We start from the raw sequence: 57671 nt of genomic DNA on the forward strand, positions 1-57671 counted from the left end.
TAGCATTTCTAACATAGTAATTTCCCCAAGGGTAATGATTTTGATCTCTACCACCACGGGCAGCGTATTCCCACTCATACTCTGTAGGCAATCTGAATTCAGTAACTGTAGGTTCTTCAACATCATTATAATATGAGTTTAAATGATTTGTTCTCCAATAACAGAATGCGCGAGCTTGATGCCAGCTAACACCAACTACAGGATAATCATCATATTTCGGATGCCAAAAGTATACTTGAGCTAAAGGCTCATTATAAGAATAAGTGAAATCTCTAATAAATACTAAGGTATCAGGATAAATTTTAACTACCTTTTCTTTCATAAAATCGCGCTTAGAGCGTTTATAAGCATCTTGACGTTTTAACTGTGCAGCAGCTTTTAAGTCAACATAAGTATATTTATATTCAATTTTACGAATATCTAACTGTTTTTGTCTGTAATAGCTCTCTGTTTCATTGTAAAACATATCCTGCAAAGCACTAACATCTGTATTCTTATCTATTGGTTTAGAGTAGTCAAGTGCTTGGTATGTATTACCAAATCCATCATCAACTTCTTGTGTAAATTCTAATTTTACTCTCATGATTGAATCAACAACAGTAGCAACGAACTGGCGGTATTCGTTATTTGTTATTTCTGTTTCATCCATATAGAAAGCTGATACCGAAATTTGTTTATTTGGTGCAAGCATTGCCATTGGAACATCTTGCTCAGTTGCTCCAATATGTATTGAACCGGTTGGTACATAAATAGTACCGAATGGTTGAATATGAGACCACGATCTGCGTCCTTGAACGCCAACCAGCTCTCCTTTATCATCGAAGCCACACCCTACCAATGCAATGGCAACAATTGTTAGTAATATTAAATTTATTTTTTTCATTTTCTTGCAAAAAATTAATAAATGTCGAAAGGCAAAATTATATTTTATTAGGTAAAAAGCAAATTTTCCACATTTTATTATCAATTAACGTGGTTCTCTGCTAATTATTATATAAAATTATAAAATTCTTGGTGTTTTAATTGGAAATATTACTGGTGGTTGCTTTACACTTGTTTTAAAACCGAAGCAATACCTCAATCCTATTTCATGAGAACCTTGACTGTAACTGATAATGTCACTTGTAATTAAATCGTAACTATAGCAGGCCATTAAACCGAAAGGGAAATTATAGCCTAATAAAATAGAGAACTCTTGCGGTGTTCTATATGATAAGCCTCCCATCAATGTTTGATTATAAGTAGCCATTACATTTACGTCTGCACTGCTTTTAGTTCCATCTGTTTTGTATAAAATATTTGGATTTAAAACAATATTTGAAGAACCTAAATCGTAATTAGCTCCTGTCATAGCATAATAGTGTCTATCTTGACTAGCTGTTTTGCTTTGGTTACCCCATGACCAAGTTGCAGTTGGTGTATTAAGATGTAATGATGACAAACCAAAATAAAAATCGTTGAATATGCTTAACTGAGGCATTGTATAGTAAAGACCTAAATCGAAATTAACACCAATACCACTTACATTAGAAGTAGGAATCAATGGGTCATTCGGGTCAATGGCCACTAATTTAGAACCATCTAATCCTTTTTGCACAAAACCAATTCCCAAACCACCTGCTAGTTTAGAACCATTATCAAACGGATGAATATATGCTACACTCAAAGTTGGAGCTAACGTGCGAGAAAAACCTAACTCATCGTTCCAAACATTCAAACCTAAACCTACTCTACCTAAATTGGCATGTATGCCAAAATTTAATGTCGTTGGCGCATTACCTTGCCCTACCGGTTTAACATTTCCAGAATTTGCATCTGGTGTAAACGCTGTTCCTCCACCGTACCCAACCCATTGCGTTCTATAGGTTGCATTGGCACAAATTTTTTCTGGCGTTGAACCTGCAAAACCCGGATTATAAAACAACTTATTATTCATAAATTGAGTAAACTGAGGATCTTGTTGTGCTTGAAGTTTAATAGAGGTTAAACTTATAATTAAAAGTAATATAGTAAATTTTATTTTCATCAACTGTTAGTACTTGTTTATATTTATAATTTTCAATAATAAACAATTAAATTAAAAATACAAATAGGGTTCTTTATATTCATTAACGAAATATAATTATTGATGGTATAAAAAAGTACATAAAAAACAAAATGCCTTGAAAACGAAAAAGTTTCAAGGCATTTTATCCGAATTTTGAAGTGTAAATATTTTATTTTTCCTTATTTATTTCTATTATAAATTTATCAATAGCTGCAACCATAGAAGGAGTTTCTGGTGTTGGAGCTTGAATATTAGCTGTTAGTTTTTCGTCCTTAATTGCTTTAATAGTTGTTGCTCCCCAAGCGGCAATTACTGTTTTGTTTTGTTTAAAATCAGAGAAATTTTCATACAGTGAGCGTATATCTGCAGGACTAAAGAATGCGATGATGTCATAATTAACATCGCTCAGGTCTTGTAAATTAGCAGAGGCAATGCGATAGAAATAAGCTTCTTTAAAAGTATATTTACTTTTTTTCATAAACTTCTCTATATCCTGCTTTCTCCAATCGCTGCAAGCAAATAAATACTTTTCTTTGGGATGGTTTTTAAATAACGGGAATAACTCTACCTCGGTGCCTTTTCCAACAAACACTTTTCGTTTACGAACCTGAATATATTTCGATAAATAGTTAGCGATACTTTCGTTTACACAAAAATACTTCATATCAATAGGCATTTCTAATTTTAACTCTGCACACATTCTAAAGAAATGATCAACAGAATTACGTGAGTTCAATATAATGGCCGTATATTCAAGTATATTAACTTTTTGAGCTCTAAACTCTTTTGAGCTTAATGGATGAACCTCAATAAATGGCCTGAAATCAACTTTCAAGCTATATTTTTTAGCTAAATCAAAATAAGGTGATTTTTCGGTTTCGGGCTTGGGCTGACAAACCAATAAACTTTTAACTTTGGTATTTTTCAACTTAAATAGTTATTTAAAATTTTTATAAAAATGAGCCAAGGACTAATTTCTAAGGCGCAAAGATATATAAATATGTAAAAAAATGGCAATGTGCTTTTCGTAACTTGATTAATAAAGTAACGTATTAACCTGTAGAGAATTCCTGTAAAAAAAATACCAACTATAGTAAAAAATATTGCCTGCACAAAATCGGAATTGTTTATAAAAGTGTAAAAAATAGCAAACAGCAATAAAATTAAACTGGAGAAGTTGGCTATCTGAACGGTATTAATAATCATTTTCAATGATGAGTTTGTATCATCAAGTAAATAGCCTACGATAAAATGAACAATAAACTTAATGATATAAACCAATAATATAACTCCTGCTATAATTAGTGACAGTACTAAATAATTAAATTGATTGAGCAGCTGATTATAGGCAAAAAACTGAGCTAAAATATAAGAAAAACTTAATATGTAAATAAGAAATAGGTGGAATGATGTCCAGGTAAATTTACCATCTTTCCATTGGTTAATACTGCTCAGAAATGATAAATCAAATACGGAAACTATAGCTTGTTCAAAATTACGGGGATTACTTAAACGCACTAATGCTAAATAGAGCAATAGCAATAATAAATACCAAATTTTCCATTCATTGTTAATGACTATTGCCGGTTTAATTTGTTTCAGAAAAGGCAGATCACGAGTGTTGTTTAACTCCATAACCACTTGTATAGGAATAGCACTCTTTAGCTTTACAGTTGGATTAAAAATACTATTACAAATAGCATTATTTGCTAATGAATCAAGCAACGAAAACTTATTGTTAATTAAGCTATCTGTTACTTGTACATTACTTACTGAATCTATTTTAGGCGCAACAGGTAATTGCTGTGCCTGCATATTACAAGTAATGTATAAAAGCAGGATAGTATATATTCCTTTGATTAAATTCATTATTTAAAAATAGTTAATATAACCAAAATGTATTTTGGCCTTATTGTACTCAATTGGATTATCAAATTGTTTTCCCATAGCATAAACTAAAGTAAACACACCTGCCCCACTTTCAAAAACCAAACCTGCACCAAAACCAAATGGATTATCAACTCTAAATGGTTTGACGGCTTCGTTCTGATACCAGGCCTGATTATAAAAAACGAATACATTAGAGTTCTTATCTAAAATGTATCGCAATTCTGTATTCGCAATTAGGTATTTATTGGCAAATATACTTTGTTCATCGAAGCCACGAAGTGTTTTTAATCCACCAATGCGGAAAAGTTCGTTCAGAAATAAATTTTGCGTTTGTAACCATGCAATATTTGCCTCTGTTTTTAAAACAATACTTTTATATAGTTGTACATAATTTTCCGCTTTACAGGTAATTCGATATTGCAAAAATTGTAAATTGATGGAGTCATAGATATTGTACTTAAATCCTGAACCATTATCCAACTGAATGGCATTTATGGTAGGATTTCTTATGATATTTTTTGTGCCTAATGCAAAATCTACATCAAAGCTATAACCTTTGGTTGGATTGGGTAAATAATTAATCTTTGTTATTTTCAAGCCTATTCCATACAAATCTTTTCGTACATCGTTTGTTGATGGTAGTGCTTTATTACTCTTGATATAATTGGTATCAATAGTAATTAATGTTGTGCTCTGTGTTGAATAAAATAATTTTAAATAATTGGTACCAATAAACCGGTATTGAAAGGCTAAATCGTTTTGTAAATCAAAAAAGGCGGTATCGTACAACAATAAATTTAGGCCATAATCAAGCGCTACTTTTGTATTAAACAGATATGGGTAGTTAAACTTAATTTTTAATTCCTGAGCGGTTCCTAAAAAGCTTCTATAGTTTACATCTAATGATTTTCCGCTACCTGCAATATTTTGTAGCTTTAAATTTATATCACCTGTAATAATAATTTTATTTGATTGGCTGCTATTGGGAGCAAAACCAATGATACCATCAAAGCTGCTCGATTTTTTGTTTGTTAAATAGGTAATAAGTTTTGCCTTATTTCCATAAAAATACACTACTGACGATTGATTAAGGTTCACATAAGGCAACTCTGCCAATCTTGCATCTGTTCGTTTTATTATATTTTCATTATAAGCAGCACCTACTTTTATATTGGTATAGTTGGCTAAAAATTTGGGCTTTATTTTAGCATTGCCCAATACTCTTATGGAATCAAAAACAATTTGAGGACCTTTGTTAAACAATAAATTGGCACTTACAAAATTACTGTCTATCTCAACTGAATCTAAGGAAAAGGTAGCAAAGGGAAATGCATTATTGCTTAGCCACTGTAGTGCTTTCTCGACTTTTTGTGCGTATGCAACAGGATTGAAAACTGTTTTATTAAATTGTTGCAAATCAAAACCGGCCGCGCTTAATAAATAATTATCGCCTTTGGTATTGTTAATTTTTAACCACCTGAAGGAATTATTTGATTCTATATTTATTTCAACGGAATCGTTGGTAACAAATGTATAAGTGCAATTGGCCAGTAAATAGGATTGCCGTGCATACTGCAGAAGTATTTGATTAACGCCTGCTATTAAAGCTGCGGAATCATTATAAAATGAGGGTAAATTTAAATGGGGAGTGGCTTGATTTTGCGAATTTGATTTATAGGTATAATGTGCTTTTAAAATTGGTTTTTGTGCTCCGGCAAACAGGCATACAAACATTATGCAACACAACAATGTAAGGCGAATAGGCAAAAACGAACTGAACACCCTAGCAATTAAGTAATAAATAATTAGTTTAAAAAATGTTTCGGTTTAATTACCATTCTCAGAATCCTGAATAGCTTTATCTATCATCTGTTGAACAAGTTGCTTATCTTTTTCATTTAACGATTGGCGTTGCAGCGCAATTTCTTTAAGCTTATTGTAAACATCTTTTTTTCTAGCCTCTAAAGCAACATAATTTACGAAATTTCCTTTCTCATTTTTGTATGTTTTGTCGCCTATAACATTTATTTCTACTAAAACTTGATTTAACACTTCTCTGGTTAGTTGTTGAAACCTGGCATTAAACTCGGCTATGTTATTTTCGGCCTGGCGTTCGCCACTATAGTTTTCGGCTACTTGTTTTATTTGTGTTTGTACAAACGATGCCAGTTTTTGTTTAGCCGTTAACATGGCTTTGCTTTTAGCTGTTTCCATATCGGTACTCTCACCACTGGCCGTAGCTCTAAAGTATCTATTATTGCCTTCATAACTACTTCCGCTAAATGGCGATTTTACTTCTGTTAAACCCTTAGGCGCTCCACATGCCATTAACAACATAATACAAATGGAGCTTAATGCTATTATTCTTTTCATAACTAATCTTCTAAATCGTATTGTTTAATTTTTCTGTATAAGGTTCTTTCTGAAATACCCAATTCATTGGCCGCTTTCTTTCTGCGTCCTCTATACTTTTCTAATGCTTTTTTTATCAGTTCAATTTCTTTTTGTTCTATTGATAAACTTTCAGGCTCCGGATTATGGGTAACTGGAATTTCAATAATATTTGAATTGTTAAAATTTTGAGGATGTATATTACCTTGATTATTTTGTCCAGATGAATTATTCATATTTTGATACATGCCGGTATTATAAACGTTGTTTATATTATCGTTTGTTTTCATCGCAAAATCAACTGATGAGGGATTAACACCTCCTCCGTTCATCATCTCAAAAACAACACCTTTTAAATCGCTTAAATCTTTGCGTAATTCAAAAAGTACTTTATAAAATATGTCTCGCTCACTCATTTGGTTGGCATCAGCTACATTGCTCATTAAAGCTGGTAAACCTGCACGTTCTGCTGGCAATACTTGCGATAATTCGTAAGCATTTACGTTTTTATCTTCATCAAGTACTGAAAGTTGTTCTGCTACATTTTTAAGTTGACGAATATTACCGGGCCATCTAAAATTGGCTAAAATATTTTGTGCTTCAGCATCTAACATAACCGGTTTCGATTTATACTTTTCAGCAAAGTCTGCACTAAATTTTCTAAAAAGTAAATGAATATCTTCTTTACGTTCACGCAATGATGGCACTCTGATAGGAACAGTGGAAAGACGATAATATAAATCTTCTCTAAACTTACCTTGTGCTGAATAGTCAAGTAAATCTCTGTTGGTTGCTGCTATTACACGTACATCTGTTTTTTGCGTTTTAGACGAACCTACTTTTAAAAATTCTCCACTCTCCAAAATACGTAATAAACGCGATTGGGTTTCTAATGGCAACTCTCCTACTTCATCCAAAAAAATAGTTCCACCGCTTACCGTTTCAAAATATCCTTTACGTGTATCTAAGGCTCCTGTAAATGACCCTTTTTCATGCCCGAACAATTCTGAATCTATGGTTCCCTCAGGAATTGCGCCACAGTTAACTGCTATAAAAGGGCCATGTTTCCTAGTACTTAATGAATGTATGATTTTAGAAAATGCTTCTTTACCAACTCCACTCTCTCCATTTATAAGCACAGTTATATCCGTTGGCGCTACTTTTATGGCTGTTTGCAAAGCATAATTGAGCAATTGTGAATTGCCTATAATTTCAAATCGTTGTTTAATATCCTGTATGTTCATCTATAATTACTTCTTTATTTTGTATAATGTCAAAACCTGCAATCCCTTTGCTAATGGTAAGTTTCATTGTTGAAGGAGATATTATGTTTTGATAACCGTTATTGTCTCTAATATCTATTGTTCTGGCGTATGGGTAATCGTTTAAAAATTTATCTTTAAAATAAAACGTAAATGATTTAATAGTAGTTCCTCTTTTTCTATTATAGGTTTCATTTATTTCAATTTGGTCGATAGCATGGTAGGTAGTTTGAGGGTTAAAGTTGATATATAAACTCAATACAATAAGGGAGAAAAACCCTATGGGTACAAAACCAAATAAACAGATTAACCAATATTCAAATATGTTATGATAAATCATTTTAGGTTTGATAAACCTATAGGTCAAACCTATCGTAGCAACGCTTAAAACAAAAACAATAATGACTGCTTCTGAAATATTAATTACTACTTTTTCTAATAAATGTAAATAAAAAAAGAACCCCATTGCAAAGGTAAAAATGGGTAATTTATAGGACCAATGGGTCCTGTTATATTTATATATTTTTTTTACTTGTTTTGGTAATGGGGTAGTTAAATTATCATCTTTAAAAAAGCTATTTTCAAACAAATAATCATTGTGTGCATTTAACGGATTTTGATTTAACAATAAACATAAGTGTGCAAATGAGTTAGGAAAAGCTTGTTTTAATTCGAGTGGTTTTTCAAAAAATGCTTCTAACAATCTTGAAAATATATAATCAAACTCCTGACTTGTTCCCACGTATTTATTGGTGTTGGGATTTAACTTACTTTCTGTTAAATAAATTTCGTACCAGGTATCAATATAACTTCCAAAATGCTGGTCGAAATAAACGCCATTATTTACTGTTTGCACCAATGCCATTCCTAACTGGTAAAAGAAAATATTCTCCCCATCATTGGCTAATAAATGTCCCTCTGAGAACTTCTTCCATGAAACAGCAATTATTTTATTGGTATAAGTAACTCCTTCGTTTATGTTATTGCTGTCGCGTAAGGTAAATGCTTCGGGATAAACATAAATATATTCGTATCCTGTTAAAAAAAAACCTTTTAAACCAAATGTGAGCTGGGCTATGTATGATAATAGTATATAACGCATATCATCTGTTACCTCTATCCCTCTTCCTAAAACTTTTATTTCTCTGTCAATTTTAAAAACCCTGCTTACAAATTTCTTTTTTGCTTCAGGGTTTAAATTGCGGTAATACAAATTGAATTTTTCAAGCAAAATACCAGCACTTGTGTGTTTATTATTTTCTTCGAAAAAATTCATCCTTATAAAAATATAGGTTAGTTAAATTTTACTTCTTCTACTATTTTCCCAATTAAACTGGTAATGGTAACACGCTCAATCAGTACTTTTACATATTGGCCTTTTTGGTAATGCTCTCTTGGAAAAATAACTACTTTGTTCTGGTCATTGCGTCCTTTAAAATCGTTTTCCGATTTTTTTGATTCTCCTTCAATTAATACGGTATGAATGGTTCCTATTTCTCTGGTATTTTTTTCTATACTTACTTTATGTTGCAAGGCTATAATTTCACTCAAACGTCTGGCTTTTACATCTGCAGGAATATCGTCAGCATATCTGCGTGCGGCTAAAGTACCTGAACGTTCGCTGTATTGATACATAAAAGCAAAATCAAATTGTCCATATTCAAATAAACTCAAAGTATCTTGATGCTCCTCTTCTGTTTCTGTACAAAAACCTGCAATTACATCTGTAGAAACACCACAGTCGGGTAATACTTCTCTTATTTTTTCTAAACGTATTTTAAACCATTCTCTGTCGTACGTTCTATTCATCAGTTTTAATACGCGTGTATTACCTGACTGCATAGGATAATGAATATAGTTACAAATATTGTCGTACTTTTTAATGGTGTATAATACTTCGTCCGTAATATCTTTAGGATGTGATGAGGTAAAACGAACACGTAAATCTTTACCGATTAAGGCAACTTGCTCTAATAATTGTGCAAAGGTGAAAGTAAGATTTCCTTCTTCGTCTTTTATTTTATAGGAATCAACATTTTGTCCTAATAGTGTTACTTCTTTATAGCCTTGCGCATATAGTTCTTTGGCTTCTGCTATAATTGATTCTGGCTCTCTACTTCTTTCTCTGCCTCTTGTAAAAGGAACCACACAGAATGAGCACATATTATCGCAACCCCTCATTATGCTTATGTAAGCGGAAACGCCATTACTGCTTAAACGTACCGGAACTATTTCTGCATAGGTTTCTTCACGGCTTAAAAGCACATTCATTGCTTTTTGCCCATCTTCTACTTGTTCTATTAATCGTGGAATATCGCGGTAGGCATCGGGCCCCACAACAATGTCTATTATTTGCTCTTTTTCTAATAAATCGTTTTTTAAGCGTTCGGCCATACAGCCTAAAACACCTACAATCATTCCCGGGTTTGTTTTCTTTTGGTGTTTTATTTCGCGTAAACGACCCCAAACGTGTGCTTCTGCATTATCTCGGATGGAACAGGTGTTTACAAATACTACATCAGCTTTTTGAATATCGTGCGTAGTTTTAAATCCTTTATCGGCCATAATAGACGCAACTACCTCGCTATCGGCTAAGTTCATTGCACAACCATATGTTTCTATATATAAATTTCGAGTTGCACTTTCTGGTGCTATATCTGCTGTTACGCCTCTCATGCTGGATTTTTATTTTTATTTGGGCTGCGAATATAAAATAATTATGTCAGTATGGCAGATTATTTAAATATATTTTACGAATGGTTCCCTTAAGGTTTAAGCTTATTATTGATTGTGTTTTGGGTTTTTATTGTTGCTGACAATAATATATTTGCCTCTATGATAATTAACGATATTATTCAATTATTTGAAGCTTATGCACCTATTCAATTACAAGAAAGCTATGATAATAGTGGATTAATTACGGGCGATAAAAAGGCTGCAATTACCGGTACTTTAATCACTTTGGATTGTACAGAATCTATTGTAGATGAGGCTATCGCTAATAATTGTAATTTAATTGTAGCTCACCACCCCATTATTTTTAGTGGATTGAAAAAAATTACAGGCAAAAACTATGTGGAAAGGGTGATTATTAAGGCTATCAAAAATGATATTGCCATTTATTCGGTACACACTAATTTAGACAATGTGAGTGATGGCGTAAATGGAAAAATTGCAGAACGGCTTGGATTGCAAAATATTCGTGTTTTACAAAACAAGGCTGGTATTCTTAAAAAACTGGTAACCTTTATTCCTTCCAGCCATGCGGAACAAGTACAACAAGCTTTGTTTAAAGCCGGGGCGGGTCATATTGGTAATTACAGTGATTGTGGGTTTAGTAACAATGGTACTGGTAGCTTTAAAGGTAATGAGTTAAGCTCTCCTTTTGCTGGCAAACCAAATGAATTACATATAGAAGAGGAAGTAAGATTTGAAACCATTGTACCTATATACCTTCAAAATGAAATTATTGCTGCTTTGCTTAAAGCCCATCCCTACGAAGAAGTAGCCTATGATATTATACCTATTGAAAACACTTTTAATGGTATTGGTAGCGGCCTTATTGGGGAACTGGCTGAAGAAATGAACTCAACTGATTTTTTGAAAATGTTAAAAGAGAAAATGGAACTAACGGTAATTAAATTTACTCCATTTGACAAACCTATTAAGAAAATAGCTCTTTGTGGGGGTGCCGGGCAGTTTTTGTTGAAACAAGCTATTCAACAAGGGGCGGATGCTTTTATAAGTGCTGATTTTAAGTACCACGAGTTTTTTGACGCTGAGCAAAACCTTATGATTGCTGATATTGGGCACTACGAAAGTGAAAAATTCACAAAAGAGCTTATGTTTGATTTAATTATGAAAAAAAATCCTACATTTGCCCTCCTTTTAAGTAAAATAAACACTAACCCAGTAAATTACTATTATTAAAATATGTCAATGGCTACAGAAATAAGCATAGAGCAAAAATTAAAAGCACTGTATAAGTTACAAATTATTGATTCACAAATCAGTAAATTACAAGCTGTACGTGGCGAGTTACCTATTGAGGTGGCTGATTTAGAGGATGAAATTGTTGGTATGGAAACACGTTTAAGTAACCTGCAAAACGATGTAAAAAGTATTGAGGAAAGCGTTAGCCAAAATAAAACCCGTATTGTTGATGCCAAAGCATTGGCTAAAAAATACGAAAAACAATTAGAAGGTGTTAAAAACAACCGTGAATACGAAGCTTTAAACAAAGAAATTGAAATTCAAGGTTTAGAACAACAAGCTGCTGACAAACGCATTAAAAATGCTAACTTCGAGTTAGATCAAAAGAAAGTAGCTATTGATACTTTAGATACAGAATTAAAAGGTCGTAAACTTGATTTAAAAACAAAGAAAAGCGAACTTGATAGCATTATTGCTGATACTGAAAAGGAAGAAACTGAATTAAACAAAGAACGCGATAAAGCATTAAAAGTTGCTGACGACCGTTTGGTTACTTCGTACGACAGAATTAGAAAAAGTGTTAAAAACGGAATTGGTGTTGCTGTAATTATGCGTGAAAGTTGTGGAGGCTGCTTTGCAGGAATCCCCCCTCAACGCCAAGCTGACATTAAATTACGTAAGAAAATAATTGTGTGCGAAAACTGCGGACGTGTATTGGTTGACCCTGAGTTAGCTGAAGAGGTTTCAAACTAAAAAATTTAATTGGTTAATACAAAAAAGCTGCACTTGCAGCTTTTTTTATGCGCTTTAGTTTCTCTTATAAGTTTTCTAAAGAAAAAGGGCTGCTAATTAAAATTAGCAGCCCTTTTAAATATGATTAGATGTGTTGATTAATAATTATTCAACATCATTGGCATTACAAGCATTAATAAGTCTTCACCGTCTTCTGTTTCGGTTGGAATAATAACTCCGGCACGGTTAGGTTGACTCATTTCTAAATACATATTACTTGAATCCATAGAACCGATTATTTCGCTTAAATATTTTGAGTTAAAACCTATTTCTAAATCTTCTCCTTCGTAATTAGCAGGCAATTTTTCTTGTCCTTCGTTTTCGTAGTCTATATCTTCTGAACTAATGGTTAATTCACTACCTGCAAATTTCAATCTGATTTGGTAAGTAGTTTTATTAGCTGTAATAGAAATACGTTTTACGGCTGATTGGAACTCTCCTTTATCAATCGTTAATCTATTAGGATTTTCAACAGGAATTACTGCTTTGTAATCAGGGTATTTTTCGTCTATTAAACGACAGATTAAGCTAAAATCGCCAAAAGAGAAAAAAGCATTTGATTTATTAAAGTTAACTTTTACTTCGCTCAAATCACCCGGTAACGAGTTTTTCAATAGGTTCAATGCTTTTTTAGGCATAATGAAACTTTCTTCAACACCCGGCTTCACATCGGTACGTGTGTAACGTACTAACCTGTTTGCATCAGTAGCTACAAAAGTGATACTTTTATCGAACAGCTGCACATAAACACCTGTTAAGTTCAATCTTAACTCATCGTTACTGGTAGCAAAAACAGTTTTTGTAATGGCTTTCTGTAAAACACGACTAGGTATATTAAATGTTTTCTCACTATCAACCTCTGGGTTTTTAGGAAACTCATCACCTTTTTGAACGGTTAACTTAAATTTACCTGTTGCATATTTTATTTCCATTGAACCTTTTTCAATATTGATTGAAAAAGCCAAAGGTTGATCAGGTAATTGTTTTAATAACTCAATAGTAGTTTTGGAAGGAACTGCCACTGATATTTCTTCATTAGCATCTACTTTTATGCTAGTGGTCATGGTCGTTTCCAAATCAGTTGATGAAATGGTCAGGTTACCATCTTTAATATCAAATAAAAAATTATTCAATATCGGAATAATTGGTTTGGCAACTATTACCCCATCAATCATTGATAAGTGCTTTAAAAGCGTGCTACTATTTACTATAAATTTCATACTTTTCGTAAAGGCTCAAAAATATGTGTGGAAGTGCTGTTATAAAACACAACTTATACACACAACCTGTAATTATTTCTTCAATCCTATTTCTTGTAAGCGTTCATTTAAATACTCGCCTGCCGAAATGGGTTCATAATGTAATTGGTAAGTAGAGGTAACACAACTTTCTAAACAATCTAAACGTGTTTCGCTACGCGGATGTAAGAAAAACGGTATGCTATAACGGCTTGCACCCCATTTATCGCGTGGTGGGTTTACCACTCTGTGGGTAGTTGATTTTAATTTATTATTGGTTAAACGTTGTAACATATCGCCAACATTCACTACCAATTGCTCCGGTAATGCAGTAATGGCAATCCACTCACCTTGTTTGTTAAGCACTTCCAAGCCTTCTGCACTTGCACCCATTAGCAATGTAATCAGGTTTATATCTTCGTGTTCGGCTGCTCTTACCGCACTTTTGGGTTCATTGGTAATTGGCGGGTAATGAATTGGGCGAAGGATTGAATTACCATTTTTGATTTTAGCATCAAAATAAAGCTCATCTAAGCCTAAATATAAAGCAATAGCACGAAGCATATGTTTACCTGTTTCTTCTAATTGTTTGTATGCTTTGATTCCATACTCGTTAAAAACGGGTAATTGTGGTACAAATATATTATCGGGATATTCGCTTCTAATGGGATCGTTGCCTTCTACCTCCTGGCCAAAATGCCAAAATTCTTTTAAATCACCTTCACTACGTCCTTTGGCATGTTCTTTCCCAAAGCCCACATAACCACGTTGTCCGGCAATAGCAGGGTCTTCGAATGAAACTTTAATTTCAAGTGGCAAAGCGAAAAAATTTTGTACTTGTTCATATAATGTATTGGATGTGGTTTCTTCTAAAAGATGTCCTTTAAGCGCCACAAAGCCTATTTCTTCATAAGCTCTTCCTAATTCCTGCACAAATTTTTCTTTGCGTTGAGCATCTCCGCTTAAAAAATCATTTAAATCAATTGATGGTATTCCTGCTTCCATTGTTTGTATGTTTTAAAATGCAATTATACTAATTTATGCTGTAAAGTTAAACTAACAAAATGCTTACCTTCCTACCATATCAAATGCTTCATCGGGTATTTCATTGATATTTAAAATGAGTAAACCATCTAATGAATTATTAAATTTAGGATCTATATTAAAAGCAATAATTTTAGCATTCAGCTTTAAATATTTTTTCACTAATACGGGTATTTTTAATTGGTTTTGTTCTATGTCGCCAATAAAATTATCTAGTAATTTTATATCGTCAATATGTTTTGATAACAATAAGTTTTTGTCTTCTGACTTATATTGGTATTTAAATTTTTTTCGTGGTTTAACCATTTTTGACATCTGCTTATCAAAATGATTATGCCTGATATAAGCCACTAATAAATCCTTCGATAAATTGGAAAACTGATTACTTATACTTACGGGACCAATCATGTAATTATAACGCCCTTTGTTTTGCTTTAAGAACTCATTAATACCTTTCCAAAGTAACATTAAACTTAAAGGCTTACGTTGATACTCTTGTACTATAAAAGAGCGTCCTAATTCAATGCTTTGCTTCAATATTGGATTAAATGTTTTCTTTAATTTAAACAGGTTACTTAGGTAAAATCCTTTTTTTCCAAATTGCTTAAATAAATCATCGCCTAAACCTAAACGGTAAGAGCCTACCAATGCATTTGCCTGGGTATCCCAAATAAATAAATGTTTGTAGTACAAATCAAATTCATCGGTATCGAAACTACGGTTGGTACCCTCGCCTACGGCTCTAAAAGTTATTTCACGCAAGCGTGTAATTTCTTTCAATACATTCGGGATTGAATAAGCATTGCTAATATATACCTCAAAATTATCATGTTTATAAACGCAATCATCCGCTACGTTTTTTATATCATTAAGCAAATCTGATTGGTCAATAGCATCAATTATTTTACGTGGTTTGATGAGCCTGTTTAAGTTAATTTTAAAATAGGTTTTTACTTCTATACTTGAACTTAAAGCATATGTTTTGGCTCTGACATAACGCAGTAATTCATCGCTACTATCAAACTCGGCTAATGATTTAGGTAAAATTGGTTTGCCTATACGCACTATTACTTTTTCTTTTTTATTAAATAGCTCCGAAGGCAACTTAGCCGTGCGCAAGCTTGGGTTTATTAAACCCAATAAATTAAACGCTAAACTATTGTGACCACTGAAATAAATAGGGAGTACCTTTACGCCTGCTTTTTGAATAATACGCCCTATGGTTGGATCCCATTTTTTATCGGCCACTTTTAAAGTATTTAAACGCAAGGCTGATACTTCGCCTGCGGGAAAAATAGCAATAGGGTGCGTTTTTATGTAACTCAATACTTCTTTTAAACCAAGCATATTCATACTGCTATTCTTAGCACTATCAAAAGGATTTACAGCTATAATATTGTCTTTTAAAGGAGGAATATTTTGTAGTAAATAATTAGCTAAAACTTTAGTATCGGGTCTAACTTTGTTGAGTATTGATAGTAGAATTAATCCATCAATGCCTCCGTAAGGGTGATTAGCAACAGCAATAAATGGTTCTGTTTTAGGAATATTGGCTAAATCATCTGCATGGATTTCGTATTCAATGCCTAATTCTGCTAAAATATTATCAGTAAATTGTATACTATCTAAATCGGCATTATGACTATAGGCTTCATTTACTTTATCTAGCTTTAACAATTTCATCAGGGCTGGAGCCAATACACTTAAATGTAATTTTTCTAATTTGAGTGCTTGGTTTATATCACTTTCTTTTATTAATTCATCCATTATATTATGCAGTTAAAGTATTCAAATTATAAAAATCAAAATTAGGTATTTAATTACTTAGTAATATAAACTTATAGTTAAATATATAATTACTTAATATGGTTGCTTATTGCACTGATGATTAGGGTTATTTATTCAAACTATCAATTGGTTGAAAAAATGTACATATCGCTATGAAACATAAGTTCATTTTCGCAGTTCGTGTTAAAGAAAACTCCATATAATTATATAGCTATTGAAGGCAATATTGGTGCCGGCAAAAGTACTTTGGCTAATATGTTATGCCACGACTTAAAAGCTAAACAAATTATGGAGGAGTTTGAAGACAACTCTTTTTTACCTAAGTTTTATAACGATAAGCACAGGTATGCTTTTCCGCTTGAAATGAGTTTTTTGGCTGCACGTTTTAACCAGCTTAAACGCCAGCTTATTGTACAAGATTTATTTGGGCAACCTATTGTAAGTGATTATGTTTTTGCCAAGTGTCTTTTGTTTTCGCAAATTAATTTGGACGAGGATGAATATAAATTATACTATCAGTTGTTTGAAATAATAAACCTGCAATTACCGCAGCCTGATTTATTGGTTTATTTGCATACTCCCATTGAAAAGCTGCTTTGGAATATTTCTAACAGGGGTAGAAGCTATGAACGTACTATTGAAAATGATTATTTACAAAGTTTGCAGGATGCTTATTTTAAATATTTGAATTCGCAAACTAACTTGCGTATACTTATTATTAACTGTGCGGGACTTGATTTTGTAAATAAACCAAGCGACTATAGTTTAATAGCCCATGCGCTTGAAAAAGAATACCCTGTTGGGATAAATTACTTGTAAATACTTACCAAAAATAGGGCATTGGGGTTTCAATTAGTATTGGCTCCTTTTTTACCGGATGTACAAAACTTAAACTAAAGGAGTGTAAACATATTCCTTGGTTTGCATTGGGTTGGGCAGCACCATATTTTACATCGCCAACTATGCTACAACCTATATAAGCCAATTGGGCCCTGATTTGGTGTTTACGGCCGGTTAACAATTTAACTTTTAACCAGCTAAATTTACCTTGTACTTTTAACACTTTAAATTCTAATTGGGCTTTAATGGCTTTTGTTACTTCTTCATCAAATGCACGTGTTATATTTTTGTTTTCATCAATACGTAACCAATGTGTCAATACCCCTTCTTCCATTTTAGGTGTATTATGAACTTTTACTATATAGTGTTTATCTACTTCGCGCTTTTGAAAAATTTCATTCATACGGGTAAGGGCCTTGCTGCTTTTTGCAAACAATACCAATCCGCTTACCGGCATATCAATTCTGTGAATTACTCCTAAATAAACCTCGCCCGGTTTTTCTTCTTTTATTTTGATATAGCGTTTCACTTCATCCTGCAAACTTTCAGGTTTACCCGGTTCCGGCTGAACGGTTTGCCCTATTCGCTTTTCAACGGCTATGAGGTGATTATCTTCGTATAAAATTTTGATCATTGATTTTTGGTTAATAGACGTCAGACCATAGACCATAGCTTTTTCAATTACTATCGTCCATGGACCATTCACCATGGACCTCTTAGTATTGCTCTTTTTCGTTTGGAAAATCTACGGCTTTCACATCTGCAACGTATTGCTCAACGGCTCCTTTTATTTCGTCAAACAGGTTTAAGTACCTGCGTAAAAATTTAGGAGAAAAATCTTTATTAATGCCTAACATATCATGGCTAACCAACACTTGTCCGTCCACATCGGAACCGGCACCTATGCCTATTACGGGTATTTTTACCAGTTCAGTTACTTGTTTAGCTAATTTTGAAGGTATTTTTTCTAAAACCAATGCAAAACAACCTGCTTCCTCCAATAATTTAGCATCGTGTAATAATTTTTGTGCTTCTAAATCTTCTTTGGCCCTCACCTCATAAGTACCAAACTTATAAATACTTTGTGGTGTTAATCCCAAATGCCCCATTACTGGTATTCCTGCCGTTAAAATCCGTTTAATGGATTCTACTACTTCTTCGCCACCTTCTAATTTTACAGCATGTGCTTCAGCCTCTTTCATAATTCTAATGGCTGAGTTTAAAGCTTCTTTTGAGTTTCCCTGATAACTACCAAAAGGCAAATCAACTACCACCAAACAACGGCTTACTGCTCTTATTACTGATGCAGCGTGGCTAATCATTTCGTCTAAAGTAATAGGTAAAGTGGTTTCGTGTCCGTGCATTACGTTACTTGCGCTATCTCCCACCAATAAAACATCAATTTTTGCTTCATCAAAAATTTTTGCCATACTATAATCATAAGCGGTTAACATGCTTATTTTCTCTCCTTTAACCTTCATTTCCTGCAGGCTATGGGTGGTTATTTTTTTATATTCTTTATGAACACTCATATTTTTTTTAAAAAGCCAAAGGTAGAAATAAAACCTTTAATCAAAATTATTTGACATATATAATATTATTAAGTCATTTATCAATTAGTATATTCGCCAACTCTAAAATGAAAAAAATTATAATTCTGTTTTGTGCACTCGTTAGTTTATGTGCATGTGATAACTCATTAGAAATTAACGCTCCCTATAAACAAATAGCTATAGTTTACGGCTTTGTAGACTATAACAGCCCCTATCAGTATATAAGGGTAGAAAAAGCTTTTCAAAACTCATCTACTCAGAATGCAACGGTAAGTGCCCAGGTAAGCGATTCGCTTTATTTTAAAGACATTAAAGTACAAATAATAGCTAATAATTATCAAGATACTTTACTTTGTGTAAAAACAGACACTATTCCTAAAAACAGTGGTTTTTTTGCCAGCGACAAAAATTATATATACCGCACTCCTTATTACGTGATGAATGGTCCTTGGACTCCTGTTAAAATAATAATTACGGATACTGTAACTGGGAATGTTTTTACGAGTACTACTTTTCTGGTATCAGGTCAAACCATTGAACCAAGACCAACACCTAATGAAATTGATATTGTTAACAAAACAAAAAGAATTACTCTAACTTATGCTCTTACCGGCAATTCAAGATCAGCTGCTATTGTGGAAGGGGCTTTAAGGCTAAAATATTATGAGGCTCCTGCATCAAACCCTAGTGCCAAAGAAGTAAAAACCCTTGATATTGTTACATCAAAAGAAACGGACCAAATATCGGTTACCCAAATAAGTTATTCATTTAGCTTCTTATGGTGGCAAACTTTCGACTATTGGACTTCTTATTTCCAAGCACAAAATAACAACGTGGTACGTGAGTTTATAGGCCTTGAATTTGTAACCTGGGGTAGTGGCAGAGAGTATGTAGATTTAAAAGAGAGAAGTAAACTGAATACTTCTGTGGTTCAAAAAAAGACGGACTACTCTAATATTGAAAATGGTTTGGGTATATTTACCTGCCGTACTATGGATGTGCAAAGCAATATTGTACTCACCCAAAATGCTAAAGACTTAATTAATACACTCCCTAAATTTCAATAATATTTAAGGCTTGATTTTGCGCTGCATACTTAGCAGATCTTTCTCATTGTGTCATATTTGCTGACAAAAGGAAACCTATTTTTGGCATTTTCGTGAAAAAATAAGTCAAAGTTTTACCTATTTTACAAAAAATACCATTGGCACTATCATTGTCAATTACTCATAAAAATTAAAATTATGAGTAAAATAATAGGTATAGATTTAGGAACAACCAACTCGTGCGTTGCGGTAATGGAAGGCAACGAACCGGTGGTTATTGCCAACAGTGAAGGGCGCAGAACGACTCCTTCGATAGTGGCATTTATTAAAGATGGTGAACGTAAAATTGGTGACCCTGCAAAACGCCAGGCTGTTACTAATCCTAAAAACACCATTTCTTCTATTAAACGTTTTATGGGTAATACATTCGACCAAGTTTCACAAGAAATTAGCCGTATGTCGTACACTGTAAAAAAAGGTGACAACAATACTCCTCGTGTTGACATTGATGGAAGATTGTACACTCCTCAAGAAATTTCGGCAATGGTTTTACAAAAAATGAAAAAAACCGCTGAAGATTATTTAGGCCACGAGGTAAAAGAAGCAGTTATTACTGTTCCGGCTTACTTTAACGATGCACAACGCCAGGCAACTAAAGAAGCTGGTGAAATTGCAGGATTAACTGTTAAACGTATTATTAACGAGCCTACTGCTGCTGCTTTGGCTTACGGTTTAGATAAAACCAGCAAAAAAGATATAAAAGTGGTTGTTTTTGATTGTGGTGGTGGAACTCATGACGTTTCGGTTTTAGAAATGTATGATGTAGACGGAACAGGAACTTTTGAAGTAAAAAGTACTGACGGTGACACGCACTTAGGTGGTGACGATTTTGACCAAGTTATTATTGACTGGTTGGCAGATGAGTTCAAAAGCGATGAAGGCATTGATTTACGTAAAGACCCAATGGCTTTACAACGTTTGAAAGAAGCGGCTGAAAAAGCTAAAATTGAACTTTCAAGCTCAACTCAAACTGAAGTAAATTTACCATACATTATTCCAGTAGATGGTATTCCAAAACATTTAGTTAAAACTTTAACCCGTGCTAAATTTGAACAATTAGCTGATAGCTTAATTAAACGTACTATCGAACCTTGTAAAACAGCTTTGAAAAATGCTGGTTATACAACTAGCGATATCAATGAAATTATATTGGTTGGAGGTTCAACCCGTATCCCAGCTATCCAAGAAGCGGTTGAGAAATTTTTTGGTAAAGCAGCTTCAAAAGGTGTAAACCCTGATGAAGTAGTAGCTATTGGAGCAGCTATTCAAGGTGGTGTTTTAACCGGTGAAGTAAAAGATGTATTGTTATTAGATGTTACTCCTTTAAGCTTAGGTATTGAAACAATGGGTGGTGTATTCACTAAATTAATTGATGCGAATACTACTATTCCAACTAAAAAATCGGAAACATTTAGTACCGCAAGCGATAACCAACCAAGTGTAGAAATTCATGTATTACAAGGAGAGCGCCCAATGGCTGCACAAAACAGAAGCTTAGGCCGTTTCCACTTAGATGGAATTCCACCGGCCCCACGTGGTGTACCGCAAGTAGAAGTAATATTTGATATTGATGCAAACGGTATTTTACACGTAAGTGCTAAAGACAAAGGAACCGGTAAAGAGCAAAAAATACGTATTGAAGCTTCATCAGGATTAAGTGATGATGATATTAAACGTATGAAAGCGGAAGCAGAAGCTAATGCTGATGCTGATAAACAAGCTAAAGAAGAAGCGGAAAAAATAAATATGGCTGATAGCTTAATATTCCAAACTGAAAAACAGTTAAAAGAATATGGTGAAAAATTACCGGCTGATAAAAAAGAAGTAATTGAAAAAGGTTTAGAAGAATTAAAAGCTGCTCACACAGCTAAAGATTTACCTAGAGTAGATGCTGCTTTGGAGGCTTTAAATGCTGCTTGGGCTGCTGCTAGCGAAGATTTGTACAAGGCTACTCAAAATGCTGACGCTAACGGTGCAGAACCAAACGCTGAAGCCAGTAACGGTGCAAGCGATAGTAACACTCAAGACGCTACTTTTGAAGAAGTAAAATAAGAGTAGTTCTTTTAAAATATAAAAGCCAAGCATTTTCATGCTTGGCTTTTTTGTTGCTACTAAACCTGAGTTTAAATACCATACACAAACAATCGTTATTAAGCTATTTCTCGTAAATTAGATTATGCGTTATTGTTTACTATTGGTAGTTTTTGGGGTCACTCAGGTAGTTGCTCAGGACAAACTTGTTCGTTTTAATTACGACAACGACTATTTTAGTGCTACCGACAGGTATTATACGCAAGGGGTAAGATTGGAAATAATTGCTCCTGCTTTTCAAAAACTGTCTATTCCTTTTTTACTCATTAAACAAAAAAACAGTACTTCATCTTTTGCAGGGATAGCTATTGAACGGGATGGATTTACCCCAACCGGTATTCGTATTGATTCTATCCCCATAGGAAACAGGCCTTACGCTGCCACTATGTTTTTATCTAATTTCAGCATAGAGATGAATGAAGTAAAACATACCCGAATTACTTCGCAAATAGATATTGGTATAATGGGTCCTGCGGTAGGTGGTAAAGAAGAGCAAAAGGGTATTCATTATGCTATTGGCGATTTACTGCCTTTAGGTTGGCAATACCAAATAGCAAATGACTTAATACTAAAATATACAGCTATTTACGAAAAAGGGTTGTTGAACAAAAATTATATAATGGCTACTGGTTTTACACAAGGCAGGCTTGGTACTTTGTATACTGATGCTTGCGTTGGAACTATGCTTAGAGTAGGTTTCATGAATAATTATTTTTCCAATCTTGGTATTACTAAACAAGCTAACACTAAAAAATTTCAATTATATGGTTTCGTAAAAGCCAGTGGTAAAGTAGTAGGCTATAACGCTACTATGCAAGGTGGTTTATTTTCTAACAGCATTTACACACTTCCTTCTTCTTCTATTAATCGTTTGGTAGGTCAGGCTTTTTTAGGCGTTGTAGTTGCTTACAAAAGATTTCAATTAGAATATACCAAAACTTATCTATCGCAAGAGTATAGCAATGGGCTTACACATGGTTGGGGGCATTGCAATATTTCTTTTTGCTTCTAGGCTTTCATTATAGTTTATAGGAACATCACATCTTTAAAATAAGTAATATTCATTGCTATTGGATAAAATACAATAATTAATTATTGTTGAAGAAAGCTAGGCTATAACTATTTAACAATGAAAGTAACAGTATATGTAAGCTGTTAATAGCAAGCCTTTAAAATATATGAACAAACAACTATTCTATTTTTTATTTTTCTTTTTTATAAATGGATTATTGTATGCGCAAAAAACGGATAGTTTGTTGCAGCTATTACCCAATACCAAAGACACACAAAGGGTGCAAGTGCTTAATGCCCTGTGTTCGGAATACACATACAACGACCCTAATAAAGGAAAACTATTTGCACTGGAAGCATTGCAAGTAGCAGAACAAATTAATTATACACTTGGCAAAGCAAGAGCGCTGAATAGAATAGGGATTATTTATGATGTATCCGGTAATTACGATAGTGCTATTGATTGTTATTTACAAGCTGGTATTGCTTTTTCACAGGCCAATAATATCAGAGGAAAAGGTGCTGCACTGAATAATATAGGAATGGTTTATTCTGTAAAAGGCAATTATAAAAAAGCACTTGTACACCATTTTGAAGCTTTAAAAATATTTGAATCAATAAATGATGAACCATATGCAGCCAGTGCATTAAACAATATTGCCAATGTATATGCTGATTTAAGTAAATACAAATTGGCTTTTACTTATTACCTGAAAGCTTCTGTTATCAATAAAAAAACAGGCGATAACGATGCCTTAGCCTCTAACTATACCAATATTGCTTCTTCATTAAGGGAATGTAATCAACCGGACTCTGCTCTTTTTTACGTAAATAAGAGTTTAGATATTCAATTGGCTTCTAATAACCAATATGGGTTAGGTATATTGTATACTGTTGTAGGAAATATATATGGAGATAAGAATCAGCATAAGCAATCACTATACTATTTATTGAAATCGCTTCAAATAAGAAATGAGTTAAATGATGAAGCTGGGAAAGCATCTGTTTTAATTAATATTTCGGGTCAGTACACTTATTTAAACAATAAACCTTTGGCTGAAAAATATGCACTACAGGCTCACGAAATTGCTTTGCGTATTAATAGTTATAGAATGTTGCGCAAAACATCTATGCTTTTATTTAATTTATATACCAGAGCGGGAGAATACAAAAAAGCGGTACAATATGTTGATATAGCAATTATGGCCCGCGACTCTGCCATGAACGAAGAAAGCAACAAAAATATGGCGGAAATGGAGGCGAAATATGAAAGCGAAAAACAAATACTTGAGCTGGAAAAAAAAGATTTGGCTTTGAACAATGCTACACTTGAAATTGAACAAAAAAGAAGTACGATTACGTTATTGGTTATAGCATGCTTATTTATTGTACTCCTTGGATTTGGAATTTATAATTTCACTCGTAACAAGCAACAAAGAGCATTGGACGCGCATTTAATAGCACAGCAGGAACTGCGTAATAAAGCCATTATTGAAGCAGAAGAGAAAGAACGTGTACGCATTGCACGTGAGTTACACGATGGAATAGGCCAGCAACTGAGTGCTGCAAAAATGAATTTATCGGCTTTTGAAGCCACTATGCCTGAAGATAAGAAAGAAACTTTTCATTACCTGATGGAATTGGTAGATGATGCAGTAAAAGAAGTAAGAAGCATTTCGCATAACATGATTCCAAATGCATTGCTTCGCTCTGGATTAACAAGTGCTGTCAGAGAGTTTGTAAATAAGTTAACTATATCAGGCGATTTAAAAATAGATTTACATATAGTTGGTATTGATACGAGATTGGATAATTCTATTGAAACTGTTTTGTACCGAGTAATCCAAGAATGTGTAAGCAATATTATAAAACATGCACAAGCATCGCATGTAAATATTCAATTGATTAAATACGATACGCACCTTAATCTGGTTATTGAAGACAATGGTGTAGGATTTGACACAAACAAGATTAACGACTTTGAAGGTATTGGTTTAAAAAACATTGTTTCGCGCGTGTTATACCTTAACGGAACAGTAGATTTTGATTCCATGTCGGGCCATGGAACCACCATTATAGTTGATGTGCCTACTAACAAAGTTTAGTCTTATTATAAACAACATTAAACACTATGACAGAAATAGAAATACTTGCTTTTGCACTGCATCAATTTGCCGGCTTAACTGATGATGATTTTAAAATTTCTGCTCCATACTGGAAACATAAAACATATAAAAAAGGCGATTTTTATAACGAACATAAAAGTGTTTGCAAATATCTGGGCTTTATAACCGGTGGTGCTTTTCGCTCATTTGTTATTGATGAAAAAACAGATGAAGAAAAAAATATTTTCCTTTATTCAACCAATGGATTTGTAGTAACCTTCAAAAGTTTTATTAACCAGATTCCATGCGATTACCATACACAAGCTATGACGGATGCTTCGGTTATTTATATTAGCATTGACGATTTACTTTCGTTATACCAACAATCGCATAAATGGGAAACCTTTGGCCGTTTACTGGCACAAGAAGCATTTAATATAGCGTTGGCAAGAACAGAGAGTTTCTTATTTCAAACACCCGAAGAGCGTTATTTAAATTTAATAAAGCAGCATCCAGATATTTTCAATAACATTCCTCTTTACCACATTTCATCTTATTTAGGCATTAAAGGCCCTTCATTAAGCCGAATCAGAAAAAGAATTTCCGAAACACAACGATTTTAACTTAGGTGAAAATTATTACCATTTCCGCCCAATACCTTTGTTTCATCAAATCAGAAAATTATGAAAACGAAAACAATTGTATTTATCCACGGATTATTTGTAAATGATTCAAGTTGGGCAGCATGGAAAAATTATTTTGAAGCCAGAGGTTTTAACTGCTATACTCCGGCTAATCCGGGACACGAAGGAACACCTGAAAGTTTAAGAGCGAACATACACCCACAATTAACCAAAACAGGTTTTGAAGATGTAGTGATGAATATTGTTAAACTAATAGACACACTACCTGAAAAGCCAATAGTAATAGGCCATTCATTAGCCGGATTGGTAGTACAAAAACTCATAGAAATGGACAAAGTGGTAGCAGGTATAAGTATAGATGGGGCACCTCCAAAAAATGTTTTTGCCCCATTGGCTACTATAAAAGTGGTATTACCTGTAGTAAATATATTTAAAGGCAACACTGCATTTTTAGGCAGTAAAGAATGGTATCATCATGCCTTTTTTAACAATTACTCCAAAGCAGAAAGTGACCAGCTTTTTGAAAACATAGCTGTACCTGAAAGCAGAAAAATAGCAAGAGATACTTTGTTAAAATCGTTTGCCAATATTGATTTTAAAAAACCACATAATCCATTGCTTTTTATAGGTGGTTCTAAAGACAATATTTTCCCTTCGAGTTTTACCAAACGTATTGCCAACTCTTATAAAGATAAAAACAGCATTACTGATTTTAAAGAGTTTGAAAACAGGAGTCACTTTATATGCGGAGAGAAAAACTGGGAAGAGGTAGCGGATTATGTATTGAATTGGATTGGTAAACAATAACGCGACTTGTTGTTAAAATAAATCAAAAGAGCCATTGAATAATCTGTTCAATGGCTCTTTTACAATTATAAAGCAATAGAAATTTATTTATTTCCTAACTCATTAATATCTCGCACTTCTAAAATTTGTTTATCGCTACCAATAATAAGGCTATTAATCATAGCTTGACCAACTTGAGCTAATGTGCTGGCACTATTGGGAAATATTGCTTTTAGTATGGGATACATCCAGCCAATATATTTATACAATGGCAATGCATTTTTTTGACCGGGAGTTAGTTTCATAAAACCTGGACGGAAATTATAAACCTTTTTAAATGGCATCTGTGCCAAAGTATTTTCAGTTTTGCCTTTTACACGCGCCCACATCTGTCTACCTTTTTCTGTACTATCAGTACTTGCACCACTTACATAAATAAATGTCATTTGCGGATTTTGTTGTAACAATACTTTGGCAAAATGAACAGTGGTATCAAAAGTAATACGATTATACTCTTCTTCTTTCATACCTATACTGCTTACACCTGCACAAAAGAAACAAGCATCGTAACCTCTTACATTTTCATCATCTATTTTCATGCTTAAAAAATCAGGTACTAAATATTCTTTCAATTTAGGATGGGTCATACCATTTGATTTCCTGCTTACACTTAATACTTCTGAAACCTGAGGGTGTGCCAGACACTCAATTAATACTCCTTCGCCTACCATTCCGGTGGCCCCGGTAACAATTACTTTATAGCTCATTGGTAAATTTTAAGCAATAATACTTAATCGTTGATAATTTAATTAACTAAAACTATTTTGCCCATATAATTGTAAAATACAAACATGACATTTAAAATATATACCAAAACCGGTGACTCTGGAGAAACTTCATTAATTGGAGGAGTAAGGGTGCCTAAATACCATTTAAGAATAGAAAGTTATGGTACTATTGATGAGTTAAACTCTTATATTGGTTTGATAAAAGATAGCGTACAGGACAAAGATGTATTGGATACTTTAGCTGAAATACAAGACAGGCTTTTTACGGTTGGAAGTCTATTGGCCAGCCATCCTGAAAAAAGTAAAATGAAGGTACCTGATTTGCATGAAGCCGATATTGAATTACTGGAGAAAAAAATGGATGAAATGGACCAGCATTTACCGGCACTCAAGAGTTTTGTTTTACCGGGTGGTAATATAACTGCTTCTCATTGCCATGTGGCTCGTTGTGTATGCCGCAGAGCGGAAAGATTGGTTGTTCATTTGGCAACGGAAACAGAAGTTGCCCCTATTGTACCTAAATATTTAAACCGCTTAAGTGATTATTTATTTATGTTATCGCGCAAAATTGTTATTGATGCAGGAGGAACGGAAGTAGCCTGGAAGCCTAGAATGTAATGTCCTTAATTAATCGCTACTTATACTACCTGCTGCTTGGTATTATCAAGCCAACTGATTAAAAAATACATATAACAAGTCCATATCATCCTGCCATCAGCTATGGTTGAAATGTAGGAAAAAGTATATAAACCAATGGCTATTATAATGCTTGCTGCACAAGCTTTTTGTAATGAGTTAAATGGCAACTTTCTTTTAATTAATTGCATGTTGTAAATAGCATATAAAACAAACGGAATACCGAAACTGGCTATCATACTAAACCATGTATTAAATCGTGTAAAATTGTTTTTTACAGATACTAAACTGGAATGCCAAAACCAATTTTTATTGTGTAAGTCGCCAGCACTTACCGGTGCATAATGACGTATTAGATAAGCTTCAATAAGCAATAACACAAACAATGGCACAAACTGTATAATCAGTTTACGCTCCACTTTTTTATAGTGGTATATAAAATAAAATGGCAAGCCTATCACTATTGTTTCCTTTACACAAAAACCAATTAAAATAGCAGTATAAAATAGTGCTAATTGATTGGTAATGGTTGCATAAATACTTAGTGCTATAAAAAAAAACAAGGAGGCATCCACATAGGCTATACTTGAGTAGTAGAAAGTAGGGAATGAACAAATAAATATCCAAGTAGCATACCAACGCTTATTGATGTCTACTTGCATTAAATGGAGTATTTTAAAGAAAATCACAATGCCTAAAGCTAGGAAAAATAAGTTTACAGTATTGATTGATGTCAATGCATCGAAGGGTAAATAGCTAGCCAGCAAGGGCACCCCAAAACGCCAATTGGTAGCCGGACGTAAGGGAGCCGTTAAAACTTCTCCTCTAAAATACTCCACGTAAGCTTTAAAATACTTACTGTCGTAAGGTTGTTGTTTTACTATACTTTGGTTACCATTAAACCTTGGTAAAACCATAGCAGCAAACAACAAAACGGTAAATATTATTTTGGGTAGTTGCTTAATCAAATTATTTAGTTCTATTTAAAAAATAAGCTGCTATTTTTGAACTGCAATAAACAACAACTCCAGCCATTTTTTAAACAATAAAATAATGACCTCAAAAACTTTTATTGATCAAATGGGGAATAAAGTAACTATTCCTTTTCCTCCTAAGCGTATTATTTCATTGGTTCCATCGCAAACGGAGTTTTTATACGATTTGGGATTAAGTGATGAGGTAGTCGGGCAAACGTTATTTTGTATTCATCCCGATAAATACCACCAAACCAAACCACGTATTGGTGGTACCAAAAATTTTAAACTAGACCTAATTGCACAATTAAAGCCGGACTTAATTATAGCCAATAAAGAGGAAAACGAACAAAAGCAAATTGAGTATTTACAAAGCCATTACCCGGTTTGGATAAGCGATATACAAACATTAGCCGATGCTTATAAAATGATGGAAGGTATTGGTGAAATAACGGATAAACAAAATGAAGCAAAGAAAATAGTACAAGCTATACAACAAAGTTTTATTGGATTGGACTCTTTACCTGCTTTAACCAATAATAAGGTAGCTTATTTTATATGGCGGAAACCTTATATGGTAGCGGGCAATCATACTTTTATTAATCACCTGTTGGAAAACATTCATTTAAACAATGTTTTTAAAAATAAACCCTCCCGTTACCCTGAAATTACCGTTGATGAATTAATAGCGGCTCAACCTGAATATTTGCTACTTTCTAGCGAGCCATACCCTTTTAAACAAAAGCATATTGATGAGTTGCAGGCTATTTTACCACAATCGAAAATACTTTTGACTGACGGAGAGCTATTTAGTTGGTACGGAAGTCGATTACAACATAGTTATGCTTACTTTAAAACGCTATTAAGTAATCTGGCTTAATATATTTATTGAGAAGTTTACCACATCGGGTTTTTACATTGTTTTTTTTATATTTTTGTGGCTTATGGAAGACAATAAGCAAAAGTCAAATCGTATTGCCATACTTATTCCTTGGGCGTTAGTAGGAATTTTAACAATACTCAATGGTTTTTTTATTTATAATTATTTTAAAACTGATAAAAAATTAGCTGATACCGAAGAAGTTTTATACTCTACCACGGAAGCTAAAAACTCGCTGGATTCATTGTTGAATATTACCAACGATGAATTGGCTAGTTATAAAGGTCAAAATGCTTCGCTTGATAGTTTAGTAAGTCAGAAGGATAATGACTTAAAAATGTATGCGGAAAAAATCAAACGTTTGTTATCGCAAGACAGAGTGAGCAAAGCTGATTTAGAAAAAGCATTGGATGAAATAGATGAACTAAGATATTACAAGAAAAAATATCTTTCGCAGATTGATTCTTTATCTGGTCAGATTGTAAATTTAAACAACGAAAACAGCCGTCTTAAAGGCAATATTGATAATCAAAAAAGAAGTAACGAAAACTTAAGTTTGGAAAATGCAGGTTTAAAAACCAAAGTAGCTATTGGAGCCAAACTAAGTACCAATGCCATTGCTGTTACAGGTGTGAAAATAAGAAACAATGGTAAAGAAAAAGAAACCATGAAAGCTAAACAGGTTGAGCAATTAAAATTTACTTTTAAAATTGGCGAAAACTATGTAGCAGAACGAGGCAGTAAGGATATTTATTTAAAAATTTCATCGCTGGATGGAACAACACTTTATAACCAGGCTACAGGAACGGCTACTTTTAAATTCCAGGGAGAAGAATCGCTTTACAGCCAAAAGAAAACCATTGACTTTACACAAGAAGCACAGGATGTAATTATTTATTGGGCTAAAGGCTCTGAATTTGCATCGGGTAAATACAAAGCTGAATTATTTGCAGAAGGATTTAAAATAGGTAGTGTTGACTTTGAACTAAAATAGTTTAATTACTCAAAATGAAATAAACAAAAGAGGCTGCCAGTGGCAGCCTCTTTTGTTTTATAGTATTGTGTCTAAATATGCTGTAATAATTATCTAACTACAATATTGCCATACCTATCTACTAAATTAGTAAACTGTAGGGTTTGAAAGGCTTGAAAATTGGTTTGTCCCTTTTTCATATCTACAAAAAATTCATTCTTTTCTAATGAATCTTTATTGCTTGTTTCTAAACGTATTTTCTGTGGCCCAACTGGTAAAAACATTCGGGTATAATTAATAGAATATGGCAATAACTGCCAATTTCTGGTATCAGCCTGCTCTGTAAAAGTATTTAATAAATTAAGCGCCAAGCCCGCTCCTTCGTTTTGGTTACGTGCTACTTGCTCTGCAGCTTGTTTTAAAGCCAAGCGTAATACTGCTTCACCTATTTCTTTCAGCATCCTGTCATCTAAGCTTTTATAGGCTATGGCATTAATATCTTCAGCCAAACACAAATCGCTTCTGTTGTTTAAACTATCTACAATTTGTGCTTTGTTATAAAGTGGCACCCGCGTTAAATATTTAGGCCAAGCTACTCTCACAACTTTAAGTCTTGACAAGCTTTTTTTCTCGTCTTCACTACCTACGTAAAAAGGAAAATGCAATCCTAAGTCGGCATTTACAAAATCAACCCAACCGTTTTGTAAAGGTATTATGGCAAAGTTAATGGAGTTCTCATCTTTAACCGGACCTAAACCATTGTTCCAAAAGAAAACCAAAGGAGCGGTTCCTTCAGGCATTGGCTGCACTTTCATATTAAACTCACTTTCGTATTGGCTCACTTCTTCACTAAAATGAATTAGTCGGGCAGTACGCAAAATATCTTTCTTTAATTGCAGAGGAATATCGGTGCCTAACTGGGTAACATAATCTTCTTTGTATATGTTATAAGCATTTCTATAAGCAATAAAAGCATTGTTATAATCTTGTTGTGCATCGTAAATCATACCCAATAAATTATGGGCAAAAGCATCGCGCCTGTACTTGTTTTTATTTTTATATAAATCGTTTACGCGTTGGCTACTTTCTATCATTCTTTTGCAAGCAACCAAGGCATTATCATAATCTCCCAATTGCACAAAATTCATGGTTGAATAATAGTGTATGAGTATTTGCTCAAATGTTTCTCCGTTATAGGTAGTAAAATTGGGATTGGTAAATAAACTTACAAAACTCTCTGCATAGTTTTTTCTAAAATCTTCTACAAAATAGTCCGCTTGCTTAAAGTACAGATTGCTTTCAGTATTTTTTCCATTCATCCAAAGTACAGTGCCTTTGTTTAAATAAAACAGCAAAAGATTGCGTTTAGGTTTTTGCCATTTTTTATCTTTCATCAAGGTTTCCGCTTGATTTAAGTTTCCATTATAAACAGCTTGCATTAAATCATAACTTTTCTGGTAGTAAGTGGTACAAGCACTTAACACCATAGTTATAACTATTGCTACTAATATGACTACTCTAGATTTGATGACTTTGTTATTTAAATGATGGAGATGATTATTTCCTTAAGCAATACTATTTAAGCAAAACAAACACCTTAAACCCAATGATTAATAAGGTGTTTGCTTAGGTCTTTTAATGATTAGTTTTTAACTAATTTTTTAATTTGTTTTTGGCCAATCCAAACTTTTTCATTGCTTTCTAAGTCAGATAATTCAAGGTTTACTTGGTATGCCACTGATTTGCGATTTTTATATTCATCGGTAATTGAAGTAATAACACCGTTCATCATAAAATCAGCTCCTTTTTCTTTACCCCATTTCTTTTTGCTTTCTTCACTGGCAAATGTTTGTTGGTCGTTGCGTTCTTCACGTAATTGATTACGCTCGTCAGCACTTTGCACTACGCTCACACGTCCTTCGTTTATAAAGGCTACTTCCATGTTTTTAATAAACATAGTTGCATCAATATACTCGCTGGTTTTGTTACGGATACTACCTATAATAACAACAGGTTTGCGGTTATGTGTTTTTTCAAAATTAGCAATCCAAGCTCTGGTCAATACGTCTTTAGTCATTTCTTCTGCAACTAATTTACTATCCGTATCGTTCCATCTGCCGCTAATATCAGTTTGAGTATTAGGATCTACTCTTTCAATTTTTCTGTTTCCACATGATGAACTAACCAAAATTCCGGCAATGCTCATTACAATCAATAATTTTTTCATGATTACTTATTTTTAATTTTTCTTCAACATTACAAAATGCTTGCCAAAGTTACACAAACTTTTTGATGAAGAAATTTTCACCTAATTTTTTGGCAATAATTTTGATAAATGAATATTTAGCTATTATTTAGCCAAAGCAAATAAAACTAACATGAAAAAATTAATTATCACACTATTAGCGGCTTTTTCGCTTACTTTCATATACGCACAAGAGCAAAAACAAACTTTACCTGATTTAAATTTAAAAGATGTAAACGGTAAAGTGGTAAATGTAAAAGATTATGCAAAAAAAGGCAAAATTGTAATTATTAGCTTTTGGGCTACTTGGTGTACTCCTTGCAAAAAAGAATTGAACAATATTAACGAACTGTATGACGAATGGAAAACCAAATACGATGTAATTGTGGTGGCTGTTTCTATTGACAATGCAAGAAATGTAATGAAAGTAAAACCATATATTGATGGTCAGGCTTGGCCTTTTGATGTATTGTTGGATGTAAACAGCGATATGATGAGAGCCATGAATGTAGTAAACCCTCCGCATACCTTTTTATTGGATAAAGCGGGCAACGTAGTTTATAGCCATACAGGTTATTTGGAAGGCGATGAATTTGCTTTGGAAGAAAAAATAAAAGCAATCGTTAACAAGTAATTTTAAAAATATTTTGGAAACCAGCTTTTTAACGAAAGCTGGTTTTTTATTTATATAGCCGGGAATGCAAAACTTAGCTTTTTAAAAAAATTGCCCACAGCTATTTGATAGCAAGCTAAACCGATTATTTTTGCAACACTTTTTATAAAACCATAATGAGAGTAATACAATTTAGAGAAGCCCTGCGCGAAGCCATGAACGAGGAAATGCGTAGAGATAAAGACATATTTTTAATTGGCGAAGAGGTTGCTGAATACAACGGTGCCTACAAAGTGAGCCAAGGTATGCTTGAAGAGTTTGGCGAAAAAAGAATTATTGATACACCTATTGCCGAATTAGGTTTTGCAGGAATTGCTGTTGGTGCTGCCATGAATGGTTTGCGTCCAATTGTAGAGTTTATGACTTTCAACTTCTCATTAGTAGCTATTGACCAAGTAATTAACTCTGCTGCTAAAATGTACCAAATGAGTGGTGGGCAATTTAATATGCCTATGGTTTTTAGAGGACCAACTGCCAGTGCAGGTCAATTAGGAGCACAACATAGCCAGGCTTTTGAAAACTGGTATGCTAACTGCCCGGGTTTAAAAGTAGTAGTCCCTTCTAATCCATACGATGCAAAAGGTTTATTAAAAACCGCCATCAGAGATAACGACCCGGTTATTTTTATGGAAAGCGAGCAAATGTATGGCGACAAAGGTGAAGTACCAGAAGAAGAATATTTAATCCCAATTGGCAAAGCTGTTACCAAACGTGAAGGAACTGATGTGACTATTGTTTCATTCGGTAAAATTATAAAAGTAGCTTATGCTGCTGCTGAGGAATTAGCCAAAGACGGTATTAGCGCAGAGATAATTGATTTACGCACTGTACGCCCTATCGACTATGATGCCATTATTGAATCGGTGAAAAAAACAAACAGATTGGTTATAGTAGAAGAAGCTTGGCCTTTGGCAAATATCAGTACTGAAATTACTTATATGGTTCAAAAAAATGCTTTCGATTATCTGGATGCACCGATTCGTAGAATCAATACCGCTGATACTCCGCTTGGTTACGCTCCAACTTTTGTAGAAGCCTTTTTACCAAGTGTAAAACAAATAGTAACTGCGGTAAAAGATGTAATGTACAAATAGTTGTTGGTTGATAGACCATAGATACATCTTATCTTATAAAAATTAAAAAAGCTACTCATATCGGGTAGCTTTTTTAGTTTTAATAGGTCATTTCATCAATTAAGTTAGCTAGGTGCGGATGCTGATTTTGTAGAATTGATTTATTGGCTAGTTCAAAATCGGCAAAGTCAAAACCCGGGGCAACGGTGCAGCCTACTAAGCTAAAGCCGTTTGCAACTTCGCAACGTGAGCCAAACCAATTACCTGCTTTAATTACACATTGAAAGGTTTCGCCTGCTTCTATATTTCGTCCAAGCTTATGGGTAATTAAGGTTCCATCGTTTTCTATTTCGTAGATGGTTAATGTATCGCCATCGTAAAAATGCCACATTTCATCACTGGCTATTTTATGAAAAGCAGAAAACTGTCCATACTCCAGTAAAAAATAAATACCTGTGCTGGCATTTTTATCACCCTTAAAGTTGGGTGTTAAAGCATTGTTTTCAATGATTAAATCAGCCCGATATGTTTCTTTAAAAGCCCCGCCTTCTACATGCTTTGTTAAGCCTAATTTATCTATATAATATTTTGCATTCATTTGTTTTATTGTATTACTAAACTATCCAAAGCGGGTAATGCTTTGTTTTTAAAATCGAACAAGGTGAGGTTTTCCCAAGGTGAACCATCAGTAGCCATTGCACCTTTATAAGCTACCCATTCAGGAGCCCAATAACACATACCATAATTGGTATTCACTGATTGATTTTTTACAACTATTTTCTTTAACTCTCTTATAAAATTTGCCTGCCCGTTTACATCTGCTTTTAAACCTGCTATTAAATTGGTGGAGTCTCCCAAAACATTTGTTGTCCAGTCATTCCAAAGCATGGTAAATGGATAGGCTGTTTCTGCTATCACTATGGGTTTGTATAATGTACTTAAATAAGACAAGGCGATGTCTAAATCATTCCATTTATTGCCATGCCACCACGGGTAATAGGAAATACCTACTATATCAAACTGCACATGGCTATTGATAAGCATTTGAAAATATTCGCGTGCCCCGGCATAGCCCGCATAATGAATCATTATTTTGGTTTGTGGCAATTCTTCTTTGCAAGCTTTTATAGCTTCAATAAGCAGCTCTGCTAAATGCACATTATTACTATCAGCAAATGAATTGATGCGACCTACCGGCCACAAAAAACCATTGTTAATTTCGTTTCCTACCTGAATATAATCGGGCGCTGCATTTTGTAATTTAAGTGCTCGTAGTGTACGTTTTGTGTATTGGTAAATACTATCTTTTAATAATAATAGCGGTAAGTTATTCCATGCTTTGGGCGTAGTTTGACTACCCGGATCCGCCCATATATCTGAATAATGAAAATCGAGCCAGAACTGCATCCCTGCTACTTTTATACGTTTGGCAAAATCCATTACTTCCGGCAATGCAGATTGTGTATTGACGGGGTTATTCCATAATCGCACCCTGATGGTATTAATACCTTTATTATGTACTAAATTTAAAATAGGAACCGCTGTCGAATCTTTATAATACAATACATTGTTTTGCTCCATAAGCGGAGTAAAGGAAAGGTCTAATGCATTAATAATATTGGGCTTTTCGGAATTAATAGAAACAGTATTGCTTTCTTTATTGCAAGCAAATAATATAGGCCATATAAGCGCATATAGTAAGTTTCTCATTCTTCTTTACTTTTATGAATATGGAATGTACGTATTTTTATTTTTTCGGCTAATTCTAAAGCACGCTTTATTCGGCTATCTATATTTTTTACGGTGGTTATATAGTGAACCAAACTTCTTTGGTAGCCTCTGGTATAAGCATAAAATATTTTACTGGCTTCTTCGTCTTGCTCTAATACGGAAAGTAACTCTTCGGGTATTTCTAATTCATCTGAATCAACCAAACTAAAAGATACTGCAATGGGTTGCGGGCCTACTTCTAATTTACAAGCTTTACGCAAAGGGCCGCTAATCATAAAATATTTACCGGCTTCTTTGGCACTTTGTATAGCTAAATTAAACGGGTATCCGTTTATAGTTCCTTTTACTCTTATTCTACCTTTTACAACCGGTAACTGACTTAACACATCAGGAGGAATAAAAATACCTTTATACGAAATACTTGACGATACATTTGACAAGACTCCTGCGAACGTATAAACTTTACTATAATCCATTTTTACATATTGATAGATATAACAAAGGCTACGAGCATTAATGTGGAGAATATATAGTACTCAATAACGGGAGTGTATTCTTTAAAACGAATGCCTTCCATTTTACAATAAATAACAAGCTGTATTTTTTCTACTAAAAATGAAATGGCTGTGGCATAAGCAATACCTGCAATACCAATCCACTGCACAAACCAAATAGCCAATACTACATTTACTATAAGCACATTGGTTGAAACCAAATAAAAAGCGCGTGTTTTAATTAATCCTGTTAAAACTGTTTGAGGAAATACAAGTCGGCTAATGATTAACAGTAATGATATATTGAATATTTTATACCCTTCTACGAAATTTACACTGTATAAATAAATGTATAAATATTTGCTGGTAAATAACAATATGATAGCTAAAGGAAACATCCATAACATTAATTTCCGGCTACTTGCTTTTAAGCGACCCAAACCTTGTTTCAGTAATCCTTCTTTGTTTAAATTAGCTATTTCACCACTGTAAATGTTACTTAACGAGTTGGCCATAATTAAAAATATAGGCAACTCTTTTGCTCCGTATCTAAATACCGCAAACTCTGCTTCAGTAAAATTATGTTCTACTATAAAGCTATTGATGTATTCCATACTGCCACCAAGTAATATGGAAAACATAAAGGGCATTACCTTAACCATAAACTCTTGTATAAGTCTTGTGTTAATACTTATAGTGGAGTATTTCATTAATAAAATAATGGTATAATTAAACTTAAGTAGCGCTAATATTACCAATAAATTAACTGCCAGATTAAGTGTTTGACCAAAAAACAAAGGCAAACAAAGCATTAATACATGGGCTGTAAATGTTACTATACCCCATATAATTAAGGATCGGAATTTCCCTTTTAAATAAAATATATAATCGACTATGTAGGTGGGTGTATTTAAAAAGACGACCAATGAAAACATCTGGTATAAATAAAAATCGCTTTTTTTATAAAGACCAAAACAAAGGGTAATGGCTCCTGCCACAAAAGCAAATACAACCATTAAAGCAAAAGCATTGAATAAAATTCTTCGCTGCCGATCTTCGTTACTCGCATTAAAAAAAGGTACAAGGGTATTACAAATGCTGGATACCCAAAAGAAAGTTAAACCCGAACTTACTACCATTAACAGCTCGTATCTGCTTATAATGCTAGTACCATAAACAGTACTGAACCTGTAAAAAGCAATTTTTGCTAAAAGGACTGAAATAAGAAAAAAGGTACCATACCGCAGAAACTGATATAGTTGAAGTGAATTGTATTTGGTTAGTTTTAAGTTTTCCTTTTTTATCACTCTTTATGCTCAGGTAAAATATTACCTTCTTTATCAACCCAGTTTTTACACGTAAACATATAAACCATACTAATGAACATGACTACTGCAGTTGGATTTTGACCCAAAATTTGATTACCATAGCTAGCAAACATAATACCAAAAAAACCTCCACATACGGCCATCATTTGGGAGCGTAATAAAGGATCTTTTATTTTATAAGTATTATACATACCAACGCCCAAACATATAAATAAATGGATTAAATGCAAAATTAAACCTACCACACCCATTTCAACCCAAATTCGTACATACCAACTATCAAGTGCTACTGAGCTTAACCAACGGCCCGGGTAAAAACGCTGCCCCCAGCTACCACCTGTTCCTATACCTGCGCCAATTGGCCGCGAAGCCAAATACCCTTTTAGCAGTTTTTGATTTTCAACCCTTACCATTAATGAAGGATCATTGGGGTCTAAACCGCTTCGCATACGCTGTATCTGGTAATTACTGCTACCTACTGAGGTAAACTTAAGTAAGCCAAAAAACATTCCGGCTATTATGCCCCCTATTAAAAGTATTTTAAAATTACCTATCATTAAAAAGTAAATAAAAACACCACCAATAATAATAAATAACGGCCCCCTGCTGCCTGACAGGGCATAACCCCAAAATAGTATGGCAAATGAAACCCAATAAAAAATACGTTGCTTTTGGGTTATACCTTGTGACAAAGCCAGTAATAAACAAAACACGCATAAATGTGCCATTCCGGAGCCAAATTGCCCTGCATCGGAGTAAAAGGACCAGATACGCATACGCCCTTGAATCAGGTGGGTTATTTTACCTCCTTCTTCTAACCACCTTACTTCGCCCGAGGTAATACCAATATAATGTTGTTTAAATCCATAAAATGCGGCAATAAGTGACCAGATAATAGCTATTTTTATCAACAAGGAAAGGTCTTTCCTGTCGGGCATTAGTATTAAGGTTAAGGGCACCTGCAATACCATATAAAGGCCTATGCCACGCATGGCATAAAACCAGGCTTCTTTGCTGGTAGCTTCCGGATTTACCAATTCAAACATGATAAAACCCATCCACATTAAAGCGAGCCAAAACGACCAGTTATTAATTCTGCTGGCTTGCTCTTTGGTAATACTAAAAATACAGGCTATAACGGTTATAATTAAAATACCATCAACCAATAAACCAAAAGGAATATCGGATGGTAAAAAACGGCCTAAGCCATTTACAAAAAAACAATAATGATAAGCACTAAGTAAACCCATTCGCGGGTTTTTAAAAACCAAAACAAAATAAGCTATAACTGCAGGAATAGCAATAATGGCACCGGCAAATAAAAGGCCTAATTTAGCAACACAAACACCTAGAACCACAGCTACAGCAGCAACAACGAATGACCGCAAAATTTCAGAATTTTGAGGTGATTTATTTTGCCTGACTGTTAGCATATTAGTATTTCGAGCCTCCGAAAATAATTTTTAGTCTTTTCCTTATTTTAGACCTTTGCTTAGGAATTTCTCCATAAATACCTTCCAGTAAATCGGGTATTACTCTGTTAAGAATAACTTTTACACCACCGGGTTTTACCTTTTCAAACTCTTTTAAAATTCTTTGGTCGCTGGCTGTCCAACTTTTGTGCGCATGCACTATTAATAAGGATACATGGGATTTATCCAAAATTTCAATTGGTATAGGATATTTATTTAAACTGGGTAACTCAATAATGGTAAAACTGTGTTGCCCATCTTCCAATGGTGTTTCGTTATTGGCTTCTATTAAATCGCTAATGTTGTTGGCATCAACTAATTTATCTAATACTTTGTATTCTTTTACTTGTAAATCGCTGGCTACTTTTTCCATAATCACATCGCTTTTTTTGCTCGATGTTTCCGGGTACAACAAAATAACATTGTTTTTTATTTGAGCCAGTTTAATAGCAAGCAGTTTTGCTATATAACTTTTTCCTTCGCCTGACTTGGTGCTTAATACCGTTATAACATGCCTGTCGTTGGCATAGTTTGATTGTTTTAATTCAATAAAAATGGAGTTGATAATACGCTGTACCAATGCATTATTCATTTCATTGATATCAATTAACTTGCCGGGTAATTCTAAATCGGGTAAAGCATTCAATAATGGTAAGCCTATTTGTTTTTCTACTCTTTCAGGGCTTTTGATGGCACTATTCATGAGCTCCTGAGCAATGTAGTAAGCCAATAAAATAATAAAGCCCGCAACGAAAGAAACAATAATTAACAAGCCCCTTTTTGATGGCAATGGGCTAATAGGAAAAATAGGATTATCGACTATTTCTAAGCTACTGCTCATTTCAATATTTTGTTGTCGCAGTTTGGCTAAATTTAAACCATGTAAAATAGATAAGTATTCTTTTTCATTGATACTTATTTCCCTGTCCAACATATTCATGGTTGAGCCTAAAGGTGCAAACTTGGAGTAGATACCATCAAACTGTTTAATGCGCGCATCAAACACTTGTAACCTTCCCCTACTCTCTTCCAACTCCACTAATTTACTTAACCATTCGTCCAATAAATTTTGTTGTGGAATCCATTCTATGTTATTGTTAAAGTTATAAAAATCGCGTGCTTTTTCTTTTATTTTAAGCTTTAAATTATCCAATTCATTTTCCATATTCTGGATTTGAGTGGTATTCATTTTATATGCTTTTGCATTGGCAATATTTACATTCAACTGTGCTATTTCCTGTCGAATCTTTATCATATCCTCGTTGTTTTTCAACACATCAGTATATTTCGACATTTTCTCTTCTATGCGGTTAATGGCTGAATTAGCCGCTTCAAACCGCATTTTTTCTTTGTAATAATCGGTTGTTAAATCTTCTTTGCTTTCCGCAACAAACTTTGATTGTTCGTTGTAATTAATAATTTTATTATCAATACCAAAGTCGCGTAGTTTGTTTTCTGAGTTTTGTAGTGTATTGAATGATTTATCCAACTGCTGCTCAAAGTACTTTACTACGTTTATAGTTTCTGCGTTTTTTATTCCTTTAAACCTTATACTGAACGATTCAATAACAAAGTTTAAAGCATTTAAAGCAACCCCGGGGTCCGTTGTTTTATAGCTCAACTCCACCATATCGGAACTGGCCTTACGATTTGCCGTTAACGAATTTAAAATGACCTCGGTGTTATAAAACAAACCGGGTGTATTTAATAAATACCTGACTATATTGGTATTGGTACTGTCTTTTATTTTTTCTAAACGTTCAAAAGTTTTAGTAAAACTGCCCGGCACTATTAGTCGTTTCTTTTCGTTTTCAGGAATTAAATCCTTAAACTTTTCAAATGCGCGTTCACCCAATACATCTTTTGTAGGAGCTGCTAATAATAAATGTTGCGCCAGTAATTTCAAACCAACTTCTTCAATGGTTTCTCTGCTCTTAATGGTGGTAATTAAATTATCAAAAGCATTGTTAACAGCAAAAAAATCAACTTTACTTTCACCATTGTCCGTAATGCTATAACCGGAAACCAAACCTGTGTAAATGGTGGCATTTGTCTGGTATTCCCTTACTTGTTTGCTTGTTAACAGGAATACGGTAACCGACATTAACAAAGGAAACAACAATAACCATTTCCATTTATTCAATACAATTCTTATAAAAGTTATTAAGGTCATAACTATTTATTTGACCCTTTCCTTTTATAGGTAATTAACGGCACACCAAGTGTTGTTTCCAACTTATAAAATGAAGCCATAAAATCGCGTTTAGCTTGTTCAAAACCAGCTTCGGCTATAGCCATAATATTACGCAGTCTGCTTAACTCAGCAGGTGGAATTTTTCCTCTTTTCATTTCAATCAAAGCCAATTCAGCCGTAATCCTGCTCGATTCCAAATCCTGACTTTTTACCCACAACATTTTTTGAAATGAAATTAAATTAAAATAATCGTCAATAATCTGGCGCTTGTAAGCTCTTTTCACATCGTCCTGTTTGTGCTTCGCCATTTCGGTTTCGTAGTACAACGATTTCATTCTGGCTTTACGCCCCGCTATATCACCCAAAGGCAACACTATATTTATACCTACCCTGTACCCAATACCTAAACTTTGTGTTGATACATCAGTAGTAACATTACTGGCAACTACCTGGTTAACTTGATTGCCATAAGCGTAGTTATAAAACAATTGGATAGAGTTTAACCATATCCATTTAATATAATCACGGTTGTATTTAAATTTATTGGTTTCGGCAATGGCCATTTTTAAAGGTGCCGAATTTTCTGTTACGGTTATTAAAATAGAATCAAGCGGTATTAACTGGTCGCCTAAATCTTCATTCATGTCAAAAATGTTAGTATCAATTTCTGTAATGGCCACATTTACTTTGCCATTATTTTCCAGCAACCTGTTATTCAAGCTATCTATTTTTTCTCCTATTTGGGCATGGCTCAAAAACCTTAGCTGCATGAATGCAACTAACAATAACAGGGAAATAATATTTGATTTAAATGTTTTGATAAAGCTTGATTTTTAAACAGTTCTTTCAAAATTCGAAATAACACTAATTAATTGTGTATAGCCCAATTGATAAGTGAATGTTACAAACACGAAGATGTGAATTGAAAATTTTATGTATAGTTTTATTGTTTTTTAAACCTTTTGTTATTTTTGGCATCATACACCAAATTTTTAAACCATTTAAACTATAAAAAACCATGAAAAATATCGTTAAAAGTATTGCCGTACTGCTATTATTTGTAAGCACAAGTGCCACATTGTTCGCACAAAGACAACAAGGAAGTAAAATGGAAATGGTAATGTCTAAACTAACAGAAAAACTGAGTTTAACTCCCGACCAACAAAGTAAAGTAAAAGCTATTTTCTCTACTCATTTTGACCAGATGAAAGCATTGAAAGAACAAGTAAAAAATGCAAGCCCTGAAGACAAAAAAACAGCTTTAAGAGCACAATGGAAAAAAACAGATGATGCTATGTTAGCGGTATTGGACACTACACAAAAAACAAAATACCAAGAAGCAAAAAAGGAAATGCGTAAAAACAGAAAAACCAGAAATGCTGAAGGGAGACACAAAGGAAAAGAAGCACAACAAGATGTACAAGAATTATTAGATGACAGTGCATACTAATAGGTGCTAATAAAAAAAGAAGCTGTCTAAATGGACAGCTTCTTTTTTTATGTTGTATTAGCAATTACTAAGCTTTCTCTTTAGCCGTTCGCTCCTTTAAAAAAATTTCAGCCATCATACAACGAGCACTACCTCCTCCATTGTTTTCTATGGTATAAAGCGGAGTATATAAAATACTGCAAAGGCTTTCTATCATTTCAATCTGGCTTGGAGTTAGTGCTTTATAAGCCTGCTCACTCATCACCAAATACTTTTTATTTTCAGCACCCAAAACTTCTAAAACATTACCTGCAAACTGATTTAATTGGGCTAAGTTAATTTCAATAATTTGTTTGGTAGTACTTTGTTTAATTTTATTTCGTTCCGTTTCACTCGGTATACACTCCCAACAAACAATTAAAAAATCGGTTGTTACACTCATAACCACATTGGTATGGTAAATAGGTTTTTTGTCAGCATCTAAAGCTACAAAATGCACCAATTGGTAATTAAACGCTGCACAAAATTGTTGCAATAAATCAATATGCGTACGTGGCGATATGCAGGCATAACAAATTTGATGATCCCTATCCAATACCATACTACCCGTGCCTTCCAAAAACTTATCTTCCTTTTCAGAGTCTGTATAATCAACAATTTCTTCCAGTAAAAAGTCTTTGCTCAAAGTTTCTAAAATATCAGCACGCCTTTCTGTTCTTCTATTCTCGGCCTGCATGGGATATACGCCAATCCAATTGTTTTCATGAAAACTTATCCAGTTATTAGGGAAAATAGAATCGGGGGTATGTGGTTCTAAAGTATCTTCAATAACATGTACTTTTACCCCTGCCTCCGTTAATTTATTTACAAATGCATCAAATTCATTTAATGCATTTTGTTGTGTATTTAAAGTATTATTGGCTTTTTGAAATGAATTGCTGGTAGCTGTTTGCGTATTAAAAGTAAAGGCTACAGGCCTTATCATTAAAATATGGTTTGTTGATTGCATAAGGTTTCAAATAAAATACAATAATTCTACAATTTAAGTTAGTTTTTTATCTATTGAATTTGATTAATTTGCCACCTATTATCTATTTAAATGAGTAAATTAAAACTAGTTGTAAGTTATGTATTCTTTATTTTTTCCATGGCATTATTTGCACAGAAAAACAGTACTACGATATACCAACCTGCCGAGATGCAAAGTGATTTTGATTACTTAAATACCAGCTTACAACTAAATCACCCGGGCTTTTACCGTTATACCAATGCCAAGGAATGGCAAGCGCTTTTTGAAAAGACAAAAAGCCAGTTAACAGAACCTTTAAGCGATATAGCTTTCAGAATGATTTTACGGAATTACATAGCCCATGTAAAATGCGGCCATACACAAATATTTCCCAGCGTTAAAACTCAAAAATTATTTGCTAAAAAGAAACACTTTTTTCCTCCCTTTAGAGTAATTTTTACCGATTCAAAAATATTAGTTACTAAAAATGAAAGCAACGATTCTGATTTAGTATGTGGCTCACAAATATTGAGCATTAATAACCATTCATCGGCAGAAATTATTGATAAAATAGAAGAAGTACAAAATGCCGATGCCGGTTTAAACAGCATGAAAAACTATTATGGCGCATCGCAATTCCAGTCATTTTATGTAGCTTTTTTTGGCGAAGATTCCATCTATAATGTAACCTTATTGTCGTTAAAAAACGATACTTTAAAACTTAGCTTACAAGAAGAAAAAGAAGAAAATAACACAAAAGCCAAACCCACTGCCAAAACACCGCGGAACCAAAGTGTTTTACTTAATCAGGAATTCGCTTCATTTAGAATTTGCAAAGGCGATACACAAACAGCCATTATGAAAATAAAAGGCTTTCAGCTAAGCAATGCCAATAAGTTTTTTGAACGCGCTTTTACCCAAATAGAACAAAACGATATAAAATATTTAATTGTTGATTTACGAGGTAATGGCGGTGGCAGTATAGGGCAAGCAACTGAGATGTTAAAATATTTAAGTAAAGATACGTTCAGCTATAGTTTTATAAGAGGTAAACAAGGGCTCACCTATAGAAAATATGCTAAGCAAAAATTCACTTATTACTTAACTCGTTTTTCATTAGGGCTCATTAGTGCCAAAACAGAAACAGAAAACACCTATCAATACCAGTTTACTATAACGCAAAAAGAAATGAGTAGCTTACCTCGTTTTACTGGAGCTATATTTTGCCTCGTTGATAATGGCTCGTTTAGTGCAGCCAGTTTTGAAGCTGCGTATTTAAAACACAAAGCCAATGCTATTGTTATTGGACAAGAAACAGCAGGCACCGAGTCCGGATGTTTTGCTGTAAATACTCCTTTTTTAGAATTACCCAAAACAGGTAATTTTGTGCGTATACCACACTATAAGTTCCAACATCATTTACCCGTTGCCGATTCAGAAAGAGGTGTTTTGCCTAGTATTGAGACAACCATAACTTCACAAACAATTAATTCGAAAAATGATGAGGATTTAGATTTAATTTGGAACCTTATATTTGAAAAAAATTAACGACTGATTATTTTAAGAATGAGAAAAGGTTTTTACGCAATTGCTTTTTTACTGGTAACATTACAAGCTTGCGATAACGATGAAATAAGTAGAGATGCCGCAGGAGACAGTGTTTGGAAACACGAAGAAAAGGCAGCTAAAGATACATCCCTCCATTACAAGGGAATGAGTTACGATGAAATGAAGCGCTTTGCCAAAGACGACACGGCTGCTGATTTTAAAAAAGTAAACATTCAGCGTGCGCTGAAACATAAATTCTCAAATCCCAACAGTAAAGATGAATTTAAAGTAAAAATTATTGGCGATAAAATATACAATGCCAATATTGATTTTACCATTACAAACGAAGCAGGTGAAGAAATTTTTCACGATTATTTCCACGCCAACAATGTATTGGAAAATGCATTTGACGGTGGAGGCCAATATGCTACCGATATAGAAAAAGAAGAGTACTTGCGTAAATGGATTTTTGAGTTTTTACATTTAAATAAATTCAATGCGCCTGCTATTCATCCGGAAAGAGAATTTATTGCCGAACACAGCGACAAAACAGCTTGGGACGCTATTATTGCTGACCAAAGTGCCGTAGCGTTTGTGTATAGTAAACAAAAAAGCAGTCAAACCGAAATAGCATTTGATAAAGCAGCAAATAAAGTAGTAAAGTTTTACGAGTATTAAGCACACACACATGAAACATTGGTTAGTAAAATCAGAGCCATTTAAATACAGTTGGGAACAATTTGAAAAAGATGGAAAAACATTTTGGGATGGTGTAAGGAATTACCAGGCACGCAACAATCTCAGAACCATGAAAAAAGGTGATTTAGTGTTTTGGTACCATAGCAACGAAGGCAAAGAAATAGTAGGTATAGCCAAGGTAGTAAAAGAACATTACCAAGACCCGACCACTGACGATAAAAATTGGGTAGTGGTGGATTTAGCTCCGTTTAAAAAACTAAAAAAACCAGTAACGCTGGAGCAAATTAAAGCTGATGAAAAGTTACAAAATATTGGCTTGGTAAGACAAGGCAGGCTCTCCGTAATGGAAATACAAAAAGAAGAGTTTGACTATATACTACTGTTGGCTAAATAATTAAACGCCCTTTATCGCTTTACATTTATTCGTTTTCTGCCCGTGGTTGGTGTCCTCCCCAACCCACACACACATGCTATCACTTTTACCCTTGGGTTACCGCCTCTAGTGCACAAACTAAAGCTTATCAGGACACTACCGTTAAGCTATCCACATTCCTCTTAAAAATACTTTTGACCAACCGAGGCTAAATACTATATTTGAGCCCTAATTTTAAAAAAAGCTACCCTATCGGAGTAGCTGAAAATCAGCAAAGAATGAAACAAACAACCATAAAAAGTGCGGTAAGTTTAAGTGGTGTAGGACTACATACAGGTCAGGAGGTTACCATGACTTTTAATCCGGCTCCGGAAAACTACGGTATTAAATTTCAACGAATTGATTTACCAAACAAACCAATAATTGATGCCGATGTTGACAACGTAACTGATTTAAGCAGAGGTACCACATTAGAACAAAATGGAGGTAAAGTAAACACAGTAGAGCATGTAATGGCTTCGTTAGCTGGTTTAGAAATAGACAACTGTTTAGTACATATTGATGCAGACGAAACACCCATTATGGATGGTAGTTCGCAATACTTTATTAAAGCACTTAAAGAAGTAGGTATATTAGAACAAAATGCAGAACGCGAATATTTCACCCTGCCATCTAATATTTATTATACCGAAGAAGACAGACAAGTAGAAATGATAGCCATGCCTTTAGACGATTATCGCCTGACAGTAATGGTTGATTACAACTCACCGGTATTAGGTAGCCAGCATGCTTCAATTACCAGCTTAAAAGAGTTTGAATCAGAAATATCATCGTGTCGTACTTTCTGCTTTTTACACGAGTTAGAAATGCTATACAACAACAACTTAATCAGAGGTGGCGATTTAAACAACGCCATTGTAATTGTTGATAGAATAATACAAGACGATGAACTGGAACATTTGGCTAAAATGTTTAACAAGCCAAAAGTAGAAGTAAAAAAAGAAGGCATTTTAAACAATGTTGATTTACGTTTTCACAATGAGCCTGCTCGTCATAAACTATTGGATTTAGTTGGCGATTTGGCTTTAATCGGTACACCCATTAAAGCACAGATTATGGCAGCTCGCCCCGGGCATGCAGCCAATATAGCTTTTGGTAAAAAAATAAAAGCATTAATTAAAAAAACACGTAGTCAGGTAAACGTTCCTAAATACGATCCAAATAAAATACCTTTATACAACACACAGGATATTGCAAAAATGCTTCCACATAGAAGTCCGTTTTTGCTGGTAGACAAAGTGCTTGAAATGGGTAAAAGCTATTTAACAGCAGTAAAAAATGTAACCTTTAACGAGCCGTTTTTCCCTGGCCATTTTCCTGGCAACCCGGTTATGCCTGGTGTATTAATTATTGAAGCTATGGCACAAGCAGGTGGCGTTTTGGTTCTATCGCAAGTAGAAGACCCTGAAAACTACAACACCTACTTTATGAAAATAGACAATGCTAAGTTTAAAGATAAAGTAGTACCGGGAGATACTTTGGTATTCAGGTTAGACTTAATTGCTCCGGTAAGAAGAGGTGTATGTGTAATGAAGGCATCAGCGTTTGTAGGAGAAAAGCTAGTGTGCGAGGCAGAATTGATGGCACAGGTAATAAAAAAATAAAATAAACAGAAACAAAATTTAGAAGGGCAAAAGACTATCTCCTCACACCAGAAAGCCAATAGCCATTAGCTTATATATGATATCAAACCTAGCACAAATAGACACCAGAGCCAAAATTGGCGCTAACGTAGTAATAGGCCCTTTTACTACCATTTACGATAATGTGGAAATAGGCGAGGGAACCGAAATAGGAACCAACGTAACCATATATCCGGGTGCACGCATAGGCAAAAATTGTAAAATATTTCCGGGTGCCGTTATTAGTGCAGTACCACAAGATTTAAAATTTGTAGGTGAAGAAACCTTTGCCATTATTGGCGACAATACAACTATCAGAGAATGTGTAACCATAAACCGTGGTACAAAAGATAAATTTAAAACAGAAGTAGGCAGCAATTGCTTATTAATGGCTTATGTGCATTTAGCACACGATTGTATTATAGGCAGCAACGTAATTATAGCCAATGGCGTGCAAGTAGCGGGCCATGTAAACATTGCCGACTTTGCTCGTATTGGCGGACTTTCAGCCATACACCAGTTTGTAAAAATAGGACGTAACGTAATGATTGAAGGTGGTAGTATGGTTACTAAAGATATTCCACCTTATGTAATTGCAGGTCGTTACCCGGTAAGTTACGAAGGCGTTAACTCAATAGGTTTAAAACGAAATGGCTTTACTCAGGAAGAAGTAAATACCATACAAGATACTTATAGAATTATTTTTATTCATAACAACAACGTAAGCAAAGGTATTAACCAAGTAGAAGATGCAATTAAACCATCCGTATTACGTGATGAAATTTTAGAGTTTATCAGAACCTCAGAAAGAGGTGTAATGAAAGGCTTTAACAAAGGTAAATAAGCCCATTCATTATCATATTATCAAAAAAAGAGGTGCTGCATAGCACCTCTTTTTTGTTTTAGCAGTGTTGCTTAAAAACATTATTAAGCAAGTTCTTCTAATCTTTTTTGTAAAGCAAACATTTCATCGCGCAAGCGGGCTGCTTCCATAAAGTCCATGTCTTTGGCTGCCTTTTGCATACGTTTTTGCGTTTCTGCAGCCATTTTCTCTAATTTAGGCTTACTTAAATATTCTACAATTGGATCGGCTGCTATATTAAACTCTTCAGGCTCTACATAAGCTTTTGGCTCCGGAGCTAAAATAGTTCGCGCATCTGCCAATTCTGTTTGTTTTAATATTTCCTCACGCGAACGTTTAATCGTTCTAGGTGTAATCCCATGTAAAGTATTATAAGCTATTTGCTTTTCCCTTCTTCTATCCGTTTCGTTAATAGTACGCTGCATACTATCCGTCATTTTATCAGCATACATAATTACCTTACCCCTATCGTTACGTGCTGCCCTACCAATGGTTTGAGTCAATGATTTATCGTTGCGTAAAAACCCTTCCTTATCCGCATCCATAATGGCCACCAAACTTACTTCAGGTAAATCCAATCCTTCGCGCAATAAGTTTACGCCAATTAATACATCAAATACACCTAAACGCAAATCGCGGAGTATTTCTACCCTGTCTAACGTTTTTATTTCACTATGAATATAACGGCATTTTATATTAAGCTTACTCATGTACTTACTTAATTCTTCAGCCATACGTTTGGTTAAAGTAGTAACCAAAATTCTATCGCCCATTTTTATGCGTTCATCAATTTCATCCAATAAATCATCTACCTGATTTAAACACGGGCGCACTTCAATGGTTGGATCCAATAAACCTGTTGGGCGAATAATCTGTTCTACCACTACTCCTTCTGCCTGACGTATTTCATACTCTGCAGGAGTTGCACTTACATAAACCGTTTGGCCTATCATACTTTCAAATTCATTAAACTGCAATGGTCTGTTATCCATAGCCGATGGCAATCTAAAACCATATTCTACCAGATTTTGTTTCCTGCTTCTATCGCCACCGTACATTGCTCGTACCTGCGGAATACTCACATGGCTTTCATCCACCATTAAAACAAAATCTTTCGGAAAATAATCTAAAATACAAAAAGGTCTATCACCAGGCTTACGCTTATCCATATACCTGCTGTAATTTTCTATACCACTACAATAACCCAGTTCACGCATCATTTCTAAATCAAAATTGGTACGTTCTTCCAAACGTTTTGCTTCCAAATGTTTTCCTATCGATTTAAAATATTCAATCTGCGCGACCAAATCATCTTGGATTTCGTACATGGCTTCATGCAACTGCTCTTTGGGCGTTACATAAATATTAGCTGGGAAAATAGCAATATCAGTCATTGACTCTTGTTTTTTTCCGCTAACAGGGTCTATTACATCAATACTTTCAATTTCATTTCCAAAAAACGAAATACGAAAAGCAAAATCAGCATAAGCCGGATATACATCTAAAATATCACCTTTAACCCTAAAATTTCCCCTGTTAAAATCTGCTGTTGTGCGGCTATACAATGAATCAACTAAAGCATACAATACCGTATTGCGTACTATTTTTTGCCCCACATGCAAACGCACTATACTACTTTCATAATCCTTTGGATTACCGGCACCATAAATACAACTAACCGAAGCTACCACCAATACATCTCTCCTGCCGGAAAGTAAAGCCGAAGTAGTAGAAAGACGCATCTTTTCTATTTCTTCATTAATAGCTAAATCCTTTTCAATATAAGTATTACTTGAAGGGATAAAAGCCTCAGGTTGATAATAATCGTAATACGAAACAAAATACTCAATTCTGTTTTCAGGAAAAAACTGTTTAAACTCGCTATACAATTGAGCAACCAATGTTTTATTATGGCTCAATATTAAAGTAGGTCGTTGTATTTGTGCTATTACATTGGCCATGGTAAATGTTTTACCACTACCAGTAACACCCAATAAAACCTGGCTTTTATCGCCACGATTCAACCCCTCTACCAATGATTTGATAGCGCTTGGCTGGTCGCCAGTTGGCAAATATTCGCTTGTTAACTTAAATTCCACGTTACAAATTTATAGTATTTTAATGTTTGTGGGAGAAATAGATTTTGTAAAAAATAGTTCCTCCATTTATAGCTATCAAATACAATTTACAATAGCCTTTTAACAAAGTGAAATATTGTAAATAATTATTATAAAGGCTTCAAGCGCATGAATAGCTTTACTTTCTATAAAACTAAACTGGTAACATACCCATGTGCTTAAATTAAACAATTGTAGTATTCATAAGTTTACTTTCTTTGTGCTATTAAAAAATTATTAGTTTTATGAGAGTAGCCTATTTATTAATTTTAGCTGTTTTATTAGTTGCGGCTTGTAAATCGCCAAGAGAGAAAAAAATAGATTATATAAACAGTTTAGAAGCCAGTGACAGTGCTTACAATTTAAACCAGATGACAGAATTGTATTGGAATTACATTGATTATGCCGATAAATATCCGGACGATTTAAGAACACCTGAATACCTAATTAAAGCCGCTCAAAGAAGCAGTTCATTAAATAAAGCAGAAGAAGGTATTCGTTTACTGGAAAGACTATTAAAAACCTACCCAAGCTCTAAATTTTGTGAACAGGCTCTATTTACCATGGCCTTTAGTTACGAGAACAACTTAAACGACTTTGATAAAGCACGCAAATATTATACAGAGTTTTTGCAGAAATATCCTAAAAGTGAACTGGCTGAAGATGCTAAACTATCGCTTGATGCGTTGGGGAAATCACCGGAAGAGTTTTTAGAATCTATTCAAAAAGACAGCACCTTTGATAAAAACTAGTGAGATGGCTGCAACTCGATATTCAACAAATCAATGAGTTGTTCCCTATCAATAGCCTCTTTTATTTTACCCTCTTTAACAAAACTGATATACCCCCTTTCCTCGCTTATAACTAAGCAAATAGCATCCGTTTGCTCCGTTATACCAATGGCTGAAAGGTGGCGCAATCCATATTTGTTAATCATATCAGGATTATCACTAACAGGTAAAACACAATTAACAGCCTTTATTCTTCCTTTAGCTATAATCATAGCGCCATCATGCAAAGGACTATTTTTATTAAAAATACTCAATATTAACCTACGGCTCAAATGAGCATCAATAGCTTCGCCACTGGCAGCCAAAAACCTCATTTCACTTGTTTTAGGAAATATAATAATAGCGCCCGTATGCGTCTCGGCCAACGCCTGACAAGCATCTACAATGTCCGCAAAATCAACAGTTATGTTTTCATCTAATTTCCATTTCCATGGAAAAATATGCCACCAGCGTTTATTCTCACCCAAAAAGGAACGCCTGCCTATAATCAATAAAAATTTTCTGATTTCCTGTTGAAATACAATCAATACCGCCACTACACCAAACTGTGCAAAACCACCTAAAATGGTTTCTAACAAAGGCATTTCAAAATATTTAACTACCCACCAAAATGCATACAGTGTGAGCAGGCCAATCATAATATTAAACGCCAAACTTCCTTTCAGCCTTACAAACAATTGCCAGCTAAATAATAGCACCAGCAATATATCCACTAGGTTAATCCAACTAAATTTATAGCTTAAAATATCCATGTCGCAACTGCGATTATATTACTTTTTTTACTTTTTCCCGCAAATAAGCCTTTATACAACTAGTTATCAGCTTCTTGCCCCATCAATCGGTTGTAAATATTAACACATTCCATGGCTTCCTTCACATCATGTACCCTTAAAATATTGGCTCCATGCATCAAAGCAATTGTATTCGCTACTGTTGTTCCATTCAAAGCATTTGCAGCCTCCTCATTAATTACCTTTTGAATCATTTTTTTGCGCGACATACCTGCCAATATTGGCAAACCCAATATTTCAAATTGCTTGAGTTTGTTTAACAATTCGTAGTTATGAGCTAGATTCTTGCCAAAACCAAAACCCGAATCAACAATTAAATCAGCCACACCTTGTTGTCTTAAATAATTAATTTTAGGGACAAAATAGTCAATAATATCAAGCACTACATTGCTGTAAGTTGGTTTTAACTGCATGGTTTTACTATTGCCTTGCTTATGCATCATTATATAAGGTACCTTACATTCCACCACTACATTAAACATATCAACATCATCATCTCCGGCCGACACATCATTAATAATACTCACTCCGGCTAAAACAGCTTGTTTAGCCACTTGTGCATGAAAAGTATCAATAGAAAAAACTGCTTGAGGAAACTGTTTAACCAATGCTTCAATAATAGGAATAGCTACAGCTAATTCTTTCTCTGCCTCAATTATATCAGCACCCGGCCTTGTTGATTGCGCTCCGATATCAATAATAGTAGCCCCTTCCTGTAGCATTTTTTCAGTTTGAAAAATAGCCGCATCTAACCTATTATGTTTACCTCCATCAAAAAAACTATCCGCTGTAATGTTTAAAATTCCCATTACAATTGGTTTTTCAATGCTTATAAGCCTTCCCTTACAATTAATATATTTTTTAGTTTGCAATGTCAATACCCTGTTTATTTTTGTGCAATATTAAGTAGGTTTAGCTTATTAGTGATAAGTAATTTATAATATACCATTCTATCACACCAAAAAGGTATAAGCATAACTGAAACTGTAAAACATTATATGAGCAAAACAGCTATCCAATACGATTCAGTTATAAAAAATTGCAGAACCGTTTTTATCAATAAAAACCATGACTATGGAACTTCATGGCGCATTATGCGCATTAGCAGTATCATTGATCAGATATATATTAAAGCAACACGCATCCGGACCATTGAAGAAAAAGGCACCATGAAAGTAGATGAGGGTATAGAACCTGAATTTATGGGTATTATTAACTACTGTGTAATGGGTTTAATTCAACTGGATTTGGTTAACGATAAAAATATGGATTTAGAAAGTTCATTTTTAACCAATTTATATGACAAGCATATAGCCAATACAAAAGCTTTAATGGAAGAAAAAAACCACGATTATGGCGAAGTATGGCGCGACATGTTAGTTACCACTTTTACTGATATGTTGCTTATGCGTATACAGCGCATGAAACAAATACTGGAAAACAAAGGAAAAACGATAGCCAGTGAAGGCATAGAAAGCAACTTGCAAGACATGATCAATTATTCTGTTTTTGCTTTAATACAATTATCAGAACAGAATAATTCAAGTAGTAAAAACTAATTCATCCATACAATTAAAAACAATACAATAGCATGAAAATTATAACACAAATAAGTCGAATTTTTGTAGGCGTACTATTTATTATTTCAGGCTTAATAAAAGCCAACGATACACTGGGGTTTAGTTACAAACTGGAAGAATACTTTGAAGTATTCAACATGACCTTTTTTGTACCTTATGCAGTTGGTTTGGCTATGTTCATTTGCATTTTCGAAATTATATGTGGTATAGCCCTTTTATTAGGCGCTTACACCAAATTAAATGCATGGTTGCTGTTGCTCATGATAGTGTTTTTTACTCTACTCACAGGCTACTCTGCCATTACCCACAAAGTAACCGACTGTGGCTGCTTTGGCGATGCCGTTAAGTTAAAACCTATCGAATCCTTCTATAAAGATTTGATACTTTTAGCACTCATCCTAATTATATTTTTAGGACAAAAACATATTCAACCTTTAATGAAAAAAACATTGCAAAATTTAGCCATGTCCGTTTCATTATTAGTGGTAAGCTTTTTTACTTTTTACACCTATATGTTTTTACCCGTTAAAGATTTTTTACCTTATAAAATTGGAAACAATATCAAAGAAAAAATGGTATGCCCTCCGGGCTCACCTGTTGACTCTATTGTAATGATGTTTGTATATGAAAAAAATGGCGTTAAAGAAGAATTTGACATGAACCATATTCCATCAGATACCAACTATAAATTTGTTGACAGAAAAGATGTAGTAGTGAGAGAAGGATGTAAACCACCTATCCATGATTTTAACTTAACAGGTGAAAACGATATTAACTATACCGATAGTTTATTTGCCAGTCAGGGATATAAATTAGTACTCGTTCAAAAATCAATTGATGAAGGAAGAAAAGGCTTAGAAAAACAAATAGCACAATTGGCTGCTGATTGTATCAACGATAAAAAAGAATTTTGGGCTTTAACCTCTACTTCTGCTGATAGAACAGAAAAATACAGGCACGAAAATCAAATGGCATTTAAATACTATATGGTTGATGTGGTTCCACTTAAATCAATGGTTCGTTCAAACCCAGGCCTTATATTAATGAAAGGAAGCACCGTTGTAAAAAAATGGAGCGCTTATAACTTCCCTACTTATGATATAGTGGTGAAATACATGCAATAAAGAGTTCATTGCTTAAGTAAATACACTCCTTATCCATTCATTGTTTAGTTTTATCAATCATCGAAAAATCCATTACATATATTGTTGGTATGCCGGGCAGTGGTAAATCATCATGGGGCAAACAATTAGCCAAACGGGTTAATTATGCATTCGTTGATTTAGATGATTTAATTGAACAAGAAGAAAAGCAAAGTATCATCACCATTTTCCAAACCCAGGGCGAAGCCTTTTTTCGTGAATTAGAACATAAATATTTACTCCGTACAACGAGGTTAATAAAAACCATAGTTAGTTGTGGAGGAGGCACTGCAAGTCATTATAATAATATGGAATTAATGAACAAGCATGGAAAAACTATTTATTTAAATGCATCAAAAGGCTTATTGGCTGATAGAATTTTTAACGCTAAGAAGCCCAGACCTATGTTTAAAGACCTTTCAAAGGAAGAAATTGAAAAAAAAATCGACCTCCTTCTATCTGAAAGAGAATCGTTTTTCAAACTCGCTCAATATACCTTTAGTGTTCCTCAAGAAAGCCTGCAAAGCTTTGTCAATAAAGCATCTTGGCTTATTTAACGTTAGACTTAGAAAGACAAAAAAGCCGCAGACATGCGAATCTGTTGATAATGTGTGAAAATTTTGTTTTATTTTTTTTCTAAAAAAAATATGGCAACACTTGATTTTTTGAATACTATAGCTACTTTCGTTTTGTAAATTTTAAAAACTATATAAATATGGCTAACAAATCAGACTTAATCGATTCAATTGCAAAAGCTGCAGGTATTACTAAAGTTCAAGCAACAGCTGCACTAGATGCATTCATGTCAACTACTCAAACTGCTTTGAAGAAAAACGACAAAGTAATCTTAGTTGGTTTTGGAACTTTCTCAGTAACTAAACGTGCTGCTCGTAAAGGACGTAACCCTCAAACAGGTAAAGAAATTAACATTCCAGCTAAAAAAGTTGTTAAATTCAAAGCTGGAGCAAACTTACAAGCTAAAGTTAAATAGTTTATTTAACCTCAGTTTAAAAAAAATGCTTCTAATTGTTATTAGAAGCATTTTTTTATGCAATCAACTTTTTTGCGCCTTAGGCAATAAATACTTCAAACTGTTTTTGCTTATTCAGTTCTACACTTACATGTTCCTGAAAAGTAGTGTTTAATTGTATACCAATATAATTAGCAGCTACCGGAAACATTTTATGGTTCCTGTCCACCAAAACTACCACCTGAAGTTTATTAATTTTTAAATTTAAAAAAGGTAATGCCGCATATACCAAAGTTCTGCCTGTATTTAAAACATCATCAACTATAATTACAGTGCCTTTTACCTGAAATGGCACAGGCTTTATAATAGTTCCTGCAGGTGTTGGCTGCTCTTTATCCATAGTTACTTCTAACAAACTACTTTTAAGAGGGCTGATAGTATCTAATTCAGCCTGAAGTAACTTGGCAATTTCATAGCCTTTTGATTTAATACCTACTAAAGTTATTTGTTTATCGCCAAAATTATTTTCATAAATCTGGTAAGCCATTCTTTTAATTATCTTTTCAATATCAGGATGGTTAAGTACTTTCGTTTTCACTTTTGATAATTTTTAAGTAATAAATATAAAAGCCAAAATTAGTGTTTTATCTAATACAAATTTTTTTTCAATAAAATATTTGCATTTATTTTAAAAAT

At 34.0% G+C, this 57671-nt stretch carries 55 protein-coding genes (1 of these 55 only partly in view); 25 read left to right on the plus strand and 30 right to left on the minus strand.

The window, feature by feature from the left end:
- The 9 genes from V4538_11080 to miaB form a co-directional block, all read right to left on the minus strand.
- A protein-coding gene (locus V4538_11080) for an SUMF1/EgtB/PvdO family nonheme iron enzyme (GenBank protein MES2381576.1) crosses the window boundary here: on the minus strand, positions 1 to 838 show its 5' portion. The gene continues 398 nt to the left of window position 1, outside the view; the window shows 838 of its 1236 coding nt (coding positions 1-838); the start codon lies at positions 836 to 838; the stop codon falls past the left edge of the window.
- 162 nt (positions 839 to 1000) lie between these two features.
- Complete coding sequence (locus tag V4538_11085; GenBank protein MES2381577.1) at positions 1001 to 2026, minus strand: type IX secretion system membrane protein PorP/SprF; 1026 nt, start codon at positions 2024 to 2026, stop codon at positions 1001 to 1003.
- Positions 2027 to 2216: 190 nt separating this feature from the next.
- Entirely contained in the window at positions 2217 to 2975 is a 759-nt protein-coding gene (locus tag V4538_11090; protein MES2381578.1) for a uroporphyrinogen-III synthase, read from the minus strand.
- Positions 2972 to 3916: a DUF4271 domain-containing protein gene (locus tag V4538_11095; protein MES2381579.1), complete on the minus strand. Its 945-nt coding sequence runs from the start codon at positions 3914 to 3916 to the stop codon at positions 2972 to 2974. The genes V4538_11090 and V4538_11095 overlap by 4 nt, the downstream gene beginning before the upstream one ends.
- A gap of 3 nt (positions 3917 to 3919) precedes the next feature.
- The gene (locus V4538_11100; GenBank protein MES2381580.1) at positions 3920 to 5671 is read right to left on the minus strand and encodes a hypothetical protein; all 1752 of its coding nucleotides are present in this window, start codon (positions 5669 to 5671) and stop codon (positions 3920 to 3922) included.
- Between the two features lie 93 nt (positions 5672 to 5764).
- Positions 5765 to 6310, minus strand: coding sequence for a hypothetical protein (locus V4538_11105; GenBank protein ID MES2381581.1), 546 nt, complete (start codon positions 6308 to 6310; stop codon positions 5765 to 5767).
- A 2-nt stretch (positions 6311 to 6312) separates the two neighbouring features.
- Complete coding sequence (locus V4538_11110; protein ID MES2381582.1) at positions 6313 to 7572, minus strand: sigma-54 dependent transcriptional regulator; 1260 nt, start codon at positions 7570 to 7572, stop codon at positions 6313 to 6315.
- On the minus strand, positions 7553 to 8866 hold the full coding sequence (locus V4538_11115) for a zinc-dependent peptidase (GenBank protein ID MES2381583.1): 1314 nt from the start codon (positions 8864 to 8866) through the stop codon (positions 7553 to 7555). Before V4538_11115 ends, V4538_11110 begins: the two co-directional genes overlap by 20 nt.
- A gap of 17 nt (positions 8867 to 8883) precedes the next feature.
- Positions 8884 to 10266, minus strand: a complete 1383-nt coding sequence (miaB, locus tag V4538_11120) for a tRNA (N6-isopentenyl adenosine(37)-C2)-methylthiotransferase MiaB (protein ID MES2381584.1) — start codon at positions 10264 to 10266, stop codon at positions 8884 to 8886.
- A gap of 159 nt (positions 10267 to 10425) precedes the next feature.
- Between miaB and V4538_11125 the strand changes: the two genes are divergently transcribed.
- Both V4538_11125 and V4538_11130 read left to right on the plus strand, forming a co-directional pair.
- On the plus strand, positions 10426 to 11520 hold the full coding sequence (locus tag V4538_11125; GenBank protein ID MES2381585.1) for a Nif3-like dinuclear metal center hexameric protein: 1095 nt from the start codon (positions 10426 to 10428) through the stop codon (positions 11518 to 11520).
- 9 nt (positions 11521 to 11529) lie between these two features.
- Positions 11530 to 12276: a C4-type zinc ribbon domain-containing protein gene (locus tag V4538_11130; GenBank protein MES2381586.1), complete on the plus strand. Its 747-nt coding sequence runs from the start codon at positions 11530 to 11532 to the stop codon at positions 12274 to 12276.
- Positions 12277 to 12413: 137 nt separating this feature from the next.
- Here the strand turns inward: V4538_11130 and dnaN are convergent, their stop codons facing one another.
- From dnaN to V4538_11145, 3 genes are all read right to left on the minus strand, one after another.
- Positions 12414 to 13535: a DNA polymerase III subunit beta gene (gene dnaN, locus V4538_11135; protein ID MES2381587.1), complete on the minus strand. Its 1122-nt coding sequence runs from the start codon at positions 13533 to 13535 to the stop codon at positions 12414 to 12416.
- 72 nt (positions 13536 to 13607) lie between these two features.
- A complete protein-coding gene (locus V4538_11140; GenBank protein MES2381588.1) occupies positions 13608 to 14558 on the minus strand; it encodes a 2-oxoglutarate and iron-dependent oxygenase domain-containing protein in 951 nt (316 codons plus the stop codon).
- Positions 14559 to 14621: 63 nt separating this feature from the next.
- The gene (locus V4538_11145; GenBank protein ID MES2381589.1) at positions 14622 to 16364 is read right to left on the minus strand and encodes a GNAT family N-acyltransferase; all 1743 of its coding nucleotides are present in this window, start codon (positions 16362 to 16364) and stop codon (positions 14622 to 14624) included.
- Between the two features lie 201 nt (positions 16365 to 16565).
- Here V4538_11145 and V4538_11150 point away from each other — a divergent pair, with 201 nt between their 5' ends.
- Positions 16566 to 17204, plus strand: a complete 639-nt coding sequence (locus V4538_11150; protein ID MES2381590.1) for a deoxynucleoside kinase — start codon at positions 16566 to 16568, stop codon at positions 17202 to 17204.
- Positions 17205 to 17208: 4 nt separating this feature from the next.
- Here the strand turns inward: V4538_11150 and V4538_11155 are convergent, their stop codons facing one another.
- Together V4538_11155 and panB are read right to left on the minus strand one after the other, a co-directional pair.
- The gene (locus V4538_11155) at positions 17209 to 17859 is read right to left on the minus strand and encodes an RluA family pseudouridine synthase (GenBank protein ID MES2381591.1); all 651 of its coding nucleotides are present in this window, start codon (positions 17857 to 17859) and stop codon (positions 17209 to 17211) included.
- 82 nt (positions 17860 to 17941) lie between these two features.
- On the minus strand, positions 17942 to 18757 hold the full coding sequence (panB, locus tag V4538_11160; GenBank protein MES2381592.1) for a 3-methyl-2-oxobutanoate hydroxymethyltransferase: 816 nt from the start codon (positions 18755 to 18757) through the stop codon (positions 17942 to 17944).
- A gap of 107 nt (positions 18758 to 18864) precedes the next feature.
- Between panB and V4538_11165 the strand changes: the two genes are divergently transcribed.
- The 6 genes from V4538_11165 to V4538_11190 all read left to right on the plus strand — a co-directional run bounded on the left by V4538_11165 (position 18865) and on the right by V4538_11190 (position 26542).
- Positions 18865 to 19845 (plus strand): hypothetical protein, encoded by a 981-nt coding sequence (locus V4538_11165; protein ID MES2381593.1) that lies wholly within the window; start codon positions 18865 to 18867, stop codon positions 19843 to 19845.
- 177 nt (positions 19846 to 20022) lie between these two features.
- Positions 20023 to 21936 (plus strand): molecular chaperone DnaK, encoded by a 1914-nt coding sequence (gene dnaK / locus V4538_11170; GenBank protein ID MES2381594.1) that lies wholly within the window; start codon positions 20023 to 20025, stop codon positions 21934 to 21936.
- A gap of 124 nt (positions 21937 to 22060) precedes the next feature.
- A complete protein-coding gene (locus V4538_11175; GenBank protein MES2381595.1) occupies positions 22061 to 22987 on the plus strand; it encodes a lipid A deacylase LpxR family protein in 927 nt (308 codons plus the stop codon).
- Between the two features lie 166 nt (positions 22988 to 23153).
- Complete coding sequence (locus V4538_11180) at positions 23154 to 25091, plus strand: sensor histidine kinase (GenBank protein ID MES2381596.1); 1938 nt, start codon at positions 23154 to 23156, stop codon at positions 25089 to 25091.
- A gap of 26 nt (positions 25092 to 25117) precedes the next feature.
- Positions 25118 to 25714, plus strand: coding sequence for a Crp/Fnr family transcriptional regulator (locus V4538_11185; GenBank protein ID MES2381597.1), 597 nt, complete (start codon positions 25118 to 25120; stop codon positions 25712 to 25714).
- 60 nt (positions 25715 to 25774) lie between these two features.
- Complete coding sequence (locus V4538_11190; protein MES2381598.1) at positions 25775 to 26542, plus strand: alpha/beta hydrolase; 768 nt, start codon at positions 25775 to 25777, stop codon at positions 26540 to 26542.
- Positions 26543 to 26625: 83 nt separating this feature from the next.
- Here the strand turns inward: V4538_11190 and V4538_11195 are convergent, their stop codons facing one another.
- Positions 26626 to 27288, minus strand: a complete 663-nt coding sequence (locus V4538_11195) for an NAD-dependent epimerase/dehydratase family protein (GenBank protein MES2381599.1) — start codon at positions 27286 to 27288, stop codon at positions 26626 to 26628.
- An 84-nt stretch (positions 27289 to 27372) separates the two neighbouring features.
- Between V4538_11195 and V4538_11200 the strand changes: the two genes are divergently transcribed.
- The gene (locus V4538_11200) at positions 27373 to 27927 is read left to right on the plus strand and encodes a cob(I)yrinic acid a,c-diamide adenosyltransferase (protein ID MES2381600.1); all 555 of its coding nucleotides are present in this window, start codon (positions 27373 to 27375) and stop codon (positions 27925 to 27927) included.
- Between the two features lie 20 nt (positions 27928 to 27947).
- Here the strand turns inward: V4538_11200 and V4538_11205 are convergent, their stop codons facing one another.
- Positions 27948 to 28913 (minus strand): hypothetical protein, encoded by a 966-nt coding sequence (locus V4538_11205; protein MES2381601.1) that lies wholly within the window; start codon positions 28911 to 28913, stop codon positions 27948 to 27950.
- A gap of 85 nt (positions 28914 to 28998) precedes the next feature.
- Between V4538_11205 and V4538_11210 the strand changes: the two genes are divergently transcribed.
- Positions 28999 to 29799, plus strand: coding sequence for a helical backbone metal receptor (locus V4538_11210; GenBank protein ID MES2381602.1), 801 nt, complete (start codon positions 28999 to 29001; stop codon positions 29797 to 29799).
- A gap of 64 nt (positions 29800 to 29863) precedes the next feature.
- Positions 29864 to 30793 (plus strand): hypothetical protein, encoded by a 930-nt coding sequence (locus V4538_11215; protein ID MES2381603.1) that lies wholly within the window; start codon positions 29864 to 29866, stop codon positions 30791 to 30793.
- Positions 30794 to 30882: 89 nt separating this feature from the next.
- On the opposite strand, the gene V4538_11220 is transcribed toward V4538_11215, so the two are convergent.
- Both V4538_11220 and V4538_11225 read right to left on the minus strand, forming a co-directional pair.
- Positions 30883 to 32259, minus strand: coding sequence for a hypothetical protein (locus V4538_11220; protein ID MES2381604.1), 1377 nt, complete (start codon positions 32257 to 32259; stop codon positions 30883 to 30885).
- 155 nt (positions 32260 to 32414) lie between these two features.
- Positions 32415 to 32999, minus strand: coding sequence for a penicillin-binding protein activator LpoB (locus V4538_11225; GenBank protein ID MES2381605.1), 585 nt, complete (start codon positions 32997 to 32999; stop codon positions 32415 to 32417).
- 151 nt (positions 33000 to 33150) lie between these two features.
- Here V4538_11225 and V4538_11230 point away from each other — a divergent pair, with 151 nt between their 5' ends.
- Entirely contained in the window at positions 33151 to 33651 is a 501-nt protein-coding gene (locus V4538_11230) for a TlpA disulfide reductase family protein (protein ID MES2381606.1), read from the plus strand.
- Positions 33652 to 33806: 155 nt separating this feature from the next.
- Positions 33807 to 34784 carry a pyruvate dehydrogenase complex E1 component subunit beta gene (locus V4538_11235; protein ID MES2381607.1) on the plus strand — a complete coding sequence of 326 codons (978 nt, stop codon included), beginning with the start codon at positions 33807 to 33809 and terminating at the stop codon, positions 34782 to 34784.
- 79 nt (positions 34785 to 34863) lie between these two features.
- Here V4538_11235 and V4538_11240 read toward each other — a convergent pair whose 3' ends face one another.
- Genes V4538_11240 through V4538_11270 form a run of 7 tightly spaced genes read right to left on the minus strand, consistent with a single transcriptional unit; the run spans position 34864 to position 42752 of the window.
- A complete protein-coding gene (locus V4538_11240) occupies positions 34864 to 35361 on the minus strand; it encodes a cupin domain-containing protein (GenBank protein ID MES2381608.1) in 498 nt (165 codons plus the stop codon).
- Positions 35362 to 35366: 5 nt separating this feature from the next.
- Complete coding sequence (locus V4538_11245; protein MES2381609.1) at positions 35367 to 36473, minus strand: glycosyl hydrolase 53 family protein; 1107 nt, start codon at positions 36471 to 36473, stop codon at positions 35367 to 35369.
- The gene (locus V4538_11250) at positions 36470 to 36970 is read right to left on the minus strand and encodes a YdeI/OmpD-associated family protein (GenBank protein ID MES2381610.1); all 501 of its coding nucleotides are present in this window, start codon (positions 36968 to 36970) and stop codon (positions 36470 to 36472) included. The genes V4538_11245 and V4538_11250 overlap by 4 nt, the downstream gene beginning before the upstream one ends.
- Positions 36971 to 36972: 2 nt before the next feature.
- A complete protein-coding gene (locus V4538_11255) occupies positions 36973 to 38295 on the minus strand; it encodes a hypothetical protein (protein ID MES2381611.1) in 1323 nt (440 codons plus the stop codon).
- Complete coding sequence (locus V4538_11260) at positions 38292 to 39704, minus strand: O-antigen ligase family protein (protein MES2381612.1); 1413 nt, start codon at positions 39702 to 39704, stop codon at positions 38292 to 38294. Before V4538_11260 ends, V4538_11255 begins: the two co-directional genes overlap by 4 nt.
- A gap of 46 nt (positions 39705 to 39750) precedes the next feature.
- Positions 39751 to 41961 carry a hypothetical protein gene (locus tag V4538_11265; GenBank protein MES2381613.1) on the minus strand — a complete coding sequence of 737 codons (2211 nt, stop codon included), beginning with the start codon at positions 41959 to 41961 and terminating at the stop codon, positions 39751 to 39753.
- Positions 41962 to 41963: 2 nt separating this feature from the next.
- Positions 41964 to 42752, minus strand: coding sequence for a TolC family protein (locus V4538_11270; GenBank protein MES2381614.1), 789 nt, complete (start codon positions 42750 to 42752; stop codon positions 41964 to 41966).
- Positions 42753 to 43000: 248 nt separating this feature from the next.
- Between V4538_11270 and V4538_11275 the strand changes: the two genes are divergently transcribed.
- The gene (locus V4538_11275) at positions 43001 to 43432 is read left to right on the plus strand and encodes a hypothetical protein (GenBank protein MES2381615.1); all 432 of its coding nucleotides are present in this window, start codon (positions 43001 to 43003) and stop codon (positions 43430 to 43432) included.
- A 67-nt stretch (positions 43433 to 43499) separates the two neighbouring features.
- Here V4538_11275 and V4538_11280 read toward each other — a convergent pair whose 3' ends face one another.
- Positions 43500 to 44420, minus strand: coding sequence for an arginine deiminase-related protein (locus V4538_11280; protein MES2381616.1), 921 nt, complete (start codon positions 44418 to 44420; stop codon positions 43500 to 43502).
- A 90-nt stretch (positions 44421 to 44510) separates the two neighbouring features.
- Between V4538_11280 and V4538_11285 the strand changes: the two genes are divergently transcribed.
- The 5 genes from V4538_11285 (at position 44511) to lpxA (ending at position 49566) form a co-directional block, all read left to right on the plus strand.
- Complete coding sequence (locus V4538_11285) at positions 44511 to 45968, plus strand: S41 family peptidase (protein MES2381617.1); 1458 nt, start codon at positions 44511 to 44513, stop codon at positions 45966 to 45968.
- 18 nt (positions 45969 to 45986) lie between these two features.
- Positions 45987 to 46646 (plus strand): hypothetical protein, encoded by a 660-nt coding sequence (locus V4538_11290; GenBank protein MES2381618.1) that lies wholly within the window; start codon positions 45987 to 45989, stop codon positions 46644 to 46646.
- Positions 46647 to 46656: 10 nt separating this feature from the next.
- Entirely contained in the window at positions 46657 to 47061 is a 405-nt protein-coding gene (locus tag V4538_11295; protein ID MES2381619.1) for an EVE domain-containing protein, read from the plus strand.
- 257 nt (positions 47062 to 47318) lie between these two features.
- Positions 47319 to 48704 carry a bifunctional UDP-3-O-[3-hydroxymyristoyl] N-acetylglucosamine deacetylase/3-hydroxyacyl-ACP dehydratase gene (locus V4538_11300; GenBank protein MES2381620.1) on the plus strand — a complete coding sequence of 462 codons (1386 nt, stop codon included), beginning with the start codon at positions 47319 to 47321 and terminating at the stop codon, positions 48702 to 48704.
- 76 nt (positions 48705 to 48780) lie between these two features.
- Complete coding sequence (lpxA, locus tag V4538_11305) at positions 48781 to 49566, plus strand: acyl-ACP--UDP-N-acetylglucosamine O-acyltransferase (protein MES2381621.1); 786 nt, start codon at positions 48781 to 48783, stop codon at positions 49564 to 49566.
- Between the two features lie 83 nt (positions 49567 to 49649).
- Here lpxA and uvrB read toward each other — a convergent pair whose 3' ends face one another.
- Positions 49650 to 51683 carry an excinuclease ABC subunit UvrB gene (gene uvrB, locus V4538_11310; GenBank protein MES2381622.1) on the minus strand — a complete coding sequence of 678 codons (2034 nt, stop codon included), beginning with the start codon at positions 51681 to 51683 and terminating at the stop codon, positions 49650 to 49652.
- A gap of 263 nt (positions 51684 to 51946) precedes the next feature.
- On the opposite strand from uvrB, the gene V4538_11315 reads away from it, so the two are divergent.
- A complete protein-coding gene (locus tag V4538_11315) occupies positions 51947 to 52453 on the plus strand; it encodes a tetratricopeptide repeat protein (GenBank protein MES2381623.1) in 507 nt (168 codons plus the stop codon).
- Here V4538_11315 and V4538_11320 read toward each other — a convergent pair.
- Together V4538_11320 and folP are read right to left on the minus strand one after the other, a co-directional pair.
- Positions 52450 to 53244 (minus strand): diadenylate cyclase, encoded by a 795-nt coding sequence (locus V4538_11320; protein MES2381624.1) that lies wholly within the window; start codon positions 53242 to 53244, stop codon positions 52450 to 52452. The genes V4538_11315 and V4538_11320 overlap by 4 nt on opposite strands.
- A gap of 59 nt (positions 53245 to 53303) precedes the next feature.
- Positions 53304 to 54092 (minus strand): dihydropteroate synthase, encoded by a 789-nt coding sequence (folP, locus tag V4538_11325; protein ID MES2381625.1) that lies wholly within the window; start codon positions 54090 to 54092, stop codon positions 53304 to 53306.
- Positions 54093 to 54281: 189 nt separating this feature from the next.
- On the opposite strand from folP, the gene V4538_11330 reads away from it, so the two are divergent.
- The 4 genes from V4538_11330 (at position 54282) to V4538_11345 (ending at position 56996) form a co-directional block, all read left to right on the plus strand.
- Complete coding sequence (locus V4538_11330) at positions 54282 to 54842, plus strand: DUF1599 domain-containing protein (GenBank protein MES2381626.1); 561 nt, start codon at positions 54282 to 54284, stop codon at positions 54840 to 54842.
- A gap of 32 nt (positions 54843 to 54874) precedes the next feature.
- The gene (locus V4538_11335) at positions 54875 to 55987 is read left to right on the plus strand and encodes a BT_3928 family protein (protein ID MES2381627.1); all 1113 of its coding nucleotides are present in this window, start codon (positions 54875 to 54877) and stop codon (positions 55985 to 55987) included.
- An 89-nt stretch (positions 55988 to 56076) separates the two neighbouring features.
- The gene (locus V4538_11340) at positions 56077 to 56562 is read left to right on the plus strand and encodes a shikimate kinase (GenBank protein MES2381628.1); all 486 of its coding nucleotides are present in this window, start codon (positions 56077 to 56079) and stop codon (positions 56560 to 56562) included.
- 158 nt (positions 56563 to 56720) lie between these two features.
- Positions 56721 to 56996, plus strand: coding sequence for an HU family DNA-binding protein (locus tag V4538_11345; GenBank protein ID MES2381629.1), 276 nt, complete (start codon positions 56721 to 56723; stop codon positions 56994 to 56996).
- A 79-nt stretch (positions 56997 to 57075) separates the two neighbouring features.
- Here V4538_11345 and V4538_11350 read toward each other — a convergent pair whose 3' ends face one another.
- Entirely contained in the window at positions 57076 to 57573 is a 498-nt protein-coding gene (locus tag V4538_11350; GenBank protein MES2381630.1) for a phosphoribosyltransferase family protein, read from the minus strand.
- Between the last annotated feature and the right edge of the window lie 98 nt (positions 57574 to 57671).

Source organism: Bacteroidota bacterium (genome assembly GCA_040388375.1).
Lineage (GTDB): Bacteria > Bacteroidota > Bacteroidia > UKL13-3 > UKL13-3 > JAAFJM01.

Coding starts and splice junctions, on each gene's coding strand:
- V4538_11085 (MES2381577.1), bottom strand. CDS start 2,026: ATGAAAATAAAATTTACTATATTACTTTTAATTATAAGTTTAACCTCT.
- V4538_11095 (MES2381579.1), bottom strand. CDS start 3,916: ATGAATTTAATCAAAGGAATATATACTATCCTGCTTTTATACATTACT.
- V4538_11100 (MES2381580.1), bottom strand. CDS start 5,671: ATGTTTGTATGCCTGTTTGCCGGAGCACAAAAACCAATTTTAAAAGCA.
- V4538_11105 (MES2381581.1), bottom strand. CDS start 6,310: ATGAAAAGAATAATAGCATTAAGCTCCATTTGTATTATGTTGTTAATG.
- V4538_11110 (MES2381582.1), bottom strand. CDS start 7,572: ATGAACATACAGGATATTAAACAACGATTTGAAATTATAGGCAATTCA.
- V4538_11115 (MES2381583.1), bottom strand. CDS start 8,866: ATGAATTTTTTCGAAGAAAATAATAAACACACAAGTGCTGGTATTTTG.
- miaB (MES2381584.1), bottom strand. CDS start 10,266: ATGAGAGGCGTAACAGCAGATATAGCACCAGAAAGTGCAACTCGAAAT.
- V4538_11125 (MES2381585.1), top strand. CDS start 10,426: ATGATAATTAACGATATTATTCAATTATTTGAAGCTTATGCACCTATT.
- V4538_11130 (MES2381586.1), top strand. CDS start 11,530: ATGGCTACAGAAATAAGCATAGAGCAAAAATTAAAAGCACTGTATAAG.
- dnaN (MES2381587.1), bottom strand. CDS start 13,535: ATGAAATTTATAGTAAATAGTAGCACGCTTTTAAAGCACTTATCAATG.
- V4538_11140 (MES2381588.1), bottom strand. CDS start 14,558: ATGGAAGCAGGAATACCATCAATTGATTTAAATGATTTTTTAAGCGGA.
- V4538_11145 (MES2381589.1), bottom strand. CDS start 16,364: ATGGATGAATTAATAAAAGAAAGTGATATAAACCAAGCACTCAAATTA.
- V4538_11155 (MES2381591.1), bottom strand. CDS start 17,859: ATGATCAAAATTTTATACGAAGATAATCACCTCATAGCCGTTGAAAAG.
- panB (MES2381592.1), bottom strand. CDS start 18,757: ATGAGTGTTCATAAAGAATATAAAAAAATAACCACCCATAGCCTGCAG.
- V4538_11165 (MES2381593.1), top strand. CDS start 18,865: ATGAAAAAAATTATAATTCTGTTTTGTGCACTCGTTAGTTTATGTGCA.
- dnaK (MES2381594.1), top strand. CDS start 20,023: ATGAGTAAAATAATAGGTATAGATTTAGGAACAACCAACTCGTGCGTT.
- V4538_11175 (MES2381595.1), top strand. CDS start 22,061: ATGCGTTATTGTTTACTATTGGTAGTTTTTGGGGTCACTCAGGTAGTT.
- V4538_11180 (MES2381596.1), top strand. CDS start 23,154: ATGAACAAACAACTATTCTATTTTTTATTTTTCTTTTTTATAAATGGA.
- V4538_11185 (MES2381597.1), top strand. CDS start 25,118: ATGACAGAAATAGAAATACTTGCTTTTGCACTGCATCAATTTGCCGGC.
- V4538_11190 (MES2381598.1), top strand. CDS start 25,775: ATGAAAACGAAAACAATTGTATTTATCCACGGATTATTTGTAAATGAT.
- V4538_11195 (MES2381599.1), bottom strand. CDS start 27,288: ATGAGCTATAAAGTAATTGTTACCGGGGCCACCGGAATGGTAGGCGAA.
- V4538_11200 (MES2381600.1), top strand. CDS start 27,373: ATGACATTTAAAATATATACCAAAACCGGTGACTCTGGAGAAACTTCA.
- V4538_11210 (MES2381602.1), top strand. CDS start 28,999: ATGACCTCAAAAACTTTTATTGATCAAATGGGGAATAAAGTAACTATT.
- V4538_11215 (MES2381603.1), top strand. CDS start 29,864: ATGGAAGACAATAAGCAAAAGTCAAATCGTATTGCCATACTTATTCCT.
- V4538_11220 (MES2381604.1), bottom strand. CDS start 32,259: ATGGTGTTAAGTGCTTGTACCACTTACTACCAGAAAAGTTATGATTTA.
- V4538_11225 (MES2381605.1), bottom strand. CDS start 32,999: ATGAAAAAATTATTGATTGTAATGAGCATTGCCGGAATTTTGGTTAGT.
- V4538_11230 (MES2381606.1), top strand. CDS start 33,151: ATGAAAAAATTAATTATCACACTATTAGCGGCTTTTTCGCTTACTTTC.
- V4538_11235 (MES2381607.1), top strand. CDS start 33,807: ATGAGAGTAATACAATTTAGAGAAGCCCTGCGCGAAGCCATGAACGAG.
- V4538_11240 (MES2381608.1), bottom strand. CDS start 35,361: ATGAATGCAAAATATTATATAGATAAATTAGGCTTAACAAAGCATGTA.
- V4538_11245 (MES2381609.1), bottom strand. CDS start 36,473: ATGAGAAACTTACTATATGCGCTTATATGGCCTATATTATTTGCTTGC.
- V4538_11250 (MES2381610.1), bottom strand. CDS start 36,970: ATGGATTATAGTAAAGTTTATACGTTCGCAGGAGTCTTGTCAAATGTA.
- V4538_11265 (MES2381613.1), bottom strand. CDS start 41,961: ATGACCTTAATAACTTTTATAAGAATTGTATTGAATAAATGGAAATGG.
- V4538_11270 (MES2381614.1), bottom strand. CDS start 42,752: ATGCAGCTAAGGTTTTTGAGCCATGCCCAAATAGGAGAAAAAATAGAT.
- V4538_11275 (MES2381615.1), top strand. CDS start 43,001: ATGAAAAATATCGTTAAAAGTATTGCCGTACTGCTATTATTTGTAAGC.
- V4538_11280 (MES2381616.1), bottom strand. CDS start 44,420: ATGCAATCAACAAACCATATTTTAATGATAAGGCCTGTAGCCTTTACT.
- V4538_11285 (MES2381617.1), top strand. CDS start 44,511: ATGAGTAAATTAAAACTAGTTGTAAGTTATGTATTCTTTATTTTTTCC.
- V4538_11290 (MES2381618.1), top strand. CDS start 45,987: ATGAGAAAAGGTTTTTACGCAATTGCTTTTTTACTGGTAACATTACAA.
- V4538_11295 (MES2381619.1), top strand. CDS start 46,657: ATGAAACATTGGTTAGTAAAATCAGAGCCATTTAAATACAGTTGGGAA.
- V4538_11300 (MES2381620.1), top strand. CDS start 47,319: ATGAAACAAACAACCATAAAAAGTGCGGTAAGTTTAAGTGGTGTAGGA.
- lpxA (MES2381621.1), top strand. CDS start 48,781: ATGATATCAAACCTAGCACAAATAGACACCAGAGCCAAAATTGGCGCT.
- V4538_11315 (MES2381623.1), top strand. CDS start 51,947: ATGAGAGTAGCCTATTTATTAATTTTAGCTGTTTTATTAGTTGCGGCT.
- V4538_11320 (MES2381624.1), bottom strand. CDS start 53,244: ATGGATATTTTAAGCTATAAATTTAGTTGGATTAACCTAGTGGATATA.
- folP (MES2381625.1), bottom strand. CDS start 54,092: ATGGGAATTTTAAACATTACAGCGGATAGTTTTTTTGATGGAGGTAAA.
- V4538_11330 (MES2381626.1), top strand. CDS start 54,282: ATGAGCAAAACAGCTATCCAATACGATTCAGTTATAAAAAATTGCAGA.
- V4538_11335 (MES2381627.1), top strand. CDS start 54,875: ATGAAAATTATAACACAAATAAGTCGAATTTTTGTAGGCGTACTATTT.
- V4538_11340 (MES2381628.1), top strand. CDS start 56,077: ATGCCGGGCAGTGGTAAATCATCATGGGGCAAACAATTAGCCAAACGG.
- V4538_11345 (MES2381629.1), top strand. CDS start 56,721: ATGGCTAACAAATCAGACTTAATCGATTCAATTGCAAAAGCTGCAGGT.